Genomic DNA, 57,671 nt, shown 5'->3' on the forward strand with positions numbered 1-57,671 from the left:
CCTGCGACGACGGGCCGGGGACGGGCAAGGGGGCCGGGACCGCGGGCCAGGCACAGCCCCGGATGCCGTACCGCCGGATCCTTGCGACGCGCACCTGGATCGGTGTCACGATCGGTTACTTCAGCACCTACTGGGTGATCGCCTTCGCCCTGGTGTGGCTCCCCTCCTACCTCCGTGACGGTCTTGGCTACTCCTCGGCCGTGTCCACACAGCTGCTGATGCTGTTCTGGGGTCTGAGCGGAATCCTGGTGCTCGGGCAGGCGGGCCTGACCGGATGGATGCTGCGCCGCGGAATCGCGAGCCGGTGGGCCCGCGGCTGGGTCGGCGGCGTCCTTCTGCTCATCTCCGGCGCTTCCTGTCTGGCCCTGCCCGTGGTCCCGGCCGGTGCCGTGACGGTCGTGCTGCTGGTCGGCTCGTTCGGCCTCTCCGGAGCGATGGGCGGGATCGCCGCCACCACCATCATGGAGCTGGCTCCTGCCCATCGTCGCGGCGGCGCACTGGGCATGATGAACGCCGTGGTGACCACCGCCGGCCTGATCGCTCCGACCCTGATCGGCAGCCTCGTGGACAGCCATGGAGCGGGGGGCTACGAGTACGCGGTCCTGATCACCGGTGCCTTGCTCCTGGTGGGCGGAACCGCCGCCGTCACGCTGATCAACCCCGACCGCGACGCCCGCCTGCTCTCCGTGTGACGACACGCACGGCCCGCTCCTCGCGCACCGCACGGGGCAGGCCCCTCATGGGCCCGTTCCTCGCGCAACGCACTGGGCAGGCCCCGCCCTTCCCGCCTCCGACCTTCCGCAAGGGACGACGTTGAACACCAGCGCCCTCGACACCTCCTTCCTCGACCGTACAGTGGCCGACGTACTCGGCAACGCCGAGTCCTGGTCCACCACCCCGCTCGCCCAACGCATCGCCCTCCTGGAGCGGTTGCAGCCGCGCGTCATCGCATGTGCGGCCGAGATGGCCGCTGCGGGTTCCCGGGCGAAGGGGTATGAGCCGGACTCCCCCTGGGCGGCGGAGGACTGGACGGGCGGCCCCTGGGCCCTGGTCCAGAACGCCGCGGCGCTTCTGCACGTCCTGCGCCGGATCGCAGCGGGCAGGGATCCGCTGGACGTCAAGGCTGTCCACGAGGAGAACGGCCGCACCCGCGTGGACGTCTTCCCCGCCACCGGCTGGGACACCCTGCTGCTCAACGGATTCTCCGCCCAGGTATGGATGCGCCCCGGCGTCACCGCGGAGCAGGCGCGGGCGTGCGCCGCAGGCGAGTACCGGAGCAAGCAGGGGGCCCCGGCTGTCGCCCTGGTGCTCGGCGCAGGCAACGTCGCCGCCATCACCGCGCTGGACATCCTGCACAAGCTCTACGTCGAGGGCCAGGTCGTCATCGCCAAGATGAACCCGGTCAACGCCTATCTGCGCCCGCACTTCGAGTACGTCTTCGCCGAGTTCGTCGAACGGGGCTGGCTGCGCTTCGTCGACGGCGGCGCGGCCGAAGGCGCCTATCTCACACGTCACGACGGCATCAAAACCATCCACGTCACCGGCAGCGACCGCACCCACGACGCCATCGTCTGGGGCACCGACGAGGACGCGGAGCAACGCCGCCGTGACGACCTCCCGCTGATCGCCAAGCCCTTCAGCAGCGAACTGGGCGGGGTCAGCCCGTGCATCGTGGCACCGGGCCCTTGGAGCGAAGCCGACTTCCGCTTCCAGGCCGAGCACATCGTCACCAGCAAGATGAACAACTCCGGCCACAACTGCATCGCCAGCCAGATCCTGGTCCTGCCGGGCGACTGGGACGGCACCGAACGGCTCCTGGACGAAATCCGGCGAGTGCTGCGTGAACTGCCCCCGCGCACCGACTACTACCCCGGCGCCGCAGGCCGTCTCGCCGCGGTACGGGAGGCACACCCGCAGGCGGAGACGCACGGCGACGACTGCCGGCTGCTCGTCCCCGACATCACCGACCACCACGACGACGTCCTCGTCACCGACGAGGTCTTCGGCAGCGCACTGGGCGTCGTACGCCTGCCCGGCGCGGCCCCGGCGGAATTCCTGCGCCACGCCGTCGACTTCGCCAACGACACCCTGCCCGGCACCCTCGGCGCCACGCTGATCGTCCACCCGAAGACCGAGAAGGCCCACCGGGAGGCGGTGCGCACCGCCATCGCCGATCTGCGCTACGGCACCCTGGGCGTCAACTGCTGGTCGGGCGTCGGCTTCCTCCTCGGCTTCACTCCGTGGGGCGCGTTCCCCGGCCACACCCGCCAGGACATCGGCAGCGGCATCGGCTTCGTGCACAACGCGTTCATGCTCGAGGACATCGAGAAGACCGTGCTGCGCGCCCCGTTCACACCGGCCCCCCGGGGCCTGGTCACGGGCGACCCGTCGCTGTCCCCGCGCCCGCCGTACTTCGTCACCCACCGCACGGCACTGACCACGGTGGAGCGTCTCGTCCGCTTCACGGCGGCGCCGAGCCTGACGAAACTGCCCGCGCTCTTCGCCGCCGCGCTGCGGGGCTGACCCCGACCGCCCTCGGTCCTGCCGGCCCCCGTACCCGCACGCCCATGGCCCCCACCGAAACATCCCCAACGGAGACCTCATGCTCAATCTCGCCGCCCTGCTGGAGAACAGCGCCCGCACCGTGCCCGACCGCACGGCAGTCGTGCTGGGCACCCAGCGGCTCACCTACGCCGAGCTGGACACGGCCGCCCGCCGGGTGGCCGACCTGCTGTGCTCGCGCGGCATCCAGCCCGGTGACAAGGTCGCACTGTCCTGCCCGAATCTCCCTTGGTTCCCGATCGTCTACTACGGCATCCTCAAGGCCGGCGGGGTGGTCGTCCCGCTCAACGTGCTGCTCAAGGGCCGGGAGATCGCGTACCACCTGGCCGACTCCGAGGCGAAGGCCTACTTCTGCTTCGAGGGCACCGCGGACCTCCCGATGGGGCAGGAGGGCTGGGCCGGCTTCGGTGAGACGCCCGGCTGCGAGGACTTCTTCCTGATGACCGCCGCCCCCACCGAGGTCTCCCCGATCGTGGGCGCCGAGACCCTGACCGCGGCGCTGGCCGGAAAGAGCGCGGACTTCGAGACGGTTGTCACCGAGGCCGGTGACACCGCGGTCATCCTGTACACCTCCGGCACCACGGGCCGCCCCAAGGGCGCCGAGCTCACCCACTCCAACGTGATGCTCAACGTCCTCACGTGCCACAAGCTGTTCGGCGAGATCGAGCACGACGTCCACCTGATCTCCCTGCCGCTCTTCCATTCCTTCGGCCAGGTCGTCCAGATGAACGCCGGCATCGCCTCCCGGGCGACGCTCGTGCTCCTGCCACGCTTCGACGCCCGCTCGGCCCTCGCCCTGATGCAGCGTCATGCCGTCACGTTCTTCGCGGGAGTTCCCACGATGTACTGGGCCCTGCTCGAAGAGGATGCGCCCGATGTCGACCTGGCGCTGATCGCCAAGAACCTGCGGATGGCCGGGTCGGGAGCCTCAGCACTGCCGGTCGAGATCCACCGCCGGTTCAGTGAGCGTTTCGGGGTCACCATCATGGAGGGGTACGGTCTCTCGGAGACCAGCCCGGCAGCCACCTTCGTGCCGCCCGGCGAGGAGGTGCGTCCCGGGTCCATCGGGCGCCCCGTCTGGGGTGTCGAGGTGGACCTGGTCGACAAGGACTGGACACCAGTCCAGGGCGCCGAGGCGATCGGCGAGATCGTCGTCCGCGGTCACAACGTCATGAAGGGCTACTACAACCGGCCCGAGGCGACCGCCGAGGTGATGCGCAACGGCTGGTTCCGCACCGGTGACCTCGCCCGCCGCGACGCCGACGGATGGTTCTACATCGTCGACCGCGCCAAGGACATGATCATCCGCGGTGGGTTCAACGTGTACCCGCGCGAGATCGAGGAGGTGCTGCTCATCCATCCCGCCGTGAGCATGGCGGCCGTCATCGGCGTGCCACACGACCGCCACGGCGAGGAGATCAAGGCCTGCGTGGTCCGTACCCCGGGCTCGACACTCACCGAGGAGGAGCTCATCGACTGGTGCAAAGTGGAGATGGCCGGCTACAAGTACCCCCGCCTCGTAGAGTTCCGCGACGTCCTGCCCATGAATGCCACCGGCAAGATCCTCAAGCGCGAGCTGAGGGACGCGGAGGGCCACGCGATCGCGACTCGATAGGAACTCGACTTCGGCCACGCGTGTGGTGTCGCGTGGCCGTCTCGGTCGAGGGTGGCGAGTTCAGCGCGTCACGGGCCTGCTGCGGACAGCCGTGGGTGACCTCGACGACCACCCGCCACCGCAGCCCCTCGTCCTTGCTCTGTGAGGCGACCCCGAACAGCGGACACGTACGACCAGCCCGCTGTCACGCGCAGCCGGGTCAAGGGCATCGGCCTGCATCCTCGCCTCTACCCGCTCCACCGGCGCGCTGTGGAGGGGCGCACGTGACCGTTCAGCGCATCCCCGGGTGGCGCGTCGCCCTGGTCACCGCAGTCGGCGGGGCAGTCGGCACGTGGGGGGCGCAGCGGTAGCCCGCGGCGGCTCCTGACGGGTCGAGCATGACCCTGGGCGGGTCTTGGGGAGTCGTTGTCGGTTCGTGAGGCGGCCAAGCGGGTCAGGTGGCCGCGTCGAGGAGGTGGGCCCCGTTGTTGCGGACGCTGTTGACGGCCGTGGAGACAGGGCGGGCGTCGAGCCGGCCGTCCGCGGGCTGGATGAGCAGGGCGCGAAGGTCGTCGGTGTCGTGGTGGTGGGGGTCGAGCCAGGTGTCGTAGTGGTCCGGGGTGAGGGCGAGTGGCATGCGGGGGTGTACGCGGCCGGCCGCGTCGGTGGCCTCAGTGGTGATGATCGTGCAGGTCGTCAGCCACGCGTCAGGGTGGTCATCGCCCGCAGCATCGGGGTTGCGCCAGTACTCGTACAGCCCCGCCATGGCCATCACCTGACCGTCGGCGGGGTGAATGAAGTACGGCTGCTTCCGCGTCCTGCCCGTTGCCTCGTCCTTCACCGGCTCCCACTCGTAGAAGCCGTCGGCCGGCAGCAGGCAGCGCCGTTTGGCGAAAGCACGCCGATAGGCGGGCTTCTCGTGCACGGTCTCCACCCGGGCGTTGATCATCCGTGAGCCGACCTTCGGGTCCTTCGCCCACGACGGCACCAGACCCCAACGCAGCACCCGCAGCTGACGGCGTACCTCCTCGCCATCATCCCGCCCGGCGCGTTCGAGGACCGCGTAGACCTCGTCGGTCGGCGCGACGTTCCAGCTCGGCGCCAGCGTCTCGGCAGGGCTCCAGTCGGTGACCTGGAAGAGGCGGGTCAGGTCCTCGGGACCACGGGTCGAGGTGTAGCGGCCGCACATGGTTCCACTGTGTCACGGAACCTACCCTCAGGCCGGAATGACGACATGACGGGCCGCGCGCGGCTCACGCTCACGGCTCACGCTCACGGCTCACGGCTCACGGCTCACGGCTCACGGCTCACGGCTCACGGCTCACGGCTCACGGCAGCGAACGCCTCCGGGCAGACGCCTGCAGGGGACGGGTTGGGCCCTCCTTTGGGGGCCGGGCCCGAACAGACCGGTGAAGGGGCCGCTTCATGCCGAGGTGATCCGCCGCGGGTTTGGAACGTATGACGCGGACGCCGGGACCGGAGCTCCCCGCAAGGGGCAAGCACGTCCGGGGGTCAGCTGCAGCGTGTGGCGATGGCGGGACCACCGGCAGGTGATCGACGGGGTTCTGCGCCTGGATGGACCTTGATCGGCCGGACAAGCCCTGGTCGGTTGAGTAGGATCCTTCTCGAAATCGTGCATGGGGGGCAACGATGTCGGACAGGTTCGCCGGGTCACATCTCAATGCGTTGTTCGACCGCAGGATCGACGCATCGCGCGCCGTCACCAGCTTGTACGTATGGGCAACGGCCGATCTGTCCCTGGTAACGGCCCTTCTTACGGCGATCTTCCGGGCGGACACGGAAACCGGAGACATCGTGCTGTGCGTCGGTGCCACACGTGCGGGCGTGGTGGGGCGGGCCCGTTTCGAGGCGATCACCGATGCGTCGAACTCCGTCGACCGCGGAATCGAGATCGGCGCGGGCGACGGCGCGACCCTTCCGGGAGCCCCTACCACCTTCACCCTCATGAGGTTCATGTGCACCGGGTGCACGCAGGTCGCCTACCGGGTCTCGGGTGACGAACCCCCACCCGATTGTCCGGAAGGACATGGCCTCATGGCGGACACGGCATGAACCTCGGCACCGTGGCCGGGTCGGCCACCTCACTGGTGTCCGGTCGGTTCCTTCTGGTCGGCTATCTGCCCACCTGCGCCGGATCCTTCTTCCTGCTCAGCCTCGTATGGGCGGGGGCACCAAACCGCCCGCCGGCCTTTCGCAGCGCCTGGAAGGCAGCCACCACGCTCGGCGTCGGGGAGATCCTGATGCTCTTCCTGCTGCTGCTGGTGGTGGCGGTCCTGTTTCACCCGCTTCAACTGTCCGTCGTCAAGTTCCTCGAGGGCTACTGGCCTTCCCGTATGTCGGCCCTCACGACATACGGTGTCCGGCGGCAGAACCAGCGGCGGTCGCGCCTGTCCGCCGGCACCGCTCTCACGCCAGGGGGCCCTCCGGCACCGAGCGAGGTCCGTCGCGCCGGACTGGCCCTGATCGTCCTGCGCCAGAGCTTTCCCTCCGAGAGCGGCCTCACGCGGCCGACTCGACTGGGTAACACCCTGGCGGCCGCAGAGGACCGGGCGGGCCGTCCGTACGGCTGGGACGCCCCGGTCGCCTGGCCACGGCTGTACCCGCTGCTGGCAGATCCGGTGCGCATCATGGTGGACAACCGCCGAGACATGCTCGACGCGATGGTCCGGCTCTCGGTGACCGGTCTGGTCTGTGGCATCGGCTCGACAGTGCTGCTCGCTCCGACCGGCTGGTGGGTCATGCTGTCTGCCGCGCCCCTGTTTCTCGCCCGGCTCGCGTACGGAGCTGCTGTCGCCGCCGCCCTGTCGTACGGCGAGGCGCTCAGGGTGGCTTTCGATCTGCACCGATTCGATCTGTACAGCGCACTGAGAATCGATCTACCAGCCACCCGGGACGAGGAGCGTCAAGTGAACACCACGCTCTGCGACTTCTGGCGGCAGGGACGCGACCTCGGGCAGGATTACACCCACCCCGTAGCCACAGCCGATGCCACGTCCCTTTCCCTTCCCGCTCCCGCTCCCGGGATGTCGGACCTGGGCGGTTCGGCGAACACCCCCTGACGAGGAAGCGCATGCGCGACGAGGCCGTCCGACGACTGAAGCAACTCATCGCGCGCTACGAGACGGCGGGCGATGCCTCCCTCCTGCACGCGCCGCACGTGCAGGAAGATGTGGACGCTGCACTGGAGGCAATGGCGGCCCCGGGCGGAGCGACGTCCGATGTCGCGTGCACGCTCGGGGTCTTCCTCTGTCACAGGGGCGAGACGAGTCGTCCTCAGAACATGGCCGACCTCATCCTGGTCATCGAGATCTTCAGCCAGATTCCGGAGAGGGCGGACGCACTGCCCCGCCCCGCGCGCAACTCGATCGCCCACTTGTGGAACGACCAAGCCGCGGAACTGTTCCACAAGGCCAACGGGAGCGCCGGGAGCCTCCTGGACCTCGACGAAGCAGTCCGGCTCTTCCGGAACTCGGTGCACATGCTGGGGCAGGGACACCCCATGGCGACGATCGTCACCGCCCGCGCCGGGGCCGTGCTCTTGGCTCGCTTCCGGATCGCGGGCGAGCCGGCCGACCTGGACGAGGCCATCGTCGACCTGCGTTCCCCCCTCGACGATCCTCAGGTGGAGGACGAGGACACGCGCGCCGTGTGCTCGACCAACCTCGGCCGGGCCCTGCGTCTACGCTTCTGTCTGCGGGGCGACCCGGCGGACCTCGGGGAGGCGCTGCTCCTTTTCATCGACGCCCACCGGGCGGGACCGGCCGACGAGCTGATCCATGCCGCCGCACTCCGGCTGCACTGGGCGGGGGCGGACGACCCGGTCCTGGCCCTCGTGCGGGCGCGGATGTTACCGGCGGACTGGAACGCCGTCACCCAGGCACGCCCCCCTGGCTGGCACTGCTCCTGGCCTGCTCAGGAAGCCCTCCGGCATGCGCGGACGACCGAGGATCTCACCGTCCTTGACCACGCCCTGAGCCTCCTTCGCCGGGCCGCCGGCGCCTGCCCGTCGGGCAGCGCCGATCATCTGGCGGCCCTGCGCGAGGTGGAAGCCGCCCTGCTGGCCCGGTTTTCGTTGACGGGCGACGACGCCGACACGGAGGCGCTGGCAGCAGTTGCCCGGCTGAGCGTCGAACTGGTCGTCGCCCGGCCTGATCTCCTGACCGGACAACTGGCGTACCTGACCCAAACGCTTCGCACCTGCTGGCGCAGAAGCGGCAGGGTTACCTACCTCAACGAGGCGATCGAGCGGCTCGGGTGCGGTGGAGACAGGCTGGCCCCCCGCGATCCCGCCCGGTACGTTCTCCACGCCAACCTCGGTGCCGTCTACCAGGACCGGTACGAAGCAACCGGCGATGACTCCGACGCCGCTGCGGCGGAGGCCGCCATGCTCTCGGCCCTCGCCCTGCTTCCGCCCGGTCATCCCGAACGCCCCCTGGTGGAGGAGGGATTCGTTCGGCTCGCGCTGGCCCGGGGCACCCCGGACAGTCTGGATGCGGCGCTCGTCCTGCAGCGTGAAAGAGTCCGCGACTCCACCGGAGCCGACTCGGCAGCCGGCGAACGGATCATGCTGATGGAGCTGCTCAGCGCCCGGGCGCACCTGAGCGGGACACCGGCCCGCTGGGAAGAGAGCATCACCGAGATCGAGCGGCTGATCTCCTCGGACGATGTCGGGGGCGAGGAATTTTCCGTGCTCGCCTCCAGCCTCAGCATCCACGAATGGGATCTCTACCAGCTCACCGGCGACCGGACCCGACTGGACCGCTCCGTCGCACGCGCCGAGGCGGCCCTGGACGCCCTCCCCCACGACGCTCCCGACCGCGCGACCTTGGCCTCCAACCTCTGCAACCTGCTCGCCGAAAGAGCGTATGCGACGGGCTCGGCCCATGACGTGCATGCGGCCGTCGCCCACGGACGTGAAGCGTTCGCCCTCGCAGCCGGGCCGGGCCTCGACATGGTCGCCAATCTCGCCCGGGCCCTCAGCCAACGCTTTAGGCTCCACGGAAATCTGGACGATCTCAACGAGGCCATCTCCCTCGGCCGCCTCACCGACGCCCTCATGCAGATCACCGTCGACGTGGGTGACAGCCCGTACTGGCACGCCGCCCGGGGGAATCTCGCGCTCCACCTCGCATTGCGCCACGCGGAGACGGGTGACGCGGAAGACCTCTCGCAGGCCATCGAGGTGGGCCGGTCGCTCATCGGGGACACTCGTGTCCCGGCGGCTCGCAATGCCGCGTACCACTCGAACCATGTCGCAGCCCTGCTCACTCGCAGCCGCGCGCACCCCGACCTCGCGGATCTCGACGAGGCGGTCACCACGGCCAGGAATGCGCTGGCCCTGGCAGGTCCGCTCGCCCCGGATCGGGCCACATATCTCTCGCACCTGGCCGGCGCCCTCGCCGAGCGCCACTCCTTCCGGCCCTGCGCCGACGATCTGGACGAGGCCGTCGATCACGCGCGGTCGGCGGTCGGTGCCGCTCCGGAACACCACTCCGACCTGCCACGGCTGCTCCACACCCTCGCCATCCTCCTCGTGCGGCGTGACGGACGTTCCGGGGCTTCGCGTGAGGCGACGGCGCTCTGGCGTCGGGCCGCCTCGCTCCCGGCGACACCTGCCATGCGCCTGCGGGTGACGTTGGGCTGGGGCGCCGAGGCGGCGTCCTTCGAAGACTGGGGCCAGGCACTGGAGGCCTATACCCTTGCCATCGGGCTCCTGCCGGAACTCAGCTGGATCGGCATCGGACAGACCGACCGGCAGCGGCTCCTGTCGAAGGCCACCGGTCTCGCCTCCGATGCCGCCGCGTGCGCGCTGTCCGCGGGCCATCCCCCCGAGCGGGCGATCGCGATTCTCGAACAGGCCCGCGCCGTCGTCTTCACCGGCGAATGGCAGTGGTCGGCCGAGGCGACGGCCCTCAGGGCTGTGGACCCGGACCTGGCCGACCGGCTCACCGCCCTTCGCGCGCAGCTCGGCAGGCAACCCGAGGCCCGGGCCCTGGACGCGGCGCTGAACGGCGCCCTGCCCCTGGCGGACGGTACACAACCACACCCGGACGCCATGATGGCGCTCGGACGCCGGTGGGACGAAGCCGTGGCCGAGGCTCGGGCGCTACCCGGCTTCTCCGCCTTCCTGCGCGATCCCCCGACCCCGGTCCTCGAACTTCCACGAGGCAGCGCCGCGGTCGTCGTCAACGTCAGCCGGTACCGGTGCGACGCCCTTCTGATCACTGGTCACGACGTGCACGCGGTGCCGCTACGGATCACGGCCCTGGAAATCGCCGAGATGTCCGTGGGTCACCTCCGCGCGCAGTTCCAGTACGAGCGCCGGACCCCGTCCGGGGCGGACTCCCCAGCCGCAGCCCTCGTGCGCGAGCACGCCATCGGCGAGACGCTCGGCCAGCTCTGGAGAGGCATCGCGGAGCCCGTGCTCAACGCCCTCGGCCACGTCGGCCCACCCGCACCGGACCAGCCCTGGCCACGCGTCTGGTGGTGTCCCACCAACATGCTGACTCACCTTCCTCTCCACGCGGCGGGTGAGCACGATCTGGACGGGGCCGGTCACGACAGCGTCATGGACCGCGTCATCTCCTCGTACGCTCCGACACTCCGTGCACTCTCCACAGCCCTCGCCCCCGTATCCGGTCCGGTGACCGAACCGAGCCTGCTCTCGGTCGCACCGGAGCCGCCAGGGCTCCGCACACTCCCGGGCGCCGTGCGCGATGCGCAGCTCCTGTCCACGTTCGCGCCCCGTACCCGCCTGACGAAGCTCCACGGCGCGCAGGCTACGGTCCGTGCCGTGACCGAAGCGCTGGCACACCACACGTGGGTGCACTTCAGCTGCCACGGCGACCAGAACATCACGGACCCCTCGTCGGGGGGACTGATCCTGCAGGACGGCCGCCTCACCGTGGCGGACGTCGTCCGGGCGCGGCACCCCGCCAACAACCTCGCCTTCCTCGCCGCGTGCAAATCGGCTTCCGGGGGAGTCACCGTGCCGGACGAAGTCCTCACCCCTGCCGCAGCCTTCCACCACGCCGGCTTCCGGCATGTCGTCGGCACCCTCTGGGCGGTCGACGACGCTGCCGCGAGTGACCTGACGGAGCAGGTGTACACGGGACTCCTGGTGGACGGCCGCCCCGACGCCGCGCACGCCGCGACGGCCCTTCACCGGGCGGTGCGCCACATGCGGACCGCGTCGCCGTACCGGCCCGGCGCGTGGGCGGCCTTCGTCCACCTCGGCGCCTGAAGCTGGGCAGGAACCCGGATGCTCAGAACGTCATCACCGACTACCTACTCCACACCGTGCCGTGGCCGCGGAGAAAGCACGTCCGAGGCCGTCACGTCCGGCCCACGGGCGAGGGTCACGGGTATCGGGGCGGTGTGAACGCTGCTGCCCCGGGTAGCCGGGCCCGCATGTTCAGACACCGACGTGTAAGGGTTACGTGCGTCCTGCTGGTCAGCTGGGCGGCGTTCATCGCCATGGGTCGCTGGGCGGAGCACGCCACTTGGCCGAGGGCCATGTTGCACGGACTGCTGCTGGCGTGCGTGGTGGCGGGTACGTGGTGGTTCGCCGAGATGACACAGGGGCGATCGCCACGAAGGAGGGGTCCATGCCCCATTTCCTCGGGGCGGGCCGACACGAAACCGGAGCAGGCGTCAGCACCAGAGGGTTGTACCGAGAAGGGCCTCAGGCGTGCTCGGTGATCCCGTGGGGGCAAGGATGCGGGGGACGGTCGACGCCGAGTACGGAGCGGCAACCCCGTCGTCCTTCGGGCGGCAGTCGCGAATCGCGTCGGGCCCGTGGCCGGACCGGCTTCATCCGGCTCGGAACATGACCGGCCGGGCAAGTCCTAGTCGTCGAGCCACGGGCCCCGGGTAATCTGTTTGTGAAGTCGCTCGTCGAGGCAGCTCAGGTGCGCCCAGACGAACTGCGTGCTCTGTTCCCCGGCCCGCGTGATCTCCAACGTGACGCCATCACCGCAAGGGCCGATGTCCGTGGTTTCCATGCAGAACGCGCAACTCACTCGCTCCTCGATGCTCATCGGGTGAATGTAGCCCGAGGCGGGCAGAGTGAGTTCGGTGGGGGGCTTGGCCTGGAGCCATCGTCGACTCGTCCCCCATCAACCCGAGCCGTCGGGCCGCGGGCACCGCGCCGTGGGCGGCAGGCGCCTTGGCCTGCCTCACGTGCACGGCCTACGCGTGTGCGTCCGCCCAGAGGTCCATCGGCACGCACCCCTGGCTGCGGCCGTCGGGGCCCATCATGCGCCCCATGCGCTTGACCCAGCGCAGGGTGACGGCCCGGTTGAGGACGCGCAAGTCCGGGACGGTCTCGGCGAGGCGGGCCTCGTAGCGAGCGATGTCGTTGGTTCCGTGGGCCCACACCGCGGCGAGCAGATTGGCCTCGGTGGCCGTGGACGCGGACAGTCTGGTGTCGCGCAGGGCCGCCAGTTCCTCTGCGGCTCTGGCGAGTTCGGCGGGAGGAACACTCATCCACACGGTGAAGCTGGTGTGCCAGCCGGTGTGCGGCTGAGCGGCCTCGCAGCGCAACACCGCCTTGCCGCTGCCCAGGACCCCGGCCAGCATGCGCCGCACCGTCGCCTCCGGCCGACCGAGCTCGGCGGCGAGCGAGACGAGGGAGCGGCGCCCGTCGGGAGCCAGCGCGAGGATCAGACGGCGTTCCTCCGGGGTGATGGGGCCGGGGTTGGGTCGAGGCCCGGCCCCGGAGCCGGGCAGGCCACGCTGCTGGTCTCGGGAGAGCGAGTCGAACCGCCACTGACTCGCCTCGCGGTGCAGGTGCTGCACGAGGTGGGTGCGGGTACCCGTCACGCTGGGACTCTTGCCGAGGGCGAGGACGTAGTCGGCCATCGCGGCCCTGTGACGGGTGGCGACGGTCAGCAGCAGGTCGCTGGAGCCGGCCACCATCTCCACGCTGAGCGCCTGTGGCTGCCGCGCGCAATCGGCGGCGAGGGCCTCGCGGTCCTGCGGCAGGCAGCTGACTTCGATCAACGCCAGCGCACCGTAAGCCACTTGGGAGGCGCCGGTGTAGCAGGTGACCCACGCCGTCCCGGAATCCCGGAGTCTGGCCCAGCGTCGCGAGAGGGTGGCCGCGTCCACACCGAGAGGGCCGGCGAGCTGGGACCAGGGAGCGCGGGGCGCCACCTGGAGGGCCGTGATGAGCTCCAGGTCGAGTTCATCCAGTGTTGTACCGAGGGCGGTCGCGGTCGTCGCCCAAGGCGCGCTTGTTGCGCATTCCCGCATCAGGTCCACCTCCAGACTCGGATTCTTGCAATTCCGGGGTGTCGCCGGAAGGGGGCTGATCCTGTAGCCCACCTCACATCGCCTCCTCCTTCCCCGGAGTTACGTCATGCACCGTCCCCGGTTCCTCAGCGGCGCCATCGCGGTCGCCGCCGCCTCGCTCCTGACCTCCGCCTGTACGACCGGATCCAGTCCCTCCGCGGAGGACGGCAGTGCGGGCGGCGCCCAGGGCGGGGCAACCGTCAGGCTCGCTCTCACGTCGGACGTGACGACGTTCGATCCGATCAGGCAGCAGGCGGCGAGCGACTACGTCGTGGGTCGCCTGATGTACGAGACGCTGGTCGGCCAGGACGACGGCGGTGCCATCGTGCCCCGGCTCGCCCGGACGTGGGAGCAGTCCCCGACCGGCGTGACCTTCACCCTGAAGAAGGGTGTGACCTGCTCGGACGGCAAGCCGCTGACCGCGTCGCAGGTCGCGGCCTCGCTCACCCGGTACCGGACGACCTCGGCCGGCGCCGCGATGACCTTCGGTCCGGGCAACACCGGTGAGGGGACCACGATCACCGGCGACGACAAGGCCGGCACCGTCGGCATCGAGCTGGCCGCACCGTGGGGCGAGCTCCTCCCGGGCCTGGCGAACAGCACCACCGGTGTCGTCTGCTCGCCGGGTCTCACCGCCGGGGACCGGCTCGGCACGGGCGCCGTGGCGGGTGCGGGCACCGGTCCGTACGAGCTGGTGGGGGCCGAGCGCGGATCGGCGTACGAGCTGAAGCTGCGAAAGGGTTACGACGCCTGGCCTCAGTACGCGGCGATGCCCGCGGGCAGGCCGGCAGACACCCTGAAGGTGTCGGTCGTGAGGAACGAGGCGACGCTTGCCAACCAGCTCCAGACGGGGGCCGTCGACTTCGGGGCGTTCACCGGACCCGACGCGGCTCGCTTCGGCAAGGACGGCTTCGCGATCGAGGCGGCTCCCCTCATCCGCAACTTCGTCGCTTTCAACCAGCGCGAGGGCCATCCGGGCGCCGATCCGGAGCTCCGCAGGGCGGTGGCGCAGGCAATCGACGCGAACGCGTTCAACAAGGTCTTCGGCGGCACGGGCCAGGTCATGACCTCGTACGTGGACGCCAAGGCGCCCTGTGTCTCCACCGACCCGTCCCTCCTCACGAAGACGGACCCGGCCGCCGCCAAGAAGGCCCTCAGCGGCGTGAGGATCAAGCTGGTCGGCTCCAACGCCGTCGGCCAGGGCGCCGGCAACACCTACGTCCAGGAGGCGCTGCGCGCCGCCGGTGCCGACGTGCAGCTCACGAACGCCGACAACGGCACCTGGGCCACACAGGTCATGGGCAACCAGGGCGACTGGGACCTCACGGTCTTCCCGATGATCTACGGACAGCTGGCACGCGGCGGCGTCCACTTCATCGGCGACGAGCCGGCCGAGGGCCGCAACTTCGGTGCCGTCGACAACAAGGCGTTCCTCGCGGGGTACGGCGAGGCGACCACCACCGTCGACCAGAAGGCCAAGTGCGCCGCATGGCAGAAGGCCCAGAAGGCCATCCTGCTGGCGAACGACGTGGTGCCGCTCGCCACCGTCAATGTCCACTACGTCTTCCGAGAGGGCGTCTCGGCCACCCTCCCGGCAGGCGCCTTCGACCCCGTCACGCTGCGGATCGCCGAGTGACCGCGACACCGGTGCACGCCCCCGTACCCGGGGCCCGGAAGGGCACGGACCCTCGGCGGTCCGCGCCCCGCCACGGCCTCGCCCTCGGCCCGTGGGGCACCTTCCTGCTGCGGAGACTGGCCGGTCTCGTCGCCGTCGCCACCACCCTGGTCGTCGTCACGTTCCTGATCGTCCAGCTCATCCCCGGCGACCCGGCCCGCGTGCTCGCCGGCGCCGACGCCTCCCCCGCGGACATCGAGCGGCTGCGCGGCCGACTGGGACTCGATCAGACCCTGTCCGCACGGTTCGCGGACTACGCGGGCGGGCTCCTCCACGGTGACCTCGGTCTGTCGTTCCAGACGCGTGAACCGGTCGCCGACATCATCGCCACCCGGCTGCCCTTCACCGCCGAACTCGCCCTCCTCGCCGTGCTGGTGGTGCTTCTCGTCGCCGTACCGCTGGGTCTGGCGATCGCCGTGCGGGGAAGCCGCCGTACGGACACCGCTTTCACCTTCACCACGTCGCTGGTGGGGGCGACCCCCGAGTACGTCATCGGCACCCTCCTGGTGCTCGTACTCGCGGTCGTCCTCGGCGCCTTCCCCGCGGCCGGCGCCGAGACACTGGCGTCCCTGGTCCTGCCCGTGGCGGCGATCGCCCTGCCCGGAAGCTGTGTGATGGCGCGCATCGTGCGCCGCGAGGCCGCCTCCGTACTCGCCCAGGACTACATGCGTACCGCGCGCGGACGCCGCCTGCCGCCGCTCACGCTGTACACCCGGCACGCCCTGCCCAACCTGCTCACCGCCGCACTGACCCTCGGCGGACTCATCCTCGCCTCCCTCCTCGGCGGCACCGTGATCGTCGAGTCCGTCTTCGCCTGGCCGGGCATGGGCCAGCGCGTCGTCGAGGCGATCCTGGCCCGCGACTACCCGGTCATCCAGGGCTGCGTGCTCGTTCTCGGGCTGCTCGCGGCCCTCCTCAACCTCGTGGTCGACGTGGTGCTCGCTCTGCTCGACCCACGCACTCTGGCCGGAAAGGGTGGTCACTGATGCGTACGGCATCCCCGAGCCCCACACCCCCGCGCTCCCCGCGCCCGAACCCGGCCCTGTGGGCCGGGGTGACCGGCCTGGCCCTGATCGCACTGCTGGGGGTGATCGGTCCCCTGGTCTGGACCGACACGGCGACCACGCTGTCCGGTGCCGCCCGTGAGGGCGTCAGCGCCGAGCACTGGCTCGGCACCGACGCCCTCGGCCGCGACGTCCTCGCCCGCACCCTGGTCGCCACCCGGCTCACCCTGCTGATGACCCTGGCCGCCACCGCGATCGCGGGCACCGCAGGCATCCTGCTCGGCACGCTGGTGTGGGTGTCGGGGCCGCGGGTACGCGAGCTCGGGCTGCGTCTCATCGACGTGATGGTGTCCTACCCCGCGCTCATCCTGGCGCTGGTCGTCTCGGCCGTGCTCGGCGCGGGCCCGACGGCGGCCGTCGTCTCGATCGGCCTCGGCGGCTGCCCGGCCTTCGCCCGGCTCACCGCCAACATGGCCGCCTCGGTGGCCCAGCGGGACTTCGTGTCGACGGCGCGGCTGACGGGCGTACCGCCCCACCGGGTACTGGCGCGGCACCTGCTGCCGAACATCGCGGGTCCGCTGATCGTCCTGCTGTCGGTGGCGTTCGCGCAGGTCCTGACCGCCCTGTCCGGTCTGTCGTTCCTGGGGCTCGGCGTGCAGTCACCGGAGTACGACTGGGGAGCGCTGCTGAGTACCGGACTGGAGGCGCTGTACACCAATCCGGCGGAGGCGATCGGTCCCGCCGTCGCGATCACGGTGACGGGCGTCCTCGCCTCCTTCGTGGGCGACGGGCTCGCCGCCGGGTCCGACCCCCGGGGCGGCCCGGTGGCCACGGCGGCCGCGCGGCCCGCCGAGCACCCCGGACCGTCCGGGCGCGCACCGGAGAACGCACTGCTCATCGTGGACGGACTGAGCGTCGAACGTCCCGACGGGACCCGGCTCGTGGACGGAGTCTCCTTCCACGTCATGCCCGGCGAGATCGTCGGCCTTGTCGGCGAGTCCGGCTCGGGCAAGTCCCTCACCGCGATGACGGTGGCCCGGTTGCTGCCGGACGGACTCACCTCCCACGCCGCCCGTCTCACCCTGGACGACCTGGACCTGGACGCGCGCCGCGTCGACGCGGCGCGCCTGGCCACCGAGGTCGGCATCGTCTTCCAGGACCCGTCGGCGTCCTTCAATCCGGCCCTGCGCATCGGCGGCCAGCTCACCGAGGTGCTCCGCACCCACCAGGGGGTGAGCAGGGCGCAGGCGCGTGCCGAGGCGATCGAGGCGCTGGAGAAGGTGCGCATCCTGAACCCGGAGGCCGTGGCACGGCAGTACCCGCACGAACTGTCCGGCGGAATGCGGCAGCGCGCGATGATCGCCTCCGCTGTCCTGCCGGGCCCGAAACTGATCGTGGCCGACGAGCCGACCACGGCACTCGACGTGACGGTCCAGGCCGAAGTCCTGGACCTGCTGCGCGAGACCAACCGACGCCGTGGCACCGGCATGCTGTTCATCTCCCACGACATCGGCGTCGTGAGCACCCTGTGCCACCGGATCGTCGTGATGTACGCCGGCCGGGTGGTGGAGGAGCTCTCGGCACGCGACCTGCGGGCCGGACGGGCCCGACACCCCTACACCAAGGCCTTGTTGGCGGCCGCCCCCCGTCTCGCCGACCACGAGGACGACGCCCTGGACGAAGCGGGCCGACGCCGACCGCTCGCCACCATCGCGGGTCGGCCCCCGGCCGCGGCCGAGCGCCCGGCGGGCTGCGCGTTCGCCGCCCGCTGCCCCCTCGTCCACCAGAGATGCACCCACGAACTCCCGGTCCCGCGCGAGGGCGTGGCCTGCCATGCCGTCGCGTCCAGCACCCTTGCCGCGACCGCGCGGGACGACGCGTGACCGCCGTGCCCCACGCCCCTGGAGGTGACCCCCGCATGACGTACAAGCTCGCGGTCGAGGACCTGACCGTGGTCTTCGGACACGGCTCGCGCGCCCGGACCGTCCTCGACCGGGTGTCGGTGGGCGTCCGGGCCGGGCAGACGCTCGGCCTGGTCGGCGAGTCCGGGTCGGGAAAGTCCACCGTCGCCAAGACGATCGTCGGCATCAACCGACCCCGCACGGGCCGGATCACGCTCGGCGGCCGGGACCTCACGGGCCTGCGGGGCCGGGACCTGACGGCCGTGCGACGCCGGATCCAGCTCGTCCCACAGGACCCGTACGCCTCCCTCAACCCCCGGATGACCGTGGGCCGGGCGATCGCGGAGGCCGTCGACCCGGTGCGCGCCGACGCGAGGAGACACGCGGGCACCGTGGCGCGCTGGCTGGAGACGGTGGCGTTGGACGCCTCCGCCGCGGACCGCTACCCGCACGAGTTCTCCGGCGGCCAGCGGCAGCGCATCGCCGTCGCCCGCGCCCTCGCCGTCGAACCCGAAGTCGTCATCGCGGACGAGATCACCTCCGCGCTCGACTGCTCGGTCCAGGCCGAAGTCCTGAACCTTCTGGCCGAGTTGAGGCAGACCCTCGACCTCACCATGGTGTTCATCTCGCACGACCTGGCCGTCGTCCGACACGTCAGCGACGAAGTGGCCGTGCTGCGGCACGGCGAACTCGTCGAGCAGGGCCCGTGCCGCGAGGTCTACCGCGCCCCGTCCCACCCGTACACACGCCGTCTGCTCGCGAGCGTGCCCCGCCCGGCCGATGCCGATCAGGAGAGTGCCGCATGACCGCAGCCCCCCTCACCCGCGACCTCACCGCCGGCCTCCAGGCGGCCGAACTGGAGGACTTCTACCGCGACCTGCACCGCCACCCCGAACTGTCCATGCGGGAACACCGCACCGCTGAGAGGCTCGCCGCACGCCTGCGCGCCGCGGGCTTCGCGACGACCGAGCGGGTCGGAGGGACGGGCGTCGTCGGCGTCCTGCGCAACGGCGACGGCCCGACCGTCATGCTGCGCGGCGACATGGACGCCCTGCCGGTACGGGAAGCCACCGGGCTGGCGTACGCCTCCGAACACGATGGTGTCATGCACGCCTGCGGACACGATCTGCACGTCGCCTGGCTCGTGGGCGCCGCCGATGCGCTCGCCGCCGGGCGCGACGCCTGGTCGGGAACGCTCGTGATCGTGGGCCAACCCGGCGAGGAGACCGGCGAAGGCGCGCGGGCCATGGTCGCGGACGGACTGCACACCCGCTTCCCACGTCCCGACGCTGTCTTCGGACAGCACGTGGCCCCCGGCCCCGCGGGCCTCTACGCGCACACCCCCGGCCTGACCATGTCCGCCGCCACCGAGGTCGACATCGTCATCCACGGCGCCGGCGGCCACGGCTCACGTCCCGAGGCCACCGTCGACCCGATCGTGACGGCCGCCTACGTGGTCGCCCGGCTCCAGACCGTCGTCGCCCGGGAGATCCCGGCCAAGGAGCCGGCCGTCCTGACGGTCGGCCAGATACACGCGGGCAGCAAGAACAACATCATCCCCGCCGACGCTCGTCTCGGCCTCACCCTGCGCAGCCAGTCGCCGCGGGTGCAGGAGAAGCTGATGGCGGGCATCCGGCGCATCGTGGCGGGCGAGTGCGCGGCGGCCGGCTGCCTGAAACCACCGGAGTTCACCGTCGGCGGCGAGTTCCCGGTCACCGTCAACGACGCGGCCCTCGACCGGGAGGTGGCCGCCGTCCACACCGAACTGTTCGGCTCGGGCAGCGTCCTCGACTTCGGCCCGGCGATGGGCAGCGAGGACTTCTCCCTGCTCGCGCCCGACGGCGTTCCGTACGACTTCTGGCACGTACCGGCGACCCCGGACGGCCTCTGGGCCGACGCACCGGGAGCGGACCTCACGGAGAAGTTCGAGAACGTCCCGGGCAACCACAGCCCGCTCTTCGCCCCCGATCCGGCCGTGCTCGTCCCCGGCGTCCAGGCGATGGTGGCCGCGGCGCTCACCCGCCTCACCCGCTGAACTCCCGACCAAGGCCCGGGTATCGGACTTCCGCCTCCGTCCGTCTCGCCCGTCGAGCCCCACGACCGGGCACCGGCCCGTCATCCCGGTCCTCCGATCGCCTCGGCCGGCCCCCACCGGCGCACCCGCCCCGCGCTTCCCGCCCCGTCAGTCCCTCCGAGAGGCAGCTTCCCGTGAACACCCCCGACACCGATCCGCTCTGGCCGGCATACGACGAGCCCGACGACCTGAAGACGATCGAGTCCGTCCCGCTCCAGGACCGCGGTCTTCCCGGCACCACCTACGACGTCCTGGTCCGCGCCTCCGCCCGGTGGCCGGACCGGCCGGCTCTCACCGCCCTGCCCGACGCGGAACGCTGGTCGCACGGCGAGGCCACCACGTTCGCCCAGCTACGTGATCAGGTGCACCGCGTCGCCAACCTCTTCCACGCGTACGGCGTCCGCCGCACCACCGCGGTGGGCCTTCTCACGCCCCACACCGCTCTGCTGCCCGCCGCACTCCTGGCCGCCCAACTGACTGGTATCGCGGCACCCGTCAACCCGGCTCTCACCACCGGGCACGTCGAACGACTCCTGCGCCTGAGCGGGGCACGGATCCTGGTCGCAGCCGGACCGGAACTCGACCCCTCCGCATGGCGATCGGCCCGGACCGTCGCCGCGTCGCTCCGCTGCACCGCCCTGTTCGCGCTGCGTCCCGTCGGGGCGCCCGACACCGCGCCCGTCCTCGAACCGGTCGAAGGCGTGGAGGTCGGCTATCTGCACCTCGCGGCGGCGGGGCGGCCGACCGGGCTCCATCCCGGCGTGGTGCCTCCCCGGGCCGGAGACCTGGCCGCCTACTTCCACACCGGGGGCACCACGGGCGCCCCCAAGCTGGCCGCGCACACCCACGCGAACGAGGTGGCCGACGCCTGGATGATCGCGGCGAACAGCATGCTGGCCCCCGACTCCGTCGTGTTCGCCGGCCTTCCGCTGTTCCACGTCAACGCGCTGGTCGTCACTCTTCTCGCACCCCTGCTGCGTGGCCGGCACAGTGTCTGGGCCGGGCCGCTCGGATACCGCGAGCCGGCGCTCTTCCGACACTTCTGGAAGATCGTCGAGCACTTCCGCATCGCCACCCTGTCCGCGGTGCCGACCGTCTACGCAGCACTGGCCCGGATACCGGTCGACGCCGACATCAGCTCACTCCGCTTCGCCGTCGTCGGAGCCTCCCCCCTCCCCCCCACCGTGCGCGAGGCGTTCGAGCGCCACACGGGCGTACCCCTGTGCCAGGGGTACGGACTGACCGAGGCCACCTGCGGGGCCACGCGGAGCTTCCTGAACGAACACAGCCGGCCCGAAGCGGCCGGCCAGCGCCTGCCCTACGTGCGGGTCAAGACCGTCCGCATCGACGGCGACGGCCAGTGGCACGACCTGCCGGACGGAGAGCCGGGTGTTCTCGCCGTCAGCGGACCCACCGTCTTCCCCGGCTACGTCGTCGGCCGCGACGCCCGAGGCCCACATCTGGACACCCTTGGCACCGTCCGCCTCGGTTGGCTCGACACCGGCGACCTCGCCCGGGTGGATCCCGACGGATTCGTGTATCTGCTCGGCCGCGCGAAGGACCTGATCATCCGGGGCGGTCACAACATCGACCCCGCCGTCATCGAGGACGCGCTCCTCGGGCACCCGGCCGTCACCGGCGCGAGCGCCGTGGGCCGCCCCGACCCGCACTCCGGCGAAGTGCCCGTCGCCTACGTCACCCTCGCCCCGGGCACCGGCGCCATCGGATCCGCCGAGCTGATCGCATTCGCCGCACAGCACGTACCCGAGCGTGCGGCGACCCCCAAGGACGTCGTCGTCCTGCCCGAACTTCCGCTGACCGACGTCGGCAAACCCTCCAAGGTCCCCCTGCGCCTCGACGCCACCCGCCGCGCCGTGGCCCTCGCCCTGGCCGACCTCGGCACCGGCATCGGTCACGGGCAGATCCACTGCGTCCTCGTGGACGGTCGCACCACGGTCACCCTTCCCCCCGTGACCGGATCATCCGGCCTGCGGGACCGGATCTCCGCCCGACTCGCCCCGTACGGCCTGGACTGGACGTTCGCCGACCCCGGCCACTGACGAATCCGGGCCTCACCCTCGCGTTCCCTCGGGCCGGAGTGTCGCGTGCGTCGACGGATGGCTACGCCTCCTGGGCGCTTCGGATCACCGCGTACCAGGTCAGCACCTCGAAGCACCGGGAGCGGCAAGGCGCCACACCCTTATCGGCGTCAGGGGCGAGATGGACCGGTCGTCCGCGATCGTCGATGCCGCGTCGGTGCGGGCGAAAAAGGGGCACGCTGGCCGGGCCGAATCCGGTCGATCGCGGCAAGAAGGGCAGCAAGCTGCATGTGCTGTCCGATGCCCAGGGCCTGCCGGCCGCCGCGGTGTCCGGCGCGAACGTGCACGACAGTCAGGCGTTCAAGCCGTTGGCCCTCGACATTCCCGCCGTCCGCTCCCGGCTCGGACCACGTCGGAGAAAGCCGGTGAAGGTCCGTGCGGACAAGGCGTACCACTCTGCGGAGCACCTCCGCCGGCTCCGAAGCCGGAACCTCAGCGCACGGATCGCCCTCCCCGGTATCGAGTCCGGCGAGCGGCTCGGCCGACACCGCTGGAAGATCGAGCGATCGATTTCCTGGCTCTTCGGCTACCGCCGCCTCACCGTCCGGTACGAACGAAATGGCAGCCACTTCCTTGCTTTCCTCGGCCTGGCCGCCGCCCTGACCTGCTACAAGCAACTCACCAGACTCACGTGTGAGACCCGTGCCCAGGAAACGATCAAGGCGAAGCTGCCCTAACGGAGGGCGGACCCCGTCAAGGACGTGCCCACTCTCATCTCGCCCGTTCTTGCACCTGGCCCTCAGCGTTCTCGAAGCTCAGCGGTCTTTCGCGGATCGTCCGCCAGAATGCTGGCCGCAAACTGCTGTACCTGCTCCTCCAGGGGCTGATCGCTGGTGATGAACAATTCGTACGCGTAGGAACACGCACGCTCTCCCGGTGCCTGGACGTGGTCGAACTCGACATCGACCCCCGCGGGACCGGTGAGTTCCTCGGGAACGTCGGGCTCCTCGCGTCGTGGCCACACGCCCGTGAGAACGCAGCCCCACCGCTCGAACCAGCCGCTGTCCGCAAGGGCCTGTCCGAGTAGCCGGGCAACGGTGTCCACCGGCTCTTCCCAGCTGCGGTCCGCCGCAGCCCGCGCGAGTTCGGCTTCGTACTGGTTGGCGTCGAAGGTGATATCCGCGGGCAGGGCTGTGATGTCGCTGGTGTTCTCCCAGGCGTCCCAGATCACCCGGTCGCCCTCGCGGCGCATGGTGACATACAGGGCGCCGCAGCAGCCGGCGGTGCAGGTCGGTTCGGTGATCATGATCCTGCGCGGTTCCCGCGTGACCGCCAGCGGCCAGTTTTCGGCCGGGCCTGTCCAGTGCCGGCAGCCGGGTGCCAGCCCTTCCGGGTGGACTTCTCTCAGAACGTCCACGCCGTCGATCAGAGGCCGCACCTCGGCCCAGGGGTCCGCCGCCCAGTCGTCCGGGATCCTGTGCCGCAAAGCCAAGGTGCTGATCGCCAGCTGATCGGTCATGCTCACATGATCGGCTAATGCCGCGCAGCCGCATACTCATTTCCTGGGCGCGATCAGCCTCGGCTGGTCATGCCAGGGCAACCATCGTTCGTGATCGTGACGCTTACGGAGCTCACCACGTGAGACATCCTCTTAGTCGGCGCCTCGGCTAGGGCCTGTCGTTTGGATCATCGGCGGCGGGTGCCCACGTGACAGTGGTCTGCGACTGGTGCGACCGCACCGTCACTCAAGGGGCTGATCCTCTCGATCCTGTCCCGTGCAGTGGGCCTTGGCCTCCCGAGGCCTGTCGTGCGAGTTGTCCCCCCTTCAACCGACTGGGTACGGCAACTGATGACGGACTCACAGCCCGATCTGGGAGACAGGCTCTAGGCGAGTTGTCGCTTCGCGGGCTCCTTCCCGCTCGTATCCGGCGACTACACGGACACGCCCCTCCAACCGCTGCTCACCCTCGACGAGGCCCGGCAGGCGGTCGAACTGCTGCCGCACTTCGCGGCAGTTCAGGTCGGCATACTGCGGTTCAGTGGACAAGCGACTGACACTCGATAGAAGAATCACAAAACGTCTGCCCGTTCAGTACGGGTTTACTGAACCGACTTCACCATCTCACCTGCTCGCAATTAAAGCGTTCTTCACACTTGACATGGATCCGGCCACGGGTGCCTCATGGTGGACACCCCCGACATGCGAACCAGCGGCTCGGTCATAGAATTCTGACAACGTTGTCTGGTTGCCGGAGTTCTGCGTGGACGGGGCTTCTTTCCCCCATTTCTCACGAGGAGAGGCATGACCAAGTCACCGCGCAGGACGTGGCTCACGGCAGCTGGCAGCGCCCTCGCCGGCGTGGCCGGACTGCTGCTGCCCGTCTTCGGCACCGCCGGAGCCGCCCAGGCCGCCGACAGCGGCATCCACGTCAGCAACGGCCGGATCTACGAGGCCAATGGAAACGAGTTCGTGATGCGCGGGGTGAACCACGCGCACGCCTGGTACCCGGGCGAGACCGACGCCATCGCCGACATCGCCGCCAAGGGCGCCAACACCGTCCGTGTCGTCCTCTCCAGCGGCGACCGCTGGACGGAGACCAGCCCGTCCCGGGTGTCATCGATCATCAACGACTGCAAGACCCACAAGGTCATCTGCGTCCTGGAGGTGCACGACACCACCGGGTACGGCGAGGACGGCGCCGCCGCCACGCTCGACCAGGCCGCCGACTACTGGGTGGGCGTCAAGAGCGCTCTCCAGGGCCAGGAGGACTACGTCGTCGTCAACATAGGCAACGAGCCCTTCGGCAACAGCGGTTACACCGCCTGGACCGACGCCACCAAGAACGCCATTGGCAAGCTCCGCAACGCCGGCATCGAGAACGCGCTCATGGTCGACGCCCCCAACTGGGGCCAGGACTGGTCGAACACCATGCGGTCCAACGCGGCCTCGGTCTTCACCGCCGACCCGCGCCGCAACACGATCTTCTCCATCCACATGTACGGCGTGTACGACACCGCCGCCGAGGTCCAGGACTACCTCAACCACTTCGTGAACAACGGACTGCCCATCGTGGTCGGGGAGTTCGGCGACAACCACAGCGATGGCAACCCCGACGAGAACGCCATCATGGCCACCGCCCGCTTGCTCCGCGTCGGCTACATCGGCTGGTCCTGGAGCGGCAACGGCAGCGGTGTCGAGTACCTCGACATGGTCACCGGCTTCGACGCCGGCTCCCTCACCGCTTGGGGCAACCGGTTCTTCAACGGCGCCGACGGCATCGCCACCACCTCGACCCGCGCCACGATCTTCGGAGGCGGGGACGACGGCGGCGGCGACACCGGCGGCACCGCCCCCAACGGCTACCCGTACTGCGTGAACGGCGGTTCCTCCGACCCGGACGGCGACGGCTGGGGCTGGGAGAACAGCCGCTCCTGCGTCGTCCGCGGCAGCGCCGCCGACACCGGATCCGGCGGTGGCAGCCCCGGCGGAACCGCCCCGAACGGCTACCCGTACTGCGTGAACGGCGGTTCCTCCGACCCGGACGGCGACGGCTGGGGCTGGGAGAACAGCCGCTCCTGCGTCGTCCGCGGCAGCGCCGCCGACCACTGAGTGCCAGGGGTGCCCTCCCGTCCTCGGCGATGGGAGGGCACCCGCGTCGTACCGCGGCTCAGGCCGGCCGGATGGCTTGCGGACGGGCGTAGGTCGCGTCGCGGGCGAGCAGTTCCAGGTGGCTTCCGGACTCCACCACCCCGCCCCGCTCCAGCACCACGATCCGGTCCGCCCGTCTGATCGTGGAGAGGCCGTGGGCCACGACGAAGACCGTCCGACCGGCTACCAGACGGGCGAGGGCTTGCTGGACCTGCGCCTCGGAGCGGGCGTCCAGCGCCGACGTGGCCGCGTCGCGCACCAGGACCCAGGGGTCCCGGATGAGGACCCGCGCGATCGCGAGCCTCTGGCGTCGGCCGCCCGGGAGCCGGGTACCACGCTCCCCCACGACGGTGTCGAGGCCGTCCGGCAGCGCGTCGACGAACTCGGCAGCGTTGGCGTCGCGCAGCGCGCGCCGCAGCGTTGCGTCGTCGACGCGCTCCCTGCTGTAGGTGACGTTCCCCCGGATGCTCCCCTCGAAGGGGGCGGTCTCCTGGGGGGAGGCACCAGGTTGAGCAGGGTGGACTCCCCCGCGCCCGAGCCGCCGACGATCGCGAGGGTGGTGCCGACCGGCACGTCGAGGTCCACGTCGCTCAGGGCGGGCTCGTCGCCCGCCGCCGTGCGTAAGGCCAGCGCCCTCGATCCGGAACCTCCGCTCGTCCTGCCCATGGAAGGCCGTGGGGAGCCGTACTCATGGGGTCCCTCTCGTCCGGAGGGAGTGGAGGAGGAGGAACCGGTTGGTCTGCGGGGACTCACCCGGGAATTGGTTAACCGAGCAGCTTCGAGGGCCCGTAGATGCCGCCGGGGCATGTCAGTGGTCTTAACCAAGGGCTGGCACGTAAAGATCTTGGAGTCGCCTCCGGCACACGGGATGCCCGGCGCCCGTGCAGTCGTTGCCACTCACCGTCCCGCCGGTCACTCCACGGCTCTCGCCGGTTTTGGTTGACTCCCGGCCGACGCCGTGCAATGCAATGCATCGACGAGCGATTTGACAGGCTGTATAAATCTGGATGATTCGCCTAACGTGGAGAGGGCGGGGTGCCCTTCGGGGTGCGAGACCCAGTCACACGAGAGCACGTCGAGCGAGTAGAAGCCGGAGCCGCCCATGACCAACGAACAGCACTCAGCCGTTACCGCCCCCGACCTCTACGACCGGTCCGGAAAGCGCTACTCCCTGGATGATCCTCGCTGGCGGGGCGAGGACGGCAGCCCCCTTGCCGTCAGTGCACTGCCGGGCCTGCGTCGCGAGCAGATCGACATCGCCGAACGGTCCCTGTGGCGCTACCACGCGGCCCTGCCCGTCCCGGCCGCCCGGCGGGTGAGCCTTGGTGAAGGGTGTACGCCGATGGTTCCGGTCGACTGGGGCGGCCGACGTATCCACTTCAAGCTGGAGTGGTTCAACCCGACCTCCAGCTTCAAGGACCGGGGCGTATCGGTGATGATGTCCCACCTCGCGGCGCACGGCGTCGACCGCGTACTCGAGGACAGTTCGGGCAACGGCGGCTCGTCGGTGGCCGCCTACGCCGCCGCCGCCGGTATCCGCGCCAAGATCATCGTTCCCGCCGCCACCTCAGCGGCGAAGATTGTCCAGGCCCGCGCCTACGGCGCCGAGATCGAACTCGTGGGCGGCACCCGCGAGGAGGTCTCCGACGAGGCGATCCGGCAGTCCGAGCAGATCCCCTACGCCAGCCACAACTGGCACCCCATGTTCATCCAGGGCACCAAGACCATCGCCTATGAGATGTGGGAATCCCTCGGCTTCACCGCGCCCGACAACGTGGTCCTCGTGGCCGGAGCCGGCAGCAACATCATCGGGTGCGACCTGGCGTTCGGCGAACTGCTCGACGCCGGCCAGATCGACAGGCGCCCGCGCCTTTTCGTCGGGCAGCCCGAGCACTGGGCGACCATCGCCGACACGTTCAACGGCGTCGACCCGGCCGGCCGCGGCGAGCGGACCCCGACGATCGCCGAGGGCGCGTCCATCGCCCACCCGGTCCGGCTGCCCGAGGCGGTGGAGGCCATCCGCCGCTCCGACGGGGCCGCCTACGCTGTCCCCGAGGCGGAGATCCACACAGCGGTCCGTGCACTGAGCGCGCGAGGCCTGTACGCCGAACCGACCAGCAGCGTCGCCGCGGCGACCCTCGATCACTTCATCGCGACCGGAGAGATCGCTCCGGACGAGACGACCGTGGTCGTGCTCACCGGTGCGGGGCTGAAGTCCACCGAGAGGATGGCCGAGGTATTCGCCGGGCACCGTGACGGCGCTCAGGAATCGAGCAGCGCTCGATGACACACCCCACCGGCCGCCGAGATGACGAACGCGCCGTCCAGCCCGCCGCAGCGGAAGACGGGCGCCACCTGTCGGATGACGAGCACCTCGTACGGGAAGCCGAGCGCATCGCTGTCGCCGTCGGGCGCATGTTCCCAGGTCTGTGCGAGGTGGTCCTGCACGACCTGCGCCGACCCGACAACGCCATCCGCGCCATCGAGAACAACCTGTCCGGACGGCAGGTCGGCGACCCCGCCACCGAACTGGGCCTGCGCCGCATCGCGGACCCCGACTACCCCGGCGTCATCCAGAACTACAGCAACCAGTTCCCCGACGGACGCCCGGCCAAGAGCACCTCGATCGGCATCAAGAACGCCGAGGGACGTTACGTCGCGGCCTTGTGTCTGAACCTGGACGTCAGCACGCTGTCCCCGCTGGCCCTGACCCTCGCCAACCTCGTGGCCACCGATGTCGAACACCAAGGTGAGGCCCTGGAGACGCTGCGCGACCGCACGGGACGCGAACTCCGCTCGGCCATCGACTCCTTCGCGGCGCAGCGCTCCAGCACCCCGCGAGGCCTCAACCGTGACCAGAAGCGCGAACTGGTGCGGAGGCTGCATGCCGAGGGCTTCTTCGAGACCCGGAGCTCCGCACAACACATCGCCGACCAGCTCGGCATCTCCCGGGCGACCGTCTACAACTACACCAAGTAGCCACGCCGATGAACGCCCTCAGAACCGGCCGCGAAATGCCCAGGAAGGGCGTCCATGGCCAAGTCCACGGCCACCGGACGGACCGCCGTCGCCAACATCCGCCTGGCCCGCGGCGCCGCCACGATCGCCCCATTCGGCCCCTACTCGCACGTCGCGGTCCACAACGGCGTCGCCCACGTATCCGGCCGGCTCCCGCTCCACGCGGCCGGGAGCCCCGCAGCGGACGAGCCGTCCCGCCCTGGAACTCCGGGGGCGTGGATCCCCGCATACTGACGACCACGACGTCAACGATCCCGCCCGAGCCGAAGCGCGCGGCCTTGACGTTGGCCGGGCGTCGCCTGTGGCGCGAGCGCTTGGCGATGCCCGCCACCTACAGCATCGTTGCGTTGCTGGACGGCCGAACCGTAGGTATGGCCGCCGGCCTTCCCGGGGGATGGCGGCGCATGCGAGCTGAGGTCGGTGTGGGTCAGCCCCCAGGCACGGGGCCGCAGCGTCGGAGACCAGTTGGTGGCGGCAGTCGAGGAGTGGGCCCGGCAGAGGGGTGCTACGACTCTGAAGCTCGCGGTTCCTACCGGGCGACGAACCCGCTGCAGCGCTGTATCAGCGCAACGGTTTCGTCGATACGGGAGAACTCGGAGACCTGTTGTCCGACGGGGTGACCAGGGAACGTCTGATGGTGAAGGTGCTTCGCTGAGAGGACGGCGTACGAGCAGGACGGATCATCCACCGCGGGAGCGGTTGCCGTCGATTCGAAGGCCACCGGCACTGCCCACTTCGGCGCGGCGGTGGGACGGTCACGGTCGACGGCGGCGGCTTCCCGGGCACCGGACTCGTCATCCCGCACCGTCGGCAGCGCGGTCAGGCCGAACTCCCGGACTGGAAAGTGGAGCACAACCGGTCCCACAAGCAGGTCCGTCCCCGGGTCGAGCAGGTCTTCGCCCGCATGAAGACCTGGAAGATGCTCCACGACTGCCGCCTCAAGGGCGATGGTGTCCACCACGCCATGCTCGGCATCGCCCGGATGCACAACCTCGCCCTCACCGGATAGACGCGCGGCACACGCTACGGCTGACCGTGCCCGAGTCAGATCGAAGATCACTTACGGGACACCCCTTAGCCCACATGAAGAGCCTGTTGGGGCGCATACCTCGCCATCGAAGCCCAACCCGGGGGTGGGGTGCCCGCCCCTTGCCCCCACTGAGACCTGCCACCGCGCACATGGCCTGGCGGTAGGGTCGGGGGCATCGAGGGTTCAGGATGGAGCTGGGGTGGCAGTGAAGCGGCCGACGATGGCGGACATCGCGCGTCGGGCGGGTGTGTCGAAGGTGGCGGTCTCATACGCGCTCAACGGCCAGCCCGGAGTCTCGGAGGGCACCCGTGCCTTGATCAAGAGCATCGCCGAAGAGCTGGGCTGGCGGCCGAACAGTGCCGCTCGGGCACTGACCGGCGGGCTTGCGCAGGCGGTCGGGCTGGTCGTGCGGCGGCCGGCGCGGACCCTCGGGGTGGAGCCGTTCTTCATGGAGTTCATCAGCGGCGTGGAGACGGTCCTCGCCGAGCACGCGTTCGCCCTGATGCTCCAGATGGCAGCCGACCAGGAGCAGGAGATCGAGGTCTGCCGGCGCTGGTGGGGCGAACGGCGGGTCGACGGCGTCTTCCTCATGGACCTGCAGACCGATGACGCAAGGGTCGACGCCGTCCGCGACATCGGTCTGCCCACGGTGGCGATCGGCCCGCCGGAGGTGGCCGGGGGGCTGCCGGCGATCTGGTCCGACGACGGCGAGAGCGTGCACGAGATCGTGCGGTACCTGGCGACGCTGGGACACCAGCGGATCGCGCGGGTGGCGGGCCCCGCCGGGCTCGCGCACACGGTGGTCCGCGACACGGCGCTCGCGGAGGCCTGCCGGGAGGCGGGGATCCCGGAGGCGACCGTGGTGCACACCGACTACACCGGTGACGAGGGGGCGCGTGCCACCCGGGCGCTGCTGATCGCGCCCCGGCGGCCGACGGCGATCGTCTTCGACAACGACATCATGGCGGTGGCCGCGCTGTCGGTGGCGCAAGAGCTGGGCCTCTCGATCCCCGCCGACGTGTCGATCGTCGCCTGGGACGAGTCGCCGCTGACGCAGGTGGTGCGCCCGATGCTGTCGGCGGTCACCCGCGACATCCCGGCGTACGGGGCTCGCTCCGCGACCGCGCTGCTCGCCCTGATCGGCGGGGAGGACGTCGGCAGCATCCGCGAGGGATACGCGCGCTTCGTGCCCCGCGGCAGCACGTCTGCCCCGCCTCCGGAGCCGGGCCCGCGCTGACCTCCCGTCCACGGGGGACCGTGCGGGGCCGGGCCGGCCCTCATACGGCCCGGCCCCGTCCTTCCGTTCCCGGGGCTACTTCGTGGCTCCCTGGGAGAAGCCGTTGTAGATCCAGCGCTGCAGCAGCAGGAAGATGACCAGCGTCGGCAGGATGACCAGGATCGCCCCGGCCGAGATGGCCTCCCAGTGTGCCCCGAAGGGGCCCTTGAAGCGGAAGAGCGCGGTGGAGATCGTCCCCAGGTCCTCGGAGTGCATGTAGAGGAAGGGGATGTAGAAGTCGTTGTAGGTCGTGATCCCCTTGATGATGACGACGGTGGCGATCGCCGGCTTGAGCAGGGGGAAGATGATCTTCCGGTAGATCGTGAAGGCGTTGGCGCCGTCAAGGCGGGCGGCCTCGTCGAGCGAGACGGGGATGCCCCGGATGAACTGCAGGAAGATGTAGACCGAGACGATGTCGGTGCCCATGTAGAGCAGGATCGGCGCCCAGCGGGTGTCGATCAGGCCGAAGCCGTTGATCACCTGGAAGGTCGCGACCTGGGTGGTGACACTCGGGACGAGGGTGGCGATCAGGAAGCCGGCCATGACGACCTTCTTGCCCCGGAAGTCGAAGCGGTCAACGGCGTACGCGGTCATGGAACCGATGACTACCGTCCCGCCGATCGAGAAGACCAGGATGAACGCGGTGTTCCCGAAGGCCATCAGCATCTTGCCGTCGTTGAACGCCGTGACGTAGTTGTCGAGGTTGAACCAGTTGCCCGGCAGCGACAGCGCACTGCCTTCACCGACCTCTTCGGAGGTCTTGAGCGAGGTCAGGAAGACGACGGCCAGCGGCAGGAGCACGACCATCGAAGCCGCGATCAGCGACAGGTAGGTCAGCACGCTCCCGATGGGCAAGCGGCGGGTGCCGGTGCGTTGGGGAGCGGCGGTGAGGTCGCGGGAGGTCATACGAGGTCCACCTTGTCGTCGGGCACGAGCCGGCGCTGGATCCAGGTGATCAGCAGGATGATCAGCAGCAGCACCACGGCCGCGGCCGAGGCCAGGCCGGTCTTGTTGAACTGGAAGGCGAGTTTGATCGTCTGGATGACGAAGGTCTGGGTGCCGGTCGCGCCGCCGGTCATGATGTAAGGGATCTCAAAGACCGACAACGAGCCGGAAATCGCCAGGATCGCGCTCAGGCTGATCACGGGCTTGATGCTCGGGGCGATGATGTGCCGGAACTGCTGCCACTTCCCCGCCCCGTCCAGCTCCGCCGCCTCGTACAGCTCGCCCGGGATGGACTGGATCGCGCCGAGGAAGAGGACGAAGTTGAGCCCGGTGAAGCGCCAGACGGAGACACCCGCGAGGGAGATGTTCGCCGAAGTGGGATCGCCGAGCCAGGGGTGATCGGCTGTCACGCCGAACCAGTCGAGCACGGAGTCGAGCGTGCCGCCGTCCTGGAAGAAGTACAGGAACACGAAGCCGATCGCGACGCCGTTGATCAGGTAAGGGAAGAACAGGATCCCCTTGAAGAAGTTCCTGAACCGCAGGTTGAAGCTGAGGATCACCGCGAAGTACAGCGCGACCACGATCTGGACCACGGACGCCGCGAGGTAGTAGCCGCTGACGAAGAACACCCGGAGGAGTTCGGGGCGGGTGAAGATCTGAACGTAGTTGTCGAACCCCACGTTCTCCCGGTCCGGGCTCACCCCGTCCCAGTCGGTGAAGCTGTACGAGATCATGCTCGCGACGGGGACGTACGTGAACGTGATCAGCAGTGCGAGCGGGACCGCCAGGAAGAGCCACGGCGTGATCCGCCGCAGCGGCGAGTCGCGCCACGACCTCGTCCGCCCGGCGGCGGGGCCGCGCCGGCGTTTCACCAAGTGGCGCCGACTGCCCCCCGTGTCGGCCTTGGCTTTGTCCTTGCTGGATCGCCCTGTCATGGCGGCGCCCTCTGGTGCGGTGTCGGTGGTCTGGGTCATGTCGGCCTTTCATGTCCGCTGCCGCGGAAGGTCCAGGGGCCCCGGCCGGTGTCGTCCGGCCGGGGCCCACTCCGCCGGTATCAGCTACCGACGGTCTTCGCCGCCTCGTCCCACCTCTTGTTCAGGCTGGCGAAGAAGTCTTCCAAGCTGCCCTTTTCGGCGCCGCGGGCCGTGTCGATCAGCTTCTGGCGGTAGTCCTGCTTGTTGAGCCCGATCTCTGCGGCATCGTCGATGTCGTTGACCGCGGCCGTCTTGGCCTCCGAGCGGTCAAAGAAGATGACATCGTTGTCAACGAACTCCTTGAGCGTGGCGGGCATGGGAGCGGTCTTCACCGCGGAGACGACGCCCTCCTTCTCCGCGAAGCCCGACTTCTCGGTGAACCAGTCCACCCAGGCACGCGCCGCGGGCTTGTTGTCCGAGTGCACGTTGACGGCCTGCTGGTAGTCGGAGACCAGTGCCGCACAGAACTTCCCGTCCTTCTGGACGGGGAAGGGCATGAACCCGATGTCCTCCGGGTTCAGGCCGGAGTCCTTCGCCACGGCCTGCATCTGCGTGATCGACCAGGAGCCCAGCATCATCGCGCCGATCTTGCCGTCGGCCAGCAGCGACTTGGAGTTCTCCCAGTTGGTGGTGGTCGGGTCCTTCTCCGACAAACCCTGCTTGACGATGTCATGGAGCAGGCCGTCGATCGTGCGGAGTTCGCCGCCCTCCTTCCACGGCGAGACCGGCCCGGCCAGCTTGTTGCTCGCCTGCGCATCGCAACCGACCGAGCCGTTGTTGGCGGTCCACTGAACCAGCGGCCAGCCGTCCTTGAAGTTGGTGTAGTACGGGGTCGCGCCGGTCTTGTCCTTGACCGCCTTCAGCCCGGTGATGAACTCCTGCGGCGTCTTCGGCCAGGCGGTGACACCGGCCTTCTTCCACAGGGCCTTGTTGTACACGAAGCCGTTGGCGGTTCCGAACTGGGCGATGCCGTAGACCTTGCCGTCCACCTCGGTCTTGTCGCTGAAGCGGTACTTCGACAGCTCCTCGGCCGTCCCCAGGGGAGCGAAGAACTTCGGGTAGTCGTTCTTGGCCACCGCACCGGGGATGAAGAGGACGTCACCGTAGGACTTGGTATTCATACGGATCTTCACCTCCCCCTCGTAGTCGGTGATCCCGTCGAAGGTGACCTTCACCTTGGGATAGATCTTGTTGAACTCGGCCGCGTACTTCTCCAGCGTTCCGTTCTGTGCGAGATCGGTCCGCTGGGTGAGGACCTTGATCTCGCCGGAGACGTCCTTCGGATCCGACGGAGGAGCGGCCACTTCACCAGTGGCACCGCCGCCCCCGCCGCCGCACGCCGACAGGGCGAGCGTCACTGCGGCCAGCACAGCGCCCGAGAGCGCGGTCGTCTTCTTGTTCCCCATGGCCCAACTCCTTCAAAGTCACGGCTCAGGTCATCGGTGGGATGACGGCACTATGTCAGCCCGTCGTGAACCGGTAAAGTACTGATTTCCAGCGTGATGCCTAATCGTTACCGGGGTCCCCTGACCGCCAAGGGCGAGGGGCCCCTGTGACCGATGCACTACGTTCCGGCCCAGGCCGAGCTTGACCGGTTCATGGACAGTTGAGTAGCCGTACGGCTAACTTGTCGGCCCGTACACGCATCCCGCCCACTGCCAGGCGATTGGAGCCGCACACCATGAAGGACGTCATCCAGCTGCACGAGGGGTGGAGACTGCGCCACGAGGACGCACTGCTCCCCGCGCAGGTGCCCGGTTGTGTCCACGCTGACCTGCTCGCCACCGGGGTGATACCGGACCCGTTCCTCGGGCTGAACGAGACGGAGATCGCCTGGGTCGGGCGCCGGACGTGGTCGTACCTGACGGACCTCGCCGCCCACGACGGCGGGCACGAGCGCAGCGAGCTGGTCTTCGAGGGCGTGGACACCGCCGCCGAGGTCCTGCTCGACGGCGTGTCCCTCGGCTCGACCCGGAACATGCACCGCGTCCATCGCTTCGACGTCACGGGACGGGCCGGAGCGCTGGAGGTGCGCTTCGACTCCGCCTACGACGAGGCCGAGCGGGTCCGCGCCCTCACCGGCGACCGGCCCAACGTCTACCCCGAGCCGTTCCAGTACATCCGCAAGATGGCCTGCTCCTTCGGCTGGGACTGGGGCCCGACCGTCGTGACCGCGGGCATGTGGCGGCCGGTGCGGATCGAGCACTGGTCGACCGCCCGACTCGCCGAGGTCCGCCCGCTCGTGACCGTGGACGGCACGACCGGCCGCGTCGAGCTGCGGGTCGTGACCGCGCGCACCGAGAACGGGGCGGGCCGCCCGCTCACGCTGCGGGCCACGGTCGCGGGGGTGGTCGCCGAGACCTCCTTCGAGGGGACGGAGGCGGTGCTCCGCCTGGACGTGTCCGAGCCGGAGCTGTGGTGGCCGCGGGGATACGGTTCCCAGCCGCTGTACGGGCTCGCCGTCGAGCTCCTGGACGAGGACGGGTCGCCGCTCGACTCCTGGTCGCGGCGGATCGGCTTCCGTACCGTCACCGTCGACCGCTCCGCCGACGAGCACGGCACCGGCTTCACCTTCGTCGTCAACGGCGTACGGATCTTCGCACGCGGGGTCAACTGGATCCCGGACGACGTACTGCCGTCCCGGGTCACGCCCGAGCGCTACCGCACCCGACTCACCCAGGCCGCCGAGGCCAACATCGACCTCGTCCGCATCTGGGGCGGGGGGATCTACGAGGACAACGCCTTCTACGACGTCTGCGACGAACTGGGCCTGATGGTCTGGCAGGACTTCCTCTTCGCCTGCGCCGCCTACCCCGAGGAGCAGCCGCTGCGCGGAGAAGTGGAGGCGGAGGCGCGCGACAACGTTGTCAGGCTGATGTCGCACGCCAGCCTCGTCCTGTGGAACGGCAACAACGAGAACCTCTGGGGCTTCCGCGACTGGGACTGGGAGGCCCCACTCGCCGGCGACTCCTGGGGCGAGGGCTACTACCTCGGGATCCTGCCGCGGATCGTCGCCGAGCTCGACCCCACCCGCCCCTACACCGCCGGCAGCCCCTGGTCCGGCTCCTGGGACCACCACCCCAACGACCCCCGGCACGGCACCCACCACTCGTGGGAGGTGTGGAACCGGCAAGACTACGCCGAGTACCGGACCGACGTCCCCCGCTTCTGCGCCGAGTTCGGCTGGCAAGCACCGCCCGCGATCAGCACCCTTCGGCGCGCCCTCCCGGGCGAGGCCCTCACCCCCGACTCCCCCGGCATGCTGCATCACCAGAAGGCCGAGGACGGCAACGGCAAGCTGAACCGCGGCATCGAGCGCCACTTCGGCCTGCCCGAGGGCGACTTCGACCGCTGGCACTACCTCGCCCAGGTCGTCCAGGCCCGCGCGGTCGCCGCCGGCATCGAGCACTGGCGCTCTCACTGGCCCCGCTGCGCCGGCACGGTGGTGTGGCAGCTGAACGACTGCTGGCCGGTGAGCTCCTGGGCCGCGATCGACGGCGACGGGCACCTCAAGCCGCTCTACCACGAGCTGCGCCGCGTCTACGCCGACCGGCTCCTCAGCCTCGTGCCCACCGAGGAGGGCCCGGTCCTTGCCCTCGACAACCAGTCCGGCACCACCTGGCGCACCACCGTCACCCTGCGCCGCCTCGGCGCGGACGGCATGGTGCTGCGTGAGGCCGTGTTCGACCTGGAGGCCGCCGCACGGACCGTGGTACGGCTGGTCGTCCCGGGCTCGCTGCTGCCGGACGCGGGCTCGGCGAAAGAGCTCCTGGTCGCCGACGCGGACGGCTTGCGATCGGTCCACCTCCCGGTGCCCGACAAGGAGTTCGCCTATCCGGCTCCGCGCTACGACCTCCGGGTCGAGCCGACCGGCGACGGGGGATCGGTCGTGGTGGTCGCCGCCCGGACCCTCATCCGGGATCTCCTGCTCCAAGCGGACCGGCTGGCCCCGGAGGCGAGCGCCGACCACGGGCTTGTCACCCTGCTGCCGGGCGAGGAGGTCCGGATCGCGGTCCGCGGCTGGGCGGGCGACGACCCGGAGAGCGTACGGGGGGCACTGTTCAGCGTGGGAGCGGTGTGAGCGCCCCAGCCTCTCCCATCCCCGGCCGGCGTGTCACGATCAACGACGTCGCCGCGCTGGCCGGGGTGTCCAAAGGCGCCGTCTCCATCGCCTTCAACAACCGGCCCGGGGTGTCCCCGACGACCCGGGAGCGCATCTTCACGGCGGCCCGGGAGCTCGGCTGGAGCCCGAACCAGACCGCGCGCAACCTCTCCGGCCGGCGGGCGGGCATAGTCGGGCTGGCGCTCTGCCGACCGGCCCGGCTCCTCGGCCTCGAACCCTTCTACATGGAGTTCATTTCCGGCATCGAGGACGTCCTGGCCGAGCGCTCCTGCTCTCTCCTCCTCCGGCTCGTCCGCGACCTCGACGAGGAGGCCGCCCTCTACCAGGAGTGGTGGCGCAGTAGGACCGTCGGCGGGGCGATCCTCGTCGACTTCCACCAGGACGACCCGCGGGTCCCGCCCCTGCGGGCCCTCGGCATGCCCGTGGTGGCCGTCGGTCACCCGTCGCTGACCGGCGGGTTCCCTTCGGTCTGGACGGACGACGCCTCCGCGGCCGCCGAGGCGGTGCGGTACCTGGCCGCGCTCGGGCACCGGCGGATCGCCCGCGTCGGCGGCCCTGCCGGCCTCGGTCACAGCGGCATCCGCGCCACTGCTTTCGAGGCGACCATGGCCGAGCTTGGCCTGGACGGAGGGCAACAGGTGGCGACCGGCTTCGTGGGAGAGGAAGGGGCTCGGGCCACCCGCAGTCTTCTCATGTCCTCGGACCGGCCCACGGCAATCGTGTACGACAACGACATCATGGCCGTCGCCGGGGCGGCGGTCGCCTCGGAGATGGGCCTCTCGGTTCCCGACGACGTCTCTCTCCTGGCCTGGGACGACTCGCAGTTGTGCCGGCTGACGCATCCGCCGTTGTCCGCGATGAGCCACGACGTGCACCACTTCGGGGAGGAGGTCGCCCGGACCTTGTTCGAGATCATCGAAGGCACCCACAAGGGCGCCCGCCAGGTACCCACGCCATCCCTGACTCCGAGAGGGTCGACAGGCCCGCCTCACCGCACGTAGGCGGCCAGGCATGACGTTGAGGGGCTGCCCGTCCGGGCAGCCCCTCAACGTCGTGCGTCCCCTCAGGGGGCGACGGAAGCAGACGAGGAGCCTTTCCAGAGCAGAGCGGTGCGACGGAACACGCTCCTCTCGCACCCGGCGTGGCGGGTGCGAGACGCGGGTCGGCCCTTGGCGCAGGGGACGCCATCGAGGCTGAGGGAGGCGGGCACGGCACCGGGCCCGCGACGTTGAAGCCGCAGCTCACGGCGTCTGGCGGATGCCGTCGGGACCGTGGAAGCGGCGCTCGCCCGAGCCACCGAGCCGGTCGGCATCGAAGCCGGCGGCGAGGTCGAGGTACTCGACGCCGCCGCCGATACCGCTCCAGGACCAGCCCTGACAGGCGAGGCCCAGCTGGCGTGCGGTGGCCATGACGGCGTCCTCGTCCGGGTTGCCGTCGGAGTGGTCGTAGCCGAACTCGCCCACGACGATGGGCAGTCCGCGGTCGACAGAGCTGCCGAGGTGGTCCTCGACTTCGGTGACGGTGTCGTACACGTCGTACATGTGGATGGAGAAGACGGCGTTGCGGTCGGGGTCGGAGGCGAAGACGGCGGGGGCGTTCTCGCGCGTGGTGCCCGACCCGTCCTGTCCCCGATTGGGCGCGTCGACCATCAGGTGTGGTCGAAGCCGGCCGCGCGCAGGCGGCTGATCGCGTCCGGGGCGTCCTGCGTCCAGGCGGTGTAGCCGGCTTTGCCGTGAGGCTCGTTGCCCAGGTTGACGATGACGTACTTCTCCGGGCCCTTGAGGGCGTTCGCCCCCTCCAGCCAGTGGTCGACGGCCGGTTGGCCTCGCACTGGGAGACGACGGGCGGCATCCCCGGGCGGGCCCACGAGTGGTGGGCGGACCGCCGCCGGGCCCCACTGCCCGGAGATTGCTGCGGCTCGATTCCAGGCAGTGGGGATTAACCGCAGATACGGTCCAGGTCGTCGCCTTCGTACATCAGCGAATTCTCCTGCCGGCTTCCGGCGGCCGAGTTGAGACTAGAGGCCGTGATGGCCGATCTCAATAGCTAGAACATAACCGGTTAAGTTCAGCGACGGTTTTGCTGGCCACCCGCTCACCCGAGGCGTTCCGCAGTGCCCGTCGTGGCGCGGAAGGCCATGCCGGCACCTTCCAGAAATGCCTCGGCCCCGGCTGGTACGTACACGGCCTGTCCGGGACCGATGTCGAGAGTCTCCTCGTATGAGGAGATGGTCATGGCCCCATTGGTGCAGAGGAGGATCTGCGGGGCGTCCAGCGCCACGCGCCGCCTCGGTCCACCGGCGCGGAGGAGGTACCGCGACAAGCCGAAGTCGTCCACCGGCGCCGGATACACCTCTTCGCCCCTCTCCTCCCGAGGGGTCAGGACGCGAGCCGGGGGTGCGTCGAAGCGAACGACCCGGATGAGTTCCTCCGTGTCGACGTGCTTGGAGGTCAGTCCGCACCGCAGCACGTTGTCGGAGCTCGCCATGATCTCCACCCCGAGCCCGGAGAGATACGCGTGCGGGACTCCGGCGCCGAGGAACAACGCCTCGCCGGGGCTCAGCTCGACGTACCGGAGCATCAGCGCCGACAACAGCCCGGAGTCGCCCGGGTAGGTCTGTGCGATTCGGCCGTAGGCGGCCATGCAAGGCTCTTCCGAGCCCGCGACCGCCAGCGCCCGGGCGACGGCATCGAGCAGGCCCGCCGGCGGGCGGACGAAGGCCCGGAACACCTCCGCGAGTGCCTGGGGCCCGCGAACGACACGCAGCGTCTCGACGTACGGCCGCAGCGCGGGCACCTTCAGGGAGTCGAGCACGTCGGCGGTGTCCGCCGGGTTCCGGAAGCCGCAAAGGCCCCGGAACGGAGTGAGGGCGACGATCATCTCGGGCTTGTGCTGGTCGTCGCGGTAGTTGCGGTGCGGCGCGTCCAGGGGGACGCCCAGCGCGTTCTCCCGGGCGAATCCGGCCTGGGCCTGGGCGAGGTCCGGGTGCACTTGCAGGGAGAGCGGCACATCAGCGGCCAGGAGCTTGACCAGGAAGGGGAGGCGGGGCCCGAACCGGCGCACGGTGACCGCTCCGAGTTCGCCCTCCGGATCCTCGGCGACGACCCGGTCCAGCGGTATCTGGACTTCACCCCTGAACACTCGGGAGGGCGCCGCTGGATGGGCGCCCATCCAGAGTTCGGCCTGGGGTGCTCCCGTGGGCGGCACGCCCATGAGTTCCGGCAGCAGGGTGCGGGAGCCCCAGTCGTAGGGCTGGACGGTGTTGCGGAGGAGGTCCATGGTCATTTCCTGGAGTGCGCACGGTGGGTGGAAGGACGGGGACGCCATGGCGCCCCGATGGGCGCTCGGTGCCGGTGTACGCGGGTAGGGGCGTTCGGTGCCGGTGCACGCGGGTAGGGGCGTTCGGTGCCGGTGCACGCGGGTAGGGGCGTTCGGTGCCGGTGCACGCGGGCACAGAGGAGGAGGCCCCGCCCGCATCAGGTGGGGGACAGACATCCGGTGGCCGCCTGCCCCCTCGCGCCCGCTCCGGCGCGGGACCGGCCGGAGGCGGCCACGCCGGCGGCGGCCGCGCCGATCAGTCCGGCGTCGAGAGCCAGCCCGGCGGGCGCGACCAGAACGTCACGGGTGAAGTCGAGGACGGCATACGACTTCAGGTGGTGCCGCAGCGGCGCGAACAGCACCTCGCCCGCTTGGGAGACACCGCCTCCGACGACGACCAGGTCAAGTTCGACGAGCGCGGCCGTCGCCGCGACGGCGGCAGCCAGGGCCCGGCCGGCCCGGTCGAACGCGGCGAGCGCCTTCCGGTCACCGGCACGGGCCGAGACCTCGACCTCACGGGCCGTGGCGGGAAGACCGACCGGGGGCGTCCAGCCCGATTCGAGCGCGTAGGCCGCGATCGCCGTACCGCTGGCGTAGCGCTCGACACATCCCCGGGCGCCGCAGGGGCACTCAGGGCCGTTCTGGTCGACGGTGATGTGTCCGATGTGACCGGCGTTCCCGGTCGTACCCGCATGTACTGAACCTCCCAGGATCAGGCCACCGCCGACGCCGGTGGAGACGACCATGCAGAGGGCGTTCGCCGCATCCTTCGCCGCACCGATCCAATGTTCTGCCGCCGTCATGGCGACCGCGTCGCCGACGAGCACCGGTTGGATGCCCGCCGGGACGGCAGGATGGCTCCGCACCCGCTCCACCAGGGGGAAGGAGCGCCAGGCCGGGATGTTGACCGGACTCACCGTGCCCGCGGCGGTGTCGACCGGTCCGGCGCTCCCGATCCCCAGGCAGAACAGCGAATCCCACTCGGGACGGGTGGCCAGCTCGTCCACCACCGAGGTCACCGCGGCCATCATCGCCTCGGCGGACTCACGCGCGGGCGTCGGCCGCTGCGCCCGCACCATCACACGTCCCTCGGCATCGACCAGCGCCCCGGCGATCTTCGTACCACCGATGTCCAGCGCTCCGTACACCATCCGCGCAACCTCTCCAGAACCGTCCGAACTGTGCAGGGCCCTACTCTGCCGAGTCGATGACAACGTTGTCTAGAGATAAACGGATCCGGTTAAGTCATATGGCGACGCAATCGGTGAAGGGGGGCCTCCCGCCGAACCGTCGTCCAGGCCGCGCACCACCCCCGTCGGCTTCACGCGGACGGAGGGCGGAGCCCAGGCAGTGGGGCACCGTCCGGCAGCCGGCCGCCGCGGTTCGGATCGCCACCGTCCGGCAGGGGCCGGGCAACCCCCATCCAGGCCCACACCGTCTTCCCGACCTCGAAGCGAGGCAGCCCCACGGCCTCAACCACTGCACGAACGTTTTCGAGTCCGGCCCTCGTTCGGCATCGGCGCACACCTCGAACGCCGACGCAGACACCTGAGGCCGTGGTACGCGCCCCGCACGGCAACGTCCGCGCGTCAACGCGCATCAGCAGGTGCAGATCCCGACGCCCCCTTCGGTGTGCTGGTCGGCGCAGGCCGCCACACGCGGAACCGACCAGGACGCCACGGCCTCCCTCGTCGCGGTGACCGCCGAGCCGAAGAGGCGACGCCGACCAGAACCTGCGGGCGCGGATGCCACCGCTCCCCGACGTGCGCTGCCGATACGTTTCCGGGCGGTCGCCCCAAGCTCCGCTGCGGCCTGACGGCCGACCAGACGCAAGCCGCCGCGCTGATGGCTGGCGAAGCGACCCGGCAATCGAGATCGTCTGCCGGACCGCGCCCCGTTCTGCGCGGAAGGCGCCACAGCCTGGGCACCCCAGGCGACGCAGGTCGCCGACCGTTGCAGTACGAGGTCCGGTGCTGCCCTGAGGTCCTCGCCGCGTTCTGACCGCGCGCCAGGAGTCCGACAGCGTCGGCACTGTCGGTCCCCGGTGTTAGCGTCGCCACCATGGCGAACCGTTCGTACCTCTACTCCGCGGACTCAATGCCCAACGAGGCAGAGATCCCCAAGCAAGTCCGATGCATATCCGAACACAACTGGGACATCCCACTCGCGCACAAACTCATGGTGGGACGCCGAACGACGATCGTCCCGTCCATGATCTGGAACCCTCCCATCGGCATCGCCGCGGACTACGCCGCCGGGACGGCCCTGCTCCGCGACCTCCTGCACGCGGTCGGCAAGGGCCTGGAAGACGACGTCGAGTTCGCCGAATGCGTTGCCAGGACCACGGCCCACCTCGAGAAGCAGCAGGCGAAGTACTTCATCCTCGAAACCGGGGAGATCGTCTCGTTGTCGGATGACGATCCAGCAGCGAGCGTGCAGCGCCTGGCAACCCAGGACATCCCCGACGCCGTCGCCAACGCCGAAGCGGCGATCGCCAGCCAGAACGACGCCTGGCTGGCCTCGCTCCGAACCGACTGGCAGAAACACTTCGCGTCCTTCTACAGCGAAGCGCTCTACTTCTCCTTCCCCACCTGACGAGACCCTCGGCCCGGTGCCGGGCGACAGCGGACCGACGCGAAGGACGCGACCTGGTGGTCCCGCTCGTCGTCGTCCGAGGCCCTGTGGTGAGCAGCTCTCCAGCTACTCCCCCACCCCCGCTGGAGCAGCCCGGCCGCTCCAGCGCGGGGGGGAGGGCTGCCGGGGCAAGGGGGCTGGGACGGCGACTCAGCCGGCTCAGCCGCTGGACACGTTCCAGCTGACAACCGCAGGCTGAGCCCGCCACCCCGGCCGCCGGCTCTCGCCGACCAACAAGCAAGAACGCCCATGACCGGGACGGGGCCTGAGCAGGGCCGGGCCCGACCGTGGGGACGGCCCGGTCCGCCGCCTTCCTCCGATCGGCCGGGGCCGATCGGAGCGCCGTGTCGTATCTCCGTGGTAACCATGTCCCATGCGCCAGTTCCGTGACTTCAACCTCAAGCTACTCGTCATCGAGGAGCTCATGTACTGCCCCAGCCCCCTGCTCCCCGTCTACGACCTGCCCGCGCGGCTGGCCGAGCGGGGGATCGCCGACCCCGCTTCCTACGTCCTGGAGAACGGCCTCCACTCAGAGGTGCTGCCGCAGTCCCGGGCTCATTTCGAGGCCCTGGAAATCCCGGCCGAACTGCTCGCCCGCGTCGAGGAGCTGTGCTTCGACGCCGGGGCGGACGTCTTCCGGCACTGCGCCCCCGCCTGGGACGGCGAGGACGACCTGTTCGACGTCCGCTCGCTCGAGGACCTCGCCCTGCTGCCCAACCTTCGGGAGGTCACCTTCGTGGAGGACGGCGTCCTGGCCGTGCCGGACGCGGCTGAGATCTTCGCCGCGCGCGGCATCGACACCGACTGAGCCCCCGCATCCGTTTCGCCGCCCGCCGCCGCGGCCGGGGCTTGCGGAGGCGGGCATGGCTGGAATCGCCAACAGGCAGGCCCCTCCAGGGCAGTCCGGTGCGGAACTTGGGGTGCAGTCGCTGCGGTTCCCGTGGCGCGGCATCGCCACCCGCTACGGCAAACGACCCGACCGCTACCTCGCCGCCATCACCCTCGCCGGCACCTCATCCGGCTCGACACATGAGCGACAAGACACCCCCTGGTGATCACGCTCGTCAGAGGCCCTGTCGGGAACAGCCATCGACCGGGCCCACCCAGGGCGTTTGCAGTGCGGACTCGCCTCGGTCCTGCCGAGGCCGGAACTTAGCTGTCGTACCCGCAGAGCACCGCGGGACTATAAATGTCGCGGCGGTCCTGGTTCAGGTCGGTGTGGCTGTCGCGGCCCTCACCAGGGTGGACACGGGCGGTGAAACGGCCGGCGGGCGGGGCGGCGCAGGGCCCGTTGACGTTACGGTTCGAGGTCGACGACCCCCTTGCCGCTCAGGATGTCCAGCGGCACGGAGACCTGGTCGTGCGTGATCAGCCATTCGCCGCCGATCTTCCGGAAGCAGAAGGTGACCCGGACCCACATCCCGCCCGCCGCCGTCCCGTCGGGCAGCGTGCCGCTGAGGCGGCCGAAGCCGTGGGTGAAGGCCACGTCTTCGCCCACCGTGGGCATCAGGTCGCGCACCTCGTAGGTCACCTCCTGGAAGAACGTGAACACGTTCGCCCAGTTCTTGAGTTTCTCGTCAATCCCCACGTGCTGGAGCGGCGGATCGATGTCGAAGGAGACGACGTCCGTCGAGTAGAGCCGCCTCAGCCCCTCGAGGTCCTTCGCCTGGATCGCGTCGATGATCCCGTCGATGTGGCGGCCGATCGCGGCTTCGTCCGTCTCGCGCTGTGTGGGGGTGGATGGCCGTCCTTGCGTGCTCTGGGCGACGACGTGATCCAGCAGTGTGTCGAGGGCGCTGACGTGGTGGGCGCCCGGCTTGAGTGTCGCGTGGTCCTCGAAGTCGGTGTGCAGGGACAGCGAGACCTGCGGGGTCACCGTCCCCATCTGGAGCAGCTCACACAGCGATCGCAGCTGCCGGGCAGCGCGGGCGCCGCCGCCGGCGCCGTAGGAGACGAACGCAACGGCCTTGTGGGTCCACTCCGCGTACAGGTAGTCGATCGCGTTCTTGAGCACGCCGGGGATGGAGGCGTTGTACTCGGGGGTGACCATGACGAATCCGTCGAAGCGGGCGATGGTGTCAGCCCATGTCCGGGTGTGCCCGTGCTGGTACCGCCCAGCGAGCGCGGGCAGCGGCTCGTCCAGATGCGGCAGCGGGTGGTCGAGCAGGTCGATCACCTCGAATGCGGCGTCGCCGCGGCGGGCCGCCCGCTCGTGGACCCACCGGGCGACCTGGTCGCCCTTGCGGCCGGGGCGGGTGCTGCCGACGAGTATTCCGATCCTGATCATGGCCGTCTCCTGAGGTGTCCACCCGGGTTCTCCGGGCCGGTGGCGTCTCTGGGCGGTACGACGAAACGACCCCGTGGAACGTCAGGAAACGTCGAAGACCTGACAATCGGACGTGCTGTCTCGTCGGACCGCCGAGGGACGATCCGAGATCAGGGAGCCACCGGAACCATGACCGAACGCGCGAAGTCACGGCACGACGAGTCCGACGCGGGCTTGGACGAGATCATCAGCGAGCGGCGGCGGCTGATCGGTCTCGCCTACCGGCTCCTCGGTTCCCTGGCCGAGGCCGAGGACGCGGTCCAGGAGACCTACACCCGCTGGTACGCCATGTCCCAACACCAGCAGGACGCCATCGAGTCCCCGGGCGCCTGGCTGACGACGGTCGCCACCCGCGTGTGCCTGGACCTCCTCGGTTCGGCGCGAGTCCGGCGCGAGCGGTACATGGGCGAATGGATCCCAGAGCCGTTGCCCGAGCGGACGGACTGGATCAGCGGGCGCCCAGGCACCGCCGCGACCGATCCTGCGGACCCGGCCGACCGGGTCACACTCGACGAGTCGGTGAGCATGGCGTTTCTCGTCGCCCTCGAATCCATGACCCCGGCTCAGCGCGTCGCGCTCATCCTGCACGATGTCTTCGGCTACCCGTTCGCCGAGATCGCCGGGATGACCGGCCGCACCCCGGCGGCATGCCGCGAACTGGCCTCCTCCGCCCGGCGCCGCGTCCGCGGCTCCCTGCCCTCTGCGGCCCCGGCGGCCCATCAGGCCGGCCTCGTCAGGGACTTCAAGCAGGCGTGGGCCGCTCAGGACATCAACGCCCTCGTCCGACTCCTCGCCCCCGGCGCGACGTTCACGGCGGACGGCGGCGGCGTGGTCGCCGCCGCGCTCCACCCGATTGAGGGCGGCGAAGCGATCGCACACCACCTTACCGACCTCGCCGTCCGGGCGTCCGGCGGCCTGACGGTCCTGGAGCGCACGGTCAATGGCGGGGCCGGTCTGGTGATTGAGCACGGAGGCGTCACTGTGGCCGTGTACGCGTTCGGCGTCGCGGACGACCGGATCGCGCACATCTGGGCAGTGCGCAACCCCGACAAACTCCGCCCGTGGACGGCGGGCTGACCGGCTGGACTTTCAGTTCAGGCAGATCAGTCCGCCGTCTCTCGGACGTCCTTTCCCTGCTCGGCGAACGCCTTGAAGTCCTGCATGTGCAGTTGTGACTGCTTGCGGAAGGTGCCGGGCATCAGAAGTGCCACCAGCTTCATCAGGAAGCCGCTGAACCGGTATTCGTTCTCGCTCTCCCAGAGCGTCGTTTCCGGGGTGGCTTCGGTCAGCCGGTCCCGCACAGCACTCCACATGCCCTCGCCGACGATCTCGCGGTCGAATTGAACGACGCTCGTTTTCGGGATCTCGCGCAGATCTGACGGTTCCCGACGCGTGATGGTCTCGGTGCACTCGAGCTGCCGCTGGCCCATCTGCATCACGACCCGCGACCTGGTTCCGAGCTGCCCGTGCTCCCCACTCAGCGGCTCGTGCAGCACCAGGCCCCGCAGCCATTTCGGCAGGTGTGCCGGATCGGCGAGCAGACGGGCCACCTTCTCCCGCGGCAGGGCGATTTCGGTGGAGACGGTGTATTTCATGGTGCGCATCATTTCCTTCGGGACCACGTGCTTTTGTACTGCTCGTCGTGCTCGTCGGCTGAGGGCACTGCATTCCGTGTCCGTAAAGTAAAGGGTAGCGAGGTATTGGGCGAGTATCTCCAGTGCCTCTGCCTGTCGGCCCTGTTCGCCGAGCAGCCGCGCCCTCGCCCGCGCGCAAAACCACTCCCCATGGCTGGCCCAGTACTCCACTGCCTTGCCGCGCCTGCGGACGTGGACACGCTCTTCCGGCGCATCCGGTGGGACAGGAGCGTGCTCGTCGCCCACGGGGCCGACATCCGTCTCCTTGAACGCGGTCAGGTGTGCGCGGCACTGCGCGCGGCGACGGAGACGTCAAAGGGGAAGCGGTCCACTCGACGCCGCGATACTGAGGTACACGGGCCAGTATCTGCACGGCGCGACGGTTCCGGGGCGGATGCCCGATGCCGTCGACCCCGCGCTGCTGCCCGAGGTCATGCGGGTGATCGCCACTGCGGAGTAGGCGTGCGCCGGGATGCGGATCTGCCGCGATCCGCGACGGGGAAACCGCGCCACGGACAGGCGCGACTGGGAGCGGATGGAGACGACGGTCGCAGCCGCCGTACACCGTGTACATCCTGAGATCGTCGATGACGCGGTGCGTACCGTGAGCTTGCTGATGTGCTCGGAGGCCGCGGGCCGCTCCAGGAACACACCCTTGGAGGATGACGAGGAGGCAGCCGGCCACCGCGCCGACTTCGGCGGTAGCGCGAGGAAGACGGTCCTGTCGTTCACCGACGACAAGGGCGTCGAGAAGAAGTGGCTACGGGACGGTCCCCGCACTGCCACCGCGGAGTTCTGGGAGTTCGTCGGCGATCGCTCTGCCGCGGACAACGAGGTGTTCACCATCGAGGACGAGGAGATGGGCGAAGGGATTCAGCTCCACTTCTACGCGGACTCCATCGCCCGGATCACGACGCTGCGCGAGGGTGAAGGCAGCTCGGATCCGGAGTACCGGGTCGAGTACAGCCTGGTCGACGGGATCGGCAGGTACCGGGAACTGGTGAGCGCCTTCGTCCGCGGCGGCTACGCCGCACTCGACCAGCACGGTCCCTGGATGTCGGATGTCGCCGAGTTCGAGCGCGCGCGTCGGCGACGCGACGCCCGGTAGTCCCAGCGGGAACCCGCGCACGCGTCGTCGGGAGAACCCGGGAAGAGCGGCAACGGGAGCCCGCGCACACCTGCACGAGCCCGCCCGGGATGACCGTGTGCGGCAGCGTTGGACCTCCCTGACGTTCGTCGTGCGGATCACCTCCGCCTCGTTCGGTCGACCGCCGCGACACCGGGGTGGACTCTTCGGGCGAGATCTGCGGCGAGCTGGTACGGCCCCGCCCCCGACGGCGCTCGTCAAGGCCGGAGCCGGTCAGGTCCCGTGGCGACCCCTCGCCGAGGGCCGTCCGACGGCGTCCGCCCGTACAGGGAGGTCGCCGTCGGTCCCGGTCAGAAGTCGTTCGGCCCGGGGACGGTCAGCACACGGCGCCTCCGCACACCGTCGCCGCCGTCCACGAGGCCGAAGCGGCTCAGCCCGGCTCCCCCGGTGTGCCGGGTCAGCGGCGGATGCCCGCGTACGCCGACGGGGAGATGCCGCCCTCCGCGCCCTGGGCGCCGCCGACCGTCCAGACCCGGCCCGCCGCGTCGGTCGCGGCGCCGTAGAGGTACCCGGCTCCGCGCGGGTTCTCCGTGCGCTTGAGCAGGCCGTCGGGTCCGAGCGTCAGGACGTAGTTCCCCGCCGGGTTGACGTCGGAGTTCAGGGTCTCCCCCACGATCACCGGGCGGCCGGAGCCGTCGAAGGCGATGTCGAACAGCTGGCCCGTCTCGGCGGGCGCGCGAACGGTGGACCAGGCACGGCCGTCGAAACGCACGACGACGGGACGGCGCCACAGGTTCTCGTCCCGCATGTGCCCGACGGCCCAGATGTCGTTCGCCGACCGCCGCTCGACGCCGTCGAACATGGCACCGTCGAGCCCGCTCGGCAGCTTCTGCTTCGTCCACGACGTGCCGTCGAACCGCGAGACGCCGTCGCCGATGGCGAGGACGACCCCGCCGGGGCCCACCTCCAGCTGGGAGACCCAGGTGAGCCCGGTGTCGGCCGGCAGCCTGGTCCAGCCTCCGCTGCCGTCCGCCCTGCCGCGGAACAGGGCCGGCAGGTACTCGCCGGTCGCGTCGGTGTATCCGCCGTGCACCCAGACCGCACCACGCGCGTCCACGTCGACGGCCGACAGCGACGTGCCGTCCGCCCCCTCCGGGAAGGGCAGCTCGACCGCGCTCCAGGCCTTGCCGTTCCAGTGCTGGAGCAGTGCACGCCCGCGGTCCCAATCGTCTTCGCCGACGGCTTCGTGGCGGGTGCCCACGGCCCACACCTGGTCGGGGGCGCCGACGGCGAGGTCCTCCAGGCGGCCGTGCTCGGCGGGCTGCGGGGGCGCCTGCCAGCGGGTGCCGGTCCAGCGCAGCGCGACCGGAGCGAAGGGCCTGGTGGTCGCGTCGTCGTGCTTGCCGACGGCCCAGGTCGCGCCGCCAGCGGTCTCGACGTCGAACAGCACGCTGCCGTTGCTGCCCGGCGGGCTGACGTTCCGCCAGTTCTGGGTATCCGCGGCGGCGGGTGCCGCGGCGACGGCGACGAAGGAGGCCAGGCCGACGGCGACGGCGGTGGCCGCACGGGGCAGGGAAAGGTTCATGACGGGATTCCTCGCAGGGAGTCGGATGTCGTACGTGCTCTCAACCCCTTTGACGCGCCGACCCACGGCAGATGTTTCACGATTCTTCGAAACAGCCGAGGGCCCAGCACGGCGCGAACACGGACCGCAAGTCCGTGCACCATCGCTCACAAGATCGTGCACGGCGGCGAAAGACGTCCTGTAGCAAGTCGAGGGGGCTCGCATGAACTTGATTCGGGAGCCGCGCTGCCGTCGCACAGCCCCGCGCCATTGCAGAGACGCCGGGGAGAGTGTCTGCCCCAACGGACGGAAATGCGGCGTATCACCTCTGCACACCGCTCAGGAAGACGTACCCTGCACAACAAACAGTCCGTGCCCGTTCCGCACGGTCCCCCTTCAGGCAAGGAGCCTTTCGTGCCTTCCTCACGTACTGCCGTTCACAGCATCGATGCCACAACTGCGGCGCTCCAGAAAGAACTTCCTGTGCTCGAGCGGCTCCAGCAGGATCTCGAGAAGGAGCTGGCCTCGGTTTCCGAGCGCGTGCTCTCGGTTCGTACGGCACTGGCGGCTTTGCTGGCCTTGGCCGAGACGCCCGCCCCGCGCGCTGTGCAGGAGGCATCGGAGCCGACCGTGGCGGAGAGCGAAGTCGCAGTTGAGACTGCCGAGATGGTGACCCCACAGGATTCGAGTCCGGTCCCCGCACCCCGCAAGGCCGTCAAGTCGCGCTCCACCGGTGGGCGTAAGGCCGCCGCGTCCAGCGATGGCGGGGCCGAGGAGCGTCCCTCGACGAAGAAGCCCCGCGCCACAACTTCGGCGCGGGAAGCGGCATCTGCACCGAAGGAATCCGGCGGCCTCACCGAGCAGGTGGCAGCCGTCCTGACGCAATCGCCGGACAGCCCCATGCGTGCGCGCGACGTCGCGAAGGCACTCGGCCGAGATTCCTCCACGGGCGCCATCAACACCGTCCGCAGCACCCTCGACCGGCTCGTAGCCACTTCTCGGGCCTCCCGCGCCGGCCGAGGCCTCTACCAGGCACCCGTCAGCTGACTCCGGGACGCCTGGACGCGTGGGCCTGCCGAGCGGGCGACCGACTCGCCGACCCTTTCCGTCCGCAGCGCGAAACGGTCACGCCGTTTCGGCGCAGGCGACGCTCGTGGAGCGACGGCTGCGTTCCAAGGCCACGCCGGGCGATTCGTCGACATGGCCGACGCGAACTGTGGGGCCTCAAAGCCCGGGTGGTGCAAGTCCACAACTGGACTGTCCTGTGCCGTCGTGACGACCTGTATGTCCCCGCACTGTCTCATTCGGCTGGCCCGTGGGCGGCTGCCCGCAGCTCGTTCAGCGGCTCATCGGGCCCGAGATCAGGAATGAGCCCACGGCTTCCCACAAAGGGGAGCCACGAGCAGACGCCCATGACAGCTGCCGACGCAGCTGGCCGAGTCGGCTGCGATGAACCTCCAACGTCCATACGACGGGTGCGCGTCGTCAGGCGCCCGCGTGGACGTGTGCGGCCCACACCGACGGCAGGTTCGGATACTTCGTCCTGAGCTGCCTGACGGTGCGATGGAGCGCCGCCGAGGCACACAACGCGCCGGATCGATCCGCGAGCAACTCGCCGTAGATCTGCTGGCTGAAGGCTGGTGCCACGACGTCGTCGACGCGCCAGAGCGTGCCGACCACCTGGGAGAACCCGGCTATCTGAAATGCCGCCAACGGGTGGAGCGCCTCGTCGGACAGGCGCGCGGTGGTGCGGGCCGTGTCGCAGGCCGACAGAAACGCGAACTCCGCGTTCCGCAGGCGCAGCCGGGAAAGGTCGAGCACCCGAAACGGCGCGCGGTCGTGGTCGTGCAGCGCGAGATGGCTGTCCGAAGGGTTGTCCGGGTCGCTGTAGCCGTGGCAGGCGAAGTGCGCCCAACCGCTGGCCGGCAAGGCGTCGAGGACGGCGTCACGCGTCGCGTCCGCGCCGACCAGGACCGTGGCGGCGGGTACGAGAGCGGCCAGGTGGTCGGCTTCGGCCTGTGCGCCCGGCAGGTCCGGGGCGTCCGGAGTGTGTGGCATCGCGACCACCAGCAGCCGCGGCTCGTTGCGGTCGCCGCGGCGGCCCGCGCGGGCGTGGCCCAGAGCGCGGATCGTCGGCGTCGTCGAGGAGACGACGCGGTCGAGGAGCACAGGTCCGCCGTCGCGGTGGTGGCCCGCCGCGTGCAGGGGGAGCAGGCTGAGCGGCCCGACCGGGGCCCACCAGATCCTCGGCCACGGACCATCCGCCGCCGGTTCCGCCGTCAGTCCCAGTTCGCCGAGCACAGGGCCCACGACGGTGTCCCACAGCCACTCGAGCGTGTCATGGATCGCCTGCTCTGCGGCCAGCCGCCCCTCCGTGAACGCGGTGTGCAGAGCGCGTACGCGGTGGCTCACGGTCTCTTCGCTCAGCCGGTCCAGCGCGCGTGACCGGACCCCGTCCGGAGTGATGATCAGCGCGTCACACCGGTGCCGGCTGACGTTGACGTACACGATCGGGCCCTCGTGCGCCTGCGCGGTGAGGTCGGTGAGCAGCGGGGGCCGTAGGAACCGCTCCATCCCGGGCAACGCGCGGATCCGGTCGGTCACCGCGTCGAGCTCGTCGGCGAGGGCCACGCGGTCGCTCGTGGTGTCGGTTTCGAACTCGGCGGTGAGCGTCCGGAAGCGTTCGGCCAGCTCGGGCGCCCGCTCGCGCAGGTCGGAGAGATCGCCGCGGCTGTCGAGTGCCTGGGCGGCGAGAACACAGCGTCCGGATTCGAGCAGGGTCACCGCGCTGACCTCGTCACCGACGGCCAGCGCGCACGCGGCCGCGTCGGCGGCGACCCCGGCGAACCGGCCGAGCCAGTACTGGGCGTCCTCGCGGTCCAGGCGGCGCCCGGCGAGCCGGGGCAGCAGCCGGACCGCGGCGCCGTACCCCTCGGCAGCAACGTCGAACTGCCCAATCTCGGCGGCCAGATCGCCCCACCGGTCCGCCGCTTCCGCCCGGCTCTCCGCCGGCGATCCGGCAGACGCCGCGGCCTCCCGGTAGCAGTCGAGCGCCTCGGTCAGCGCGTCGCCGTCGCCGAGGTGCCGGTAGCCGAGCGCCAGGACGTTGGCGACGCTGCTCAGCAGACCCGCCCGGGAATACGCGTCCCGCTCGGGCCTCCGCGCCGCACTCCGGGCCAGGTCGACCGCCTCGGCGAGGAGTTGTGGATCCAGCGGCTCCTGTCGCGCGTCGGCGGCTGCGGCGGGGTTCGTGCACCAGTCGCCGAGCGCGGCGGCCAGGCTGGCGGTGTACCTGGGCCAGTGGGGGCTGTCCTGCGGAGTCGCGGCCACGGAGGCGCGACGCGCGGCGATCGCCTCCCGCAACGCGTTCCGGTCGCCGAACCTCTCGTACGCCATCCCCAGAATTCCGCCGAGATTGGCGAGCCGCACGGCCCGGCCCGGGTCGTCGTCCGCCGTCACGTCCGCGGCGGCGCGGTGCGCGGCGATCGCCTCGTCGAGCACGCTCGCCTCGCCCGTCCTGGTGAACCAGTCGGACAGCATGGCGCCAAGGTTGGAAAGCCGCTGGGCCTGCGCGGCGACCAGGCTCGCGCCGAGGCGGACGGACTCCCGCGCGCGGTCCACCGCCTCCGACAGCACCTGCAGCTCGCCGGTCACCCGGAACCGGTTGTGCAGCACGACGGCGAGGATCCCGAGCGAACGCGGGTGGTCGCCCTGCCCGGCCGTGGCTTCAGCGGCACGGCGGGCGACGTCGATCGCGTCCATGAGGTGGGCCAGGTCTCCGGTCGCGTAGAACAACGAGTTCAGGTTGACGACGAGGTTGCCCATGAACTGGACCCGCAGCGGATCGCCCGCCGGCGTGCACGCGACCGCTTCCCACTCGATGCTGACGGCCTCCGCGAGCGCGGCGTGGTCCCCGAACTCCTCACCCCGGGTGGCCAGCGCCGTGGCGAAATGGTCCAGCCGCACGCCCCGTCGGGGGTGACCGACGGGGGTCGCCGCCGCCGCCGAACGCCCGCGCTCGATCGCCCGGGCGAGCAGCGCCGGGTCCCGGGTCTGCTTGAACTCGGCGGCGTACCGGCCGCACATTTCGGCTTCGGTGTCGGCGCGTTCCCAGCCACGGTTCGGTTTCGGGCGCTCGCCGGTAAGCGCGGCCCAGTCTCGTTCCGTGGCCGTCAGCTCGGTGAGGTTCTGCGAGTGCCGTGGATCGGTGACCGGCGTGTGGGCCATGAGCGTCTGCCGGACCCGAAGCAGTTCGGCCAGATCGTCCCGCGCTCCGCGAGCCCGGTAGCGGTCGTCGAGAAGGTACGCGAGGTTCTTCAACCGGTCGAGCACGTCGGACGACCCGGCCGGCGTGAGCTCCACAGCTCGCCGGGCGGCGTCGACGGCTTCCTCCACGACACCGGTCTCCCCGGTCTCCTGGAACCAGTCGCGCAGGACGACGGCGAGGAAGTGCAGACTCCTGGCGGTGGACACGTCGTCGGGGGAGCATGCGACGGCGGCCCGCGCGTGTTCGACGGCTTCCGCCAGGGGGGCGGGGTCTTCCGTCACGGTGAACGCTGTCCGCAGCGCGACAACGAGGTTACCCAGGTAGAAGGCCTTCGAGGTGGACGGTTCCTCGTCGACGGCCGTCCGGCTCCAGTCCAGCGCGTCGGCCAGGGTTCCCTGGTCCTGGTTCTGCTGGAACGCGGTGTGCAGCAGCATGCCGAGGTTGTTGGCGTAGCTCGCCGAGTCCTCCGGGCTTCCGTACGCCAGGAGGTAGGCCTCCGTGACTGCCCGGACGGCTTCCTGCAGGAACGCGAAGTCGCCGGTCTGGTGGTGGCGGGTCTGCAGCAGGCCTCCGAGATTCGACAGGACCGAGTGGCGCTCGGCCACGTCCTCGGCTGCCAGCAGGGCACGGCCGAGGTCGATCGCCTTCTCGACCGACGCGGGGTCCGCGCTGTGCCGGGCCACGTGGAACGCCTCCCAGAACCGCTCGGCCAGGTCGTCGGCGGGCCCGCCACCCACGCGTCAGTCCTCGTTGCCGTTCGAGGTGCCGGCCGGGCCGCCGGGTGCCTCGTCGGGTTCGGTGACCGTGCGTTTCGGGGTGTAGCCGCGTTCCGTGGCCTCCTGAAGCAGCGCCGCCTCCTCGGGCGAGAGCTCGGGTTCGTGCGCCATCATCGCTCCTCCCCCGGCACGGCCGCCGGTTCTCCGGGTTCGACGAACTCCAGCACGTCGAAGTCTTCTGCCCGCAGTCGCAGACCCGCCGTCCCGTGCACGCGCGCGCCGAACGACCCGTCGGCACCCATCAGGCGCGCCGATTCCAGGTACAGCTCGGCCGGGTGGGGGTACGAGGAGGCGTACGACCGGTCGCCGTACCAGCCGCCCGCCCAGTTGCCGTCCTTGAGCCGCACGCGCACGAAGCACGGTTCGCGGTCGCGGAACGCGTGGTCCCAGGCGCTGGGCGTGCGCAGGAACAAAGCCTTGCGCCGCTGCCGATCCACGTGGGAAACCGTGGCCGCCGCCACGGCCGGCACGACGAGGAACAGCACCACGGCGACGAAGCCGACCACTCGGGGCCGCTCCACGAAGCCGTCCCAGGCGCCGCCGGTGCCTCGAGCGAGGCGAACCAGCGCCGGCCCCGCCACCACGGCGTACAGGGCGTCCAGCGCGATCGAGGCGACGATCGCCCGCAGCACCCGCTCGCCCAGATCACGCTCACCGGGCACCGGCCCACGGCGGCGTTCCCGGACGAACTGATAGGTGATCCCGGGCAGCACCAGAAGGACGAGCAGAGCGAGCTGCACGACCGTCGCAGGCGCCTGCACTCGCCACCCCCATGTCTCACGGACTCGTTCACTCAGGCTACTGGCTCGCGTCTTCGAGCGCGAACGACAAGACGAATAGCAGCAGTTGGGGTCCTTGCTCGATGACCGGTGATCATCTCCCCTCGGCGCCGCGCTGAAGATCGCCGAGCAGACCAGCAAGCGGGCGAGCCGGACAGGACCTGCCACCCGAAGCCGGTGAGGCGCATCCGGTGCGCCCCTACGGCCCGCGGATCAGAAGCTGCCCCCTGCGGGCCACGCTCCGGGTGCCGCACGGTCATCGTGGACGGTGGCGTACCCACGGTGCGGCAGTACGCCGCGAGAGTAGTGGACGACTCCTTGGTTCTCGTCAGCCCTCGCCACATTTCAGGTGGATACTCGGGCTGTTCTGCCAGCGGCAGAACACCGGCCGGACCGGGCTCGACGATCACTACAGTCCAGACTCATGACAGGGATTACGACGCGTACGGTCGAGTATCCGGCCGACGGTTTGACGATGATCGGGCACCTCGCGCTCCCGGCGGGTGCCGAGCGCCGGCCCGCGGTGCTGCTCGGACCAGAGGGCATGGGCCTCAGCGACGTCGAGCGCCGCAGGGCCGATGCTCTCGCCGAGCTGGGATACGTAACGCTGGCCTTCGACCTTCACGGCGGGCGCTACTTGGGCGAGCCCGAGGAGATGCTGGCCCGTTGCATGCCGCTGCTCGCCGACCCCGAACGGATGCGAGGCATCGGCCACGCGGCGCTCGACGTGTTGCGCGCCGAACCGCGGACCGACCCCGACCGGATCGCCGCCATCGGCTACGGCACCGGGGGCGCCATCGCGCTGGAACTCGGTCGCGATGGCGTCAACCTGCGCGCGATCGGGACAGTCAACGCAACGACCACGGGCCGACCGGGCGAATCGGCGCGCATTCGCTGCCCGGTGTGGGCCGGGGTCGGGTCGGAAGACCCGATCATGCCGCCCGCGCAACGGAACGCGTTCACCGCTGAGATGCAGGCCGCGGGTGTCGACTGGCGCCTCGCGGTCTACGGCGGCGCCTTGCACGCCTTCCACCACCCGCCGGTCGCCCACCCCGTGGTCCCCGGCGTCGGCTACCACCCACAGCACGCACGGCGAGCCTGGCGCGACGTCGTCGACCTGCTCGCCGAGTGCCTGCCCGTGACGGAGGATCTGGGGCATGACTCAGGTAGTCATGCTGGCGCCGGGCACTGACAATCCTCTCCTCTCAAGTCCACACAGCAAAACCGCATTCGGGCGGATGCTCGATCGCGGAAACGCGTTCGCAACTACGGCAGCAAATGCCGGATTTACCGCGATGGAGCCCCCGTCGTGATCACCGCGACCTGCGACGGCTGGACCCTGCACCTACTCGGCACATCGCTCTGACACACGACGCCTAGGACGGCACCTCGATCCCGATCGCTGCTCGTCCGCTCCCGCCGCACCTCCATCCGCCCCCTGGAGAGATCCGCTCGCCTCGGCGTCGACTCGGCCAGGCGCCGGACAGCTGGCCGCTGCCGGCCGATTGGTTTCTTTACAGGAGCGAAAGACCACAACAGGCTAATTTGGGGCATCCCCAAGCAGAAGGAGAGCCCTGTGGGCAAGGTGGTCATGTACAGCTCGGTGTCGGTGGACGGCTTCGTCGCGGACGAGAATGACCAGCCCGGACCGCTGTTCGACTGGTTGTCCAGCGGTGACGTCCCGTTGGACGAGAGCGGCGAGCTGAAGGTGTCGCAGGCCTCCTACGACTACACCCGGCCGTACTGGGACCGGATCGGAGTCACGATCGTCGGCCGCCACGTCTTCGACCTGACGGACGGCTGGGACGGGAAGCCGCCGGGCGGGATCGACCACGTGGTCGTCGTGACGCACCGGCCGGAGCCCGCGGGCTGGGACCCCGGGGCACCCTTCCACTTCGTCAACGGCGTCGAGGCAGCCATGGCCACGGCGCAGGAGCTTGCGGGTGACCGCACGGTCGAGGTCGCCGCCGGCGACGTCGGTGGCCAGATGCTTGCCGCGGGCCTGGTCGACGAGGTGCGCATGGACGTCGTACCCGTCGTGTTCGGGTCCGGCAAGCGCTACTTCGGGTCGGTCCACGCGCAGCACCTGTTGGAGGATCCGGACGGG

The 57,671-nt window shown here is 70.2% G+C and carries 46 protein-coding genes and 5 pseudogenes (1 of these 51 running past the window's edge); 30 read left to right on the forward strand and 21 right to left on the reverse strand.

The window, feature by feature from the left end:
* The 3 genes from AOK00_RS03945 to AOK00_RS03955 all read left to right on the forward strand — a co-directional run.
* Positions 1–692: MFS transporter (locus tag AOK00_RS03945; RefSeq protein ID WP_159041681.1), on the forward strand; the 692-nt coding region annotated here is incomplete at its 5' end.
* Between the two features lie 121 nt (positions 693–813).
* The gene (locus tag AOK00_RS03950; protein WP_055598907.1) at positions 814–2,523 is read left to right on the forward strand and encodes an aldehyde dehydrogenase family protein; all 1,710 of its coding nucleotides are present in this window, start codon (positions 814–816) and stop codon (positions 2,521–2,523) included.
* Positions 2,524–2,602: 79 nt separating this feature from the next.
* Positions 2,603–4,177: a long-chain-fatty-acid--CoA ligase gene (locus AOK00_RS03955; RefSeq protein WP_055598908.1), complete on the forward strand. Its 1,575-nt coding sequence runs from the start codon at positions 2,603–2,605 to the stop codon at positions 4,175–4,177.
* Here AOK00_RS03955 and AOK00_RS39955 read toward each other — a convergent pair.
* Both AOK00_RS39955 and AOK00_RS03960 read right to left on the reverse strand, forming a co-directional pair.
* A complete protein-coding gene (locus tag AOK00_RS39955; protein ID WP_254047228.1) occupies positions 4,128–4,289 on the reverse strand; it encodes a hypothetical protein in 162 nt (53 codons plus the stop codon). The two genes, AOK00_RS03955 and AOK00_RS39955, sit on opposite strands and share 50 nt — an antisense overlap.
* Before the next feature lie 321 nt (positions 4,290–4,610).
* Complete coding sequence (locus AOK00_RS03960; RefSeq protein WP_055598909.1) at positions 4,611–5,345, reverse strand: SOS response-associated peptidase; 735 nt, start codon at positions 5,343–5,345, stop codon at positions 4,611–4,613.
* A gap of 461 nt (positions 5,346–5,806) precedes the next feature.
* On the opposite strand from AOK00_RS03960, the gene AOK00_RS03965 reads away from it, so the two are divergent.
* The 3 genes from AOK00_RS03965 (at position 5,807) to AOK00_RS03975 (ending at position 11,420) form a co-directional block, all read left to right on the forward strand.
* The gene (locus AOK00_RS03965) at positions 5,807–6,229 is read left to right on the forward strand and encodes a hypothetical protein (protein ID WP_055598910.1); all 423 of its coding nucleotides are present in this window, start codon (positions 5,807–5,809) and stop codon (positions 6,227–6,229) included.
* The gene (locus AOK00_RS38075) at positions 6,226–7,236 is read left to right on the forward strand and encodes a hypothetical protein (RefSeq protein ID WP_055598911.1); all 1,011 of its coding nucleotides are present in this window, start codon (positions 6,226–6,228) and stop codon (positions 7,234–7,236) included. Before AOK00_RS03965 ends, AOK00_RS38075 begins: the two co-directional genes overlap by 4 nt.
* Before the next feature lie 221 nt (positions 7,237–7,457).
* Complete coding sequence (locus AOK00_RS03975; RefSeq protein WP_159041682.1) at positions 7,458–11,420, forward strand: CHAT domain-containing protein; 3,963 nt, start codon at positions 7,458–7,460, stop codon at positions 11,418–11,420.
* A gap of 604 nt (positions 11,421–12,024) precedes the next feature.
* Here AOK00_RS03975 and AOK00_RS03980 read toward each other — a convergent pair.
* The 3 genes and pseudogenes from AOK00_RS03980 to AOK00_RS41305 all read right to left on the reverse strand — a co-directional run.
* Entirely contained in the window at positions 12,025–12,216 is a 192-nt protein-coding gene (locus AOK00_RS03980; RefSeq protein ID WP_055598913.1) for a hypothetical protein, read from the reverse strand.
* Positions 12,217–12,367: 151 nt separating this feature from the next.
* Positions 12,368–13,180, reverse strand: a complete 813-nt coding sequence (locus AOK00_RS03985) for an Lrp/AsnC ligand binding domain-containing protein (protein WP_254047229.1) — start codon at positions 13,178–13,180, stop codon at positions 12,368–12,370.
* Positions 13,181–13,258: 78 nt separating this feature from the next.
* A pseudogene (locus tag AOK00_RS41305) lies at positions 13,259–13,432 on the reverse strand (AsnC family protein); the annotation flags it as partial.
* A 106-nt stretch (positions 13,433–13,538) separates the two neighbouring features.
* Here AOK00_RS41305 and AOK00_RS39615 point away from each other — a divergent pair.
* From AOK00_RS39615 to AOK00_RS04020, 7 genes are all read left to right on the forward strand, one after another.
* On the forward strand, positions 13,539–15,107 hold the full coding sequence (locus tag AOK00_RS39615) for an ABC transporter substrate-binding protein (protein WP_055598914.1): 1,569 nt from the start codon (positions 13,539–13,541) through the stop codon (positions 15,105–15,107).
* Complete coding sequence (locus tag AOK00_RS03995; protein WP_216822231.1) at positions 15,104–16,132, forward strand: ABC transporter permease; 1,029 nt, start codon at positions 15,104–15,106, stop codon at positions 16,130–16,132. The genes AOK00_RS39615 and AOK00_RS03995 overlap by 4 nt, the downstream gene beginning before the upstream one ends.
* A complete protein-coding gene (locus AOK00_RS04000; RefSeq protein ID WP_055598915.1) occupies positions 16,132–18,033 on the forward strand; it encodes a dipeptide/oligopeptide/nickel ABC transporter permease/ATP-binding protein in 1,902 nt (633 codons plus the stop codon). The genes AOK00_RS03995 and AOK00_RS04000 overlap by 1 nt, the downstream gene beginning before the upstream one ends.
* Before the next feature lie 35 nt (positions 18,034–18,068).
* Positions 18,069–18,857, forward strand: coding sequence for an ATP-binding cassette domain-containing protein (locus tag AOK00_RS04005; protein ID WP_055598916.1), 789 nt, complete (start codon positions 18,069–18,071; stop codon positions 18,855–18,857).
* Positions 18,854–20,086: an amidohydrolase gene (locus AOK00_RS04010; RefSeq protein ID WP_055598917.1), complete on the forward strand. Its 1,233-nt coding sequence runs from the start codon at positions 18,854–18,856 to the stop codon at positions 20,084–20,086. Before AOK00_RS04005 ends, AOK00_RS04010 begins: the two co-directional genes overlap by 4 nt.
* A gap of 173 nt (positions 20,087–20,259) precedes the next feature.
* Entirely contained in the window at positions 20,260–22,185 is a 1,926-nt protein-coding gene (locus AOK00_RS04015; RefSeq protein ID WP_055598918.1) for an acyl-CoA synthetase, read from the forward strand.
* 185 nt (positions 22,186–22,370) lie between these two features.
* The gene (locus AOK00_RS04020) at positions 22,371–22,901 is read left to right on the forward strand and encodes a transposase (protein WP_079041830.1); all 531 of its coding nucleotides are present in this window, start codon (positions 22,371–22,373) and stop codon (positions 22,899–22,901) included.
* Positions 22,902–22,963: 62 nt separating this feature from the next.
* Here AOK00_RS04020 and AOK00_RS04025 read toward each other — a convergent pair whose 3' ends face one another.
* Positions 22,964–23,683, reverse strand: a complete 720-nt coding sequence (locus AOK00_RS04025) for a hypothetical protein (RefSeq protein WP_055598949.1) — start codon at positions 23,681–23,683, stop codon at positions 22,964–22,966.
* A gap of 783 nt (positions 23,684–24,466) precedes the next feature.
* Here AOK00_RS04025 and AOK00_RS04030 point away from each other — a divergent pair.
* Positions 24,467–25,774 carry a cellulase family glycosylhydrolase gene (locus AOK00_RS04030; protein ID WP_055598919.1) on the forward strand — a complete coding sequence of 436 codons (1,308 nt, stop codon included), beginning with the start codon at positions 24,467–24,469 and terminating at the stop codon, positions 25,772–25,774.
* A 58-nt stretch (positions 25,775–25,832) separates the two neighbouring features.
* Here the strand turns inward: AOK00_RS04030 and AOK00_RS36720 are convergent.
* A pseudogene (locus tag AOK00_RS36720) lies at positions 25,833–26,413 on the reverse strand (ATP-binding cassette domain-containing protein); the annotation flags it as partial.
* 502 nt (positions 26,414–26,915) lie between these two features.
* Between AOK00_RS36720 and AOK00_RS04040 the strand changes: the two are divergent.
* Positions 26,916–28,100 carry a threonine synthase gene (locus AOK00_RS04040; RefSeq protein ID WP_055598921.1) on the forward strand — a complete coding sequence of 395 codons (1,185 nt, stop codon included), beginning with the start codon at positions 26,916–26,918 and terminating at the stop codon, positions 28,098–28,100.
* On the opposite strand, the gene AOK00_RS39370 is transcribed toward AOK00_RS04040, so the two are convergent.
* Positions 28,076–28,261: a hypothetical protein gene (locus tag AOK00_RS39370; RefSeq protein ID WP_173861499.1), complete on the reverse strand. Its 186-nt coding sequence runs from the start codon at positions 28,259–28,261 to the stop codon at positions 28,076–28,078. The two genes, AOK00_RS04040 and AOK00_RS39370, sit on opposite strands and share 25 nt — an antisense overlap.
* On the opposite strand from AOK00_RS39370, the gene AOK00_RS04045 reads away from it, so the two are divergent.
* From AOK00_RS04045 to AOK00_RS04060, 5 genes and pseudogenes are all read left to right on the forward strand, one after another.
* Positions 28,208–28,792 (forward strand): helix-turn-helix transcriptional regulator, encoded by a 585-nt coding sequence (locus AOK00_RS04045; RefSeq protein ID WP_254047231.1) that lies wholly within the window; start codon positions 28,208–28,210, stop codon positions 28,790–28,792. The genes AOK00_RS39370 and AOK00_RS04045 overlap by 54 nt on opposite strands.
* A gap of 54 nt (positions 28,793–28,846) precedes the next feature.
* Complete coding sequence (locus tag AOK00_RS38080; RefSeq protein ID WP_055598923.1) at positions 28,847–29,065, forward strand: hypothetical protein; 219 nt, start codon at positions 28,847–28,849, stop codon at positions 29,063–29,065.
* 186 nt (positions 29,066–29,251) lie between these two features.
* Positions 29,252–29,299: pseudogene (locus tag AOK00_RS41310) on the forward strand (hypothetical protein); the annotation flags it as partial.
* 289 nt (positions 29,300–29,588) lie between these two features.
* A pseudogene (locus AOK00_RS04055) lies at positions 29,589–29,840 on the forward strand (transposase family protein); the annotation flags it as partial.
* Between the two features lie 226 nt (positions 29,841–30,066).
* Positions 30,067–31,098 (forward strand): LacI family DNA-binding transcriptional regulator, encoded by a 1,032-nt coding sequence (locus AOK00_RS04060; protein ID WP_055598924.1) that lies wholly within the window; start codon positions 30,067–30,069, stop codon positions 31,096–31,098.
* A gap of 75 nt (positions 31,099–31,173) precedes the next feature.
* Here AOK00_RS04060 and AOK00_RS04065 read toward each other — a convergent pair whose 3' ends face one another.
* The 3 genes from AOK00_RS04065 to AOK00_RS04075 form a co-directional block, all read right to left on the reverse strand.
* On the reverse strand, positions 31,174–32,043 hold the full coding sequence (locus AOK00_RS04065) for a carbohydrate ABC transporter permease (RefSeq protein ID WP_107097303.1): 870 nt from the start codon (positions 32,041–32,043) through the stop codon (positions 31,174–31,176).
* Positions 32,040–33,017: a carbohydrate ABC transporter permease gene (locus tag AOK00_RS04070; RefSeq protein WP_437441386.1), complete on the reverse strand. Its 978-nt coding sequence runs from the start codon at positions 33,015–33,017 to the stop codon at positions 32,040–32,042. The genes AOK00_RS04065 and AOK00_RS04070 overlap by 4 nt, the downstream gene beginning before the upstream one ends.
* Positions 33,018–33,136: 119 nt before the next feature.
* Positions 33,137–34,462: an ABC transporter substrate-binding protein gene (locus tag AOK00_RS04075; RefSeq protein WP_055598926.1), complete on the reverse strand. Its 1,326-nt coding sequence runs from the start codon at positions 34,460–34,462 to the stop codon at positions 33,137–33,139.
* A 275-nt stretch (positions 34,463–34,737) separates the two neighbouring features.
* Here AOK00_RS04075 and AOK00_RS04080 point away from each other — a divergent pair, with 275 nt between their 5' ends.
* Together AOK00_RS04080 and AOK00_RS04085 are read left to right on the forward strand one after the other, a co-directional pair.
* Positions 34,738–37,137 carry a glycoside hydrolase family 2 protein gene (locus AOK00_RS04080; RefSeq protein ID WP_055598927.1) on the forward strand — a complete coding sequence of 800 codons (2,400 nt, stop codon included), beginning with the start codon at positions 34,738–34,740 and terminating at the stop codon, positions 37,135–37,137.
* Complete coding sequence (locus AOK00_RS04085; protein WP_055598928.1) at positions 37,134–38,180, forward strand: LacI family DNA-binding transcriptional regulator; 1,047 nt, start codon at positions 37,134–37,136, stop codon at positions 38,178–38,180. Before AOK00_RS04080 ends, AOK00_RS04085 begins: the two co-directional genes overlap by 4 nt.
* 240 nt (positions 38,181–38,420) lie before the next feature.
* On the opposite strand, the gene AOK00_RS04090 is transcribed toward AOK00_RS04085, so the two are convergent.
* From AOK00_RS04090 to AOK00_RS04105, 4 genes are all read right to left on the reverse strand, one after another.
* Positions 38,421–38,828, reverse strand: a complete 408-nt coding sequence (locus AOK00_RS04090; protein WP_055598929.1) for a cellulase family glycosylhydrolase — start codon at positions 38,826–38,828, stop codon at positions 38,421–38,423.
* Positions 38,828–39,010, reverse strand: coding sequence for a hypothetical protein (locus AOK00_RS41315; RefSeq protein WP_055598930.1), 183 nt, complete (start codon positions 39,008–39,010; stop codon positions 38,828–38,830). Before AOK00_RS41315 ends, AOK00_RS04090 begins: the two co-directional genes overlap by 1 nt.
* Positions 39,011–39,273: 263 nt before the next feature.
* Positions 39,274–40,458: a mannose-6-phosphate isomerase, class I gene (manA, locus tag AOK00_RS04100; RefSeq protein ID WP_055598931.1), complete on the reverse strand. Its 1,185-nt coding sequence runs from the start codon at positions 40,456–40,458 to the stop codon at positions 39,274–39,276.
* Between the two features lie 197 nt (positions 40,459–40,655).
* Positions 40,656–41,648, reverse strand: a complete 993-nt coding sequence (locus AOK00_RS04105; RefSeq protein WP_055598932.1) for an ROK family protein — start codon at positions 41,646–41,648, stop codon at positions 40,656–40,658.
* A gap of 910 nt (positions 41,649–42,558) precedes the next feature.
* Between AOK00_RS04105 and AOK00_RS04110 the strand changes: the two genes are divergently transcribed.
* The 3 genes from AOK00_RS04110 (at position 42,559) to AOK00_RS41120 (ending at position 44,186) form a co-directional block, all read left to right on the forward strand.
* Positions 42,559–43,092, forward strand: a complete 534-nt coding sequence (locus AOK00_RS04110; protein ID WP_055598933.1) for a DUF7822 domain-containing protein — start codon at positions 42,559–42,561, stop codon at positions 43,090–43,092.
* Positions 43,093–43,504: 412 nt separating this feature from the next.
* Positions 43,505–43,939 (forward strand): DUF6892 domain-containing protein, encoded by a 435-nt coding sequence (locus AOK00_RS04115; protein WP_055598934.1) that lies wholly within the window; start codon positions 43,505–43,507, stop codon positions 43,937–43,939.
* 112 nt (positions 43,940–44,051) lie between these two features.
* Complete coding sequence (locus AOK00_RS41120; protein ID WP_301554183.1) at positions 44,052–44,186, forward strand: hypothetical protein; 135 nt, start codon at positions 44,052–44,054, stop codon at positions 44,184–44,186.
* 242 nt (positions 44,187–44,428) lie between these two features.
* On the opposite strand, the gene AOK00_RS41320 is transcribed toward AOK00_RS41120, so the two are convergent.
* Complete coding sequence (locus AOK00_RS41320) at positions 44,429–45,418, reverse strand: NAD(P)H-dependent oxidoreductase (RefSeq protein ID WP_055598935.1); 990 nt, start codon at positions 45,416–45,418, stop codon at positions 44,429–44,431.
* Positions 45,419–45,586: 168 nt separating this feature from the next.
* Between AOK00_RS41320 and sigJ the strand changes: the two genes are divergently transcribed.
* Positions 45,587–46,534: an RNA polymerase sigma factor SigJ gene (sigJ, locus tag AOK00_RS04125; RefSeq protein ID WP_055598936.1), complete on the forward strand. Its 948-nt coding sequence runs from the start codon at positions 45,587–45,589 to the stop codon at positions 46,532–46,534.
* A 26-nt stretch (positions 46,535–46,560) separates the two neighbouring features.
* Here sigJ and AOK00_RS39620 read toward each other — a convergent pair whose 3' ends face one another.
* On the reverse strand, positions 46,561–47,337 hold the full coding sequence (locus tag AOK00_RS39620; protein ID WP_216822232.1) for an SRPBCC family protein: 777 nt from the start codon (positions 47,335–47,337) through the stop codon (positions 46,561–46,563).
* Between AOK00_RS39620 and AOK00_RS04135 the strand changes: the two are divergent.
* Positions 47,242–48,199: pseudogene (locus tag AOK00_RS04135) on the forward strand (DUF6357 family protein). The gene AOK00_RS39620 and the pseudogene AOK00_RS04135 overlap by 96 nt on opposite strands.
* 436 nt (positions 48,200–48,635) lie before the next feature.
* Here the strand turns inward: AOK00_RS04135 and AOK00_RS04140 are convergent.
* Positions 48,636–49,763: a hypothetical protein gene (locus AOK00_RS04140; protein ID WP_055598937.1), complete on the reverse strand. Its 1,128-nt coding sequence runs from the start codon at positions 49,761–49,763 to the stop codon at positions 48,636–48,638.
* Positions 49,764–50,156: 393 nt separating this feature from the next.
* On the opposite strand from AOK00_RS04140, the gene AOK00_RS04145 reads away from it, so the two are divergent.
* Positions 50,157–50,789 carry a hypothetical protein gene (locus AOK00_RS04145; RefSeq protein ID WP_055598938.1) on the forward strand — a complete coding sequence of 211 codons (633 nt, stop codon included), beginning with the start codon at positions 50,157–50,159 and terminating at the stop codon, positions 50,787–50,789.
* A gap of 438 nt (positions 50,790–51,227) precedes the next feature.
* Here AOK00_RS04145 and AOK00_RS04150 read toward each other — a convergent pair whose 3' ends face one another.
* The 3 genes from AOK00_RS04150 to AOK00_RS04155 are packed head-to-tail and all read right to left on the reverse strand — an operon-like array spanning position 51,228 to position 55,525.
* Entirely contained in the window at positions 51,228–54,746 is a 3,519-nt protein-coding gene (locus AOK00_RS04150; protein WP_055598939.1) for a CHAT domain-containing protein, read from the reverse strand.
* A 3-nt stretch (positions 54,747–54,749) separates the two neighbouring features.
* Complete coding sequence (locus tag AOK00_RS39375; protein ID WP_173861500.1) at positions 54,750–54,896, reverse strand: hypothetical protein; 147 nt, start codon at positions 54,894–54,896, stop codon at positions 54,750–54,752.
* Positions 54,896–55,525 carry a DUF6338 family protein gene (locus AOK00_RS04155; RefSeq protein WP_254047230.1) on the reverse strand — a complete coding sequence of 210 codons (630 nt, stop codon included), beginning with the start codon at positions 55,523–55,525 and terminating at the stop codon, positions 54,896–54,898. The genes AOK00_RS39375 and AOK00_RS04155 overlap by 1 nt, the downstream gene beginning before the upstream one ends.
* Positions 55,526–55,988: 463 nt before the next feature.
* Here AOK00_RS04155 and AOK00_RS04160 point away from each other — a divergent pair, with 463 nt between their 5' ends.
* Together AOK00_RS04160 and AOK00_RS04165 are read left to right on the forward strand one after the other, a co-directional pair.
* Entirely contained in the window at positions 55,989–56,756 is a 768-nt protein-coding gene (locus AOK00_RS04160) for a dienelactone hydrolase family protein (RefSeq protein ID WP_055598941.1), read from the forward strand.
* Positions 56,757–57,140: 384 nt separating this feature from the next.
* Positions 57,141–57,671, forward strand: partial view of a dihydrofolate reductase family protein gene (locus AOK00_RS04165; RefSeq protein WP_055598942.1) — the 5' portion only. Its footprint extends 51 nt past the window's final position; only the first 531 of its 582 coding nucleotides appear in the window; it begins with the start codon at positions 57,141–57,143; its stop codon lies beyond the right edge, outside the window.

Origin of the sequence: Streptomyces aureus, from assembly GCF_001418135.1 — a bacterium.
GTDB lineage: Bacteria > Actinomycetota > Actinomycetes > Streptomycetales > Streptomycetaceae > Streptomyces > Streptomyces aureus_A.

Bases quoted from the DNA above. Each gene is read 5' to 3' on its own strand.
- AOK00_RS03955 (WP_055598908.1), top strand. From the start codon at position 2,603: ATGCTCAATCTCGCCGCCCTGCTGGAGAACAGCGCCCGCACCGTGCCC.
- AOK00_RS03960 (WP_055598909.1), bottom strand. From the start codon at position 5,345: ATGTGCGGCCGCTACACCTCGACCCGTGGTCCCGAGGACCTGACCCGC.
- AOK00_RS03965 (WP_055598910.1), top strand. From the start codon at position 5,807: ATGTCGGACAGGTTCGCCGGGTCACATCTCAATGCGTTGTTCGACCGC.
- AOK00_RS38075 (WP_055598911.1), top strand. From the start codon at position 6,226: ATGAACCTCGGCACCGTGGCCGGGTCGGCCACCTCACTGGTGTCCGGT.
- AOK00_RS03975 (WP_159041682.1), top strand. From the start codon at position 7,458: ATGGCCGACCTCATCCTGGTCATCGAGATCTTCAGCCAGATTCCGGAG.
- AOK00_RS03980 (WP_055598913.1), bottom strand. From the start codon at position 12,216: ATGAGCATCGAGGAGCGAGTGAGTTGCGCGTTCTGCATGGAAACCACG.
- AOK00_RS39615 (WP_055598914.1), top strand. From the start codon at position 13,539: ATGCACCGTCCCCGGTTCCTCAGCGGCGCCATCGCGGTCGCCGCCGCC.
- AOK00_RS04000 (WP_055598915.1), top strand. From the start codon at position 16,132: ATGCGTACGGCATCCCCGAGCCCCACACCCCCGCGCTCCCCGCGCCCG.
- AOK00_RS04005 (WP_055598916.1), top strand. From the start codon at position 18,069: ATGACGTACAAGCTCGCGGTCGAGGACCTGACCGTGGTCTTCGGACAC.
- AOK00_RS04010 (WP_055598917.1), top strand. From the start codon at position 18,854: ATGACCGCAGCCCCCCTCACCCGCGACCTCACCGCCGGCCTCCAGGCG.
- AOK00_RS04020 (WP_079041830.1), top strand. From the start codon at position 22,371: ATGCCGCGTCGGTGCGGGCGAAAAAGGGGCACGCTGGCCGGGCCGAAT.
- AOK00_RS04025 (WP_055598949.1), bottom strand. From the start codon at position 23,683: ATGACCGATCAGCTGGCGATCAGCACCTTGGCTTTGCGGCACAGGATC.
- AOK00_RS04030 (WP_055598919.1), top strand. From the start codon at position 24,467: ATGACCAAGTCACCGCGCAGGACGTGGCTCACGGCAGCTGGCAGCGCC.
- AOK00_RS04040 (WP_055598921.1), top strand. From the start codon at position 26,916: ATGACCAACGAACAGCACTCAGCCGTTACCGCCCCCGACCTCTACGAC.
- AOK00_RS38080 (WP_055598923.1), top strand. From the start codon at position 28,847: ATGGCCAAGTCCACGGCCACCGGACGGACCGCCGTCGCCAACATCCGC.
- AOK00_RS04065 (WP_107097303.1), bottom strand. From the start codon at position 32,043: ATGACCTCCCGCGACCTCACCGCCGCTCCCCAACGCACCGGCACCCGC.
- AOK00_RS04070 (WP_437441386.1), bottom strand. From the start codon at position 33,017: ATGACAGGGCGATCCAGCAAGGACAAAGCCAAGGCCGACACGGGGGGC.
- AOK00_RS04075 (WP_055598926.1), bottom strand. From the start codon at position 34,462: ATGGGGAACAAGAAGACGACCGCGCTCTCGGGCGCTGTGCTGGCCGCA.
- AOK00_RS04080 (WP_055598927.1), top strand. From the start codon at position 34,738: ATGAAGGACGTCATCCAGCTGCACGAGGGGTGGAGACTGCGCCACGAG.
- AOK00_RS04090 (WP_055598929.1), bottom strand. From the start codon at position 38,828: ATGGTCGACGCGCCCAATCGGGGACAGGACGGGTCGGGCACCACGCGC.
- manA (WP_055598931.1), bottom strand. From the start codon at position 40,458: ATGGACCTCCTCCGCAACACCGTCCAGCCCTACGACTGGGGCTCCCGC.
- AOK00_RS04105 (WP_055598932.1), bottom strand. From the start codon at position 41,648: ATGGTGTACGGAGCGCTGGACATCGGTGGTACGAAGATCGCCGGGGCG.
- AOK00_RS04110 (WP_055598933.1), top strand. From the start codon at position 42,559: ATGGCGAACCGTTCGTACCTCTACTCCGCGGACTCAATGCCCAACGAG.
- AOK00_RS04115 (WP_055598934.1), top strand. From the start codon at position 43,505: ATGCGCCAGTTCCGTGACTTCAACCTCAAGCTACTCGTCATCGAGGAG.
- AOK00_RS41320 (WP_055598935.1), bottom strand. From the start codon at position 45,418: ATGATCAGGATCGGAATACTCGTCGGCAGCACCCGCCCCGGCCGCAAG.
- sigJ (WP_055598936.1), top strand. From the start codon at position 45,587: ATGACCGAACGCGCGAAGTCACGGCACGACGAGTCCGACGCGGGCTTG.
- AOK00_RS04140 (WP_055598937.1), bottom strand. From the start codon at position 49,763: ATGAACCTTTCCCTGCCCCGTGCGGCCACCGCCGTCGCCGTCGGCCTG.
- AOK00_RS39375 (WP_173861500.1), bottom strand. From the start codon at position 54,896: ATGGCGCACGAACCCGAGCTCTCGCCCGAGGAGGCGGCGCTGCTTCAG.
- AOK00_RS04160 (WP_055598941.1), top strand. From the start codon at position 55,989: ATGACAGGGATTACGACGCGTACGGTCGAGTATCCGGCCGACGGTTTG.